49 protein-coding genes, 1 tRNA gene and 2 pseudogenes (1 of these 52 running past the window's edge) are annotated in these 57,671 nt (G+C 37.3%); 31 read left to right on the top strand and 21 right to left on the bottom strand.

Going from position 1 to position 57,671, the window contains the following annotated elements:
- From IW16_RS20460 to IW16_RS20440, 5 genes are all read right to left on the bottom strand, one after another.
- On the bottom strand, nucleotides 1-2,025 hold the 5' portion of the coding sequence (locus IW16_RS20460; protein WP_034749004.1) for an efflux RND transporter permease subunit. Its footprint begins 1,071 nt before the window's first position; only the first 2,025 of its 3,096 coding nucleotides appear in the window; its start codon is at nucleotides 2,023-2,025; its stop codon lies off the left edge, out of view.
- 51 nt (nucleotides 2,026-2,076) lie between these two features.
- Nucleotides 2,077-3,171 (bottom strand): efflux RND transporter periplasmic adaptor subunit, encoded by a 1,095-nt coding sequence (locus IW16_RS20455; protein ID WP_034749715.1) that lies wholly within the window; start codon nucleotides 3,169-3,171, stop codon nucleotides 2,077-2,079.
- 61 nt (nucleotides 3,172-3,232) lie between these two features.
- Nucleotides 3,233-3,928: an MgtC/SapB family protein gene (locus IW16_RS20450; RefSeq protein ID WP_034749001.1), complete on the bottom strand. Its 696-nt coding sequence runs from the start codon at nucleotides 3,926-3,928 to the stop codon at nucleotides 3,233-3,235.
- Nucleotides 3,929-4,214: 286 nt separating this feature from the next.
- Nucleotides 4,215-5,582: a HAMP domain-containing sensor histidine kinase gene (locus tag IW16_RS20445; RefSeq protein WP_034748998.1), complete on the bottom strand. Its 1,368-nt coding sequence runs from the start codon at nucleotides 5,580-5,582 to the stop codon at nucleotides 4,215-4,217.
- 10 nt (nucleotides 5,583-5,592) lie between these two features.
- Nucleotides 5,593-6,297, bottom strand: a complete 705-nt coding sequence (locus tag IW16_RS20440; RefSeq protein ID WP_034748995.1) for a response regulator transcription factor — start codon at nucleotides 6,295-6,297, stop codon at nucleotides 5,593-5,595.
- 102 nt (nucleotides 6,298-6,399) lie between these two features.
- Here IW16_RS20440 and IW16_RS20435 point away from each other — a divergent pair, with 102 nt between their 5' ends.
- From IW16_RS20435 to IW16_RS20415, 5 genes are all read left to right on the top strand, one after another.
- On the top strand, nucleotides 6,400-7,071 hold the full coding sequence (locus tag IW16_RS20435) for a YiiX/YebB-like N1pC/P60 family cysteine hydrolase (RefSeq protein WP_083536262.1): 672 nt from the start codon (nucleotides 6,400-6,402) through the stop codon (nucleotides 7,069-7,071).
- Nucleotides 7,072-7,327: 256 nt separating this feature from the next.
- The gene (locus IW16_RS20430) at nucleotides 7,328-7,642 is read left to right on the top strand and encodes an NIL domain-containing protein (RefSeq protein WP_034748992.1); all 315 of its coding nucleotides are present in this window, start codon (nucleotides 7,328-7,330) and stop codon (nucleotides 7,640-7,642) included.
- Between the two features lie 233 nt (nucleotides 7,643-7,875).
- The gene (locus tag IW16_RS20425) at nucleotides 7,876-8,424 is read left to right on the top strand and encodes a LemA family protein (protein WP_034748989.1); all 549 of its coding nucleotides are present in this window, start codon (nucleotides 7,876-7,878) and stop codon (nucleotides 8,422-8,424) included.
- A gap of 3 nt (nucleotides 8,425-8,427) precedes the next feature.
- Nucleotides 8,428-10,353: a DUF2207 domain-containing protein gene (locus tag IW16_RS20420; protein WP_051890520.1), complete on the top strand. Its 1,926-nt coding sequence runs from the start codon at nucleotides 8,428-8,430 to the stop codon at nucleotides 10,351-10,353.
- Between the two features lie 277 nt (nucleotides 10,354-10,630).
- Complete coding sequence (locus tag IW16_RS20415) at nucleotides 10,631-12,796, top strand: prolyl oligopeptidase family serine peptidase (RefSeq protein ID WP_034748986.1); 2,166 nt, start codon at nucleotides 10,631-10,633, stop codon at nucleotides 12,794-12,796.
- Nucleotides 12,797-12,867: 71 nt separating this feature from the next.
- Here IW16_RS20415 and murA read toward each other — a convergent pair whose 3' ends face one another.
- The 7 genes from murA to IW16_RS20380 all read right to left on the bottom strand — a co-directional run bounded on the left by murA (nucleotide 12,868) and on the right by IW16_RS20380 (nucleotide 22,984).
- Nucleotides 12,868-14,175 carry a UDP-N-acetylglucosamine 1-carboxyvinyltransferase gene (gene murA / locus IW16_RS20410; protein ID WP_034748983.1) on the bottom strand — a complete coding sequence of 436 codons (1,308 nt, stop codon included), beginning with the start codon at nucleotides 14,173-14,175 and terminating at the stop codon, nucleotides 12,868-12,870.
- Nucleotides 14,175-14,864, bottom strand: coding sequence for a DUF4290 domain-containing protein (locus tag IW16_RS20405; protein WP_034748980.1), 690 nt, complete (start codon nucleotides 14,862-14,864; stop codon nucleotides 14,175-14,177). Before IW16_RS20405 ends, murA begins: the two co-directional genes overlap by 1 nt.
- A 469-nt stretch (nucleotides 14,865-15,333) precedes the next feature.
- Entirely contained in the window at nucleotides 15,334-16,851 is a 1,518-nt protein-coding gene (locus IW16_RS20400) for a RagB/SusD family nutrient uptake outer membrane protein (RefSeq protein WP_051890518.1), read from the bottom strand.
- A gap of 28 nt (nucleotides 16,852-16,879) precedes the next feature.
- The gene (locus IW16_RS20395; protein ID WP_084694592.1) at nucleotides 16,880-19,648 is read right to left on the bottom strand and encodes a SusC/RagA family TonB-linked outer membrane protein; all 2,769 of its coding nucleotides are present in this window, start codon (nucleotides 19,646-19,648) and stop codon (nucleotides 16,880-16,882) included.
- Nucleotides 19,649-19,682: 34 nt separating this feature from the next.
- Complete coding sequence (locus IW16_RS20390; RefSeq protein WP_034748977.1) at nucleotides 19,683-21,695, bottom strand: glycosyl hydrolase family 95 catalytic domain-containing protein; 2,013 nt, start codon at nucleotides 21,693-21,695, stop codon at nucleotides 19,683-19,685.
- Between the two features lie 403 nt (nucleotides 21,696-22,098).
- A complete protein-coding gene (locus IW16_RS20385; RefSeq protein ID WP_034748973.1) occupies nucleotides 22,099-22,512 on the bottom strand; it encodes a thiol-disulfide oxidoreductase DCC family protein in 414 nt (137 codons plus the stop codon).
- Between the two features lie 10 nt (nucleotides 22,513-22,522).
- Nucleotides 22,523-22,984 (bottom strand): heme-binding domain-containing protein, encoded by a 462-nt coding sequence (locus IW16_RS20380; RefSeq protein ID WP_034748971.1) that lies wholly within the window; start codon nucleotides 22,982-22,984, stop codon nucleotides 22,523-22,525.
- Nucleotides 22,985-23,318: 334 nt separating this feature from the next.
- Here IW16_RS20380 and katG point away from each other — a divergent pair, with 334 nt between their 5' ends.
- Nucleotides 23,319-25,598: a catalase/peroxidase HPI gene (gene katG, locus IW16_RS20375; RefSeq protein ID WP_034748967.1), complete on the top strand. Its 2,280-nt coding sequence runs from the start codon at nucleotides 23,319-23,321 to the stop codon at nucleotides 25,596-25,598.
- Nucleotides 25,599-25,862: 264 nt separating this feature from the next.
- Here katG and IW16_RS20370 read toward each other — a convergent pair whose 3' ends face one another.
- Nucleotides 25,863-26,060: a bacteriocin-like protein gene (locus IW16_RS20370; RefSeq protein WP_034748964.1), complete on the bottom strand. Its 198-nt coding sequence runs from the start codon at nucleotides 26,058-26,060 to the stop codon at nucleotides 25,863-25,865.
- A 401-nt stretch (nucleotides 26,061-26,461) separates the two neighbouring features.
- Nucleotides 26,462-26,532, bottom strand: a tRNA-Gln gene (locus tag IW16_RS20365).
- A 255-nt stretch (nucleotides 26,533-26,787) separates the two neighbouring features.
- On the opposite strand from IW16_RS20365, the gene der reads away from it, so the two are divergent.
- Both der and upp read left to right on the top strand, forming a co-directional pair.
- Nucleotides 26,788-28,098 carry a ribosome biogenesis GTPase Der gene (gene der / locus IW16_RS20360; RefSeq protein WP_034748961.1) on the top strand — a complete coding sequence of 437 codons (1,311 nt, stop codon included), beginning with the start codon at nucleotides 26,788-26,790 and terminating at the stop codon, nucleotides 28,096-28,098.
- A gap of 82 nt (nucleotides 28,099-28,180) precedes the next feature.
- Nucleotides 28,181-28,834, top strand: coding sequence for a uracil phosphoribosyltransferase (gene upp / locus IW16_RS20355; protein WP_034748956.1), 654 nt, complete (start codon nucleotides 28,181-28,183; stop codon nucleotides 28,832-28,834).
- A gap of 3 nt (nucleotides 28,835-28,837) precedes the next feature.
- Here the strand turns inward: upp and IW16_RS20350 are convergent, their stop codons facing one another.
- From IW16_RS20350 to IW16_RS20340, 3 genes are all read right to left on the bottom strand, one after another.
- Nucleotides 28,838-29,527 (bottom strand): alpha/beta fold hydrolase, encoded by a 690-nt coding sequence (locus IW16_RS20350; RefSeq protein WP_034748953.1) that lies wholly within the window; start codon nucleotides 29,525-29,527, stop codon nucleotides 28,838-28,840.
- A 115-nt stretch (nucleotides 29,528-29,642) separates the two neighbouring features.
- The gene (locus IW16_RS20345; RefSeq protein ID WP_034748950.1) at nucleotides 29,643-30,296 is read right to left on the bottom strand and encodes a ComF family protein; all 654 of its coding nucleotides are present in this window, start codon (nucleotides 30,294-30,296) and stop codon (nucleotides 29,643-29,645) included.
- An 88-nt stretch (nucleotides 30,297-30,384) separates the two neighbouring features.
- Nucleotides 30,385-31,869: a helix-turn-helix domain-containing protein gene (locus IW16_RS20340; RefSeq protein WP_083536264.1), complete on the bottom strand. Its 1,485-nt coding sequence runs from the start codon at nucleotides 31,867-31,869 to the stop codon at nucleotides 30,385-30,387.
- A gap of 125 nt (nucleotides 31,870-31,994) precedes the next feature.
- Between IW16_RS20340 and aceB the strand changes: the two genes are divergently transcribed.
- From aceB to IW16_RS20290, 10 genes are all read left to right on the top strand, one after another.
- Nucleotides 31,995-33,572: a malate synthase A gene (aceB, locus tag IW16_RS20335; protein ID WP_034748944.1), complete on the top strand. Its 1,578-nt coding sequence runs from the start codon at nucleotides 31,995-31,997 to the stop codon at nucleotides 33,570-33,572.
- Between the two features lie 125 nt (nucleotides 33,573-33,697).
- A complete protein-coding gene (aceA, locus tag IW16_RS20330; protein WP_034748943.1) occupies nucleotides 33,698-34,978 on the top strand; it encodes an isocitrate lyase in 1,281 nt (426 codons plus the stop codon).
- 127 nt (nucleotides 34,979-35,105) lie between these two features.
- A complete protein-coding gene (locus IW16_RS20325; RefSeq protein WP_034749703.1) occupies nucleotides 35,106-35,492 on the top strand; it encodes an acyl-CoA thioesterase in 387 nt (128 codons plus the stop codon).
- Nucleotides 35,493-35,754: 262 nt separating this feature from the next.
- Nucleotides 35,755-35,994 (top strand): hypothetical protein, encoded by a 240-nt coding sequence (locus IW16_RS20320; RefSeq protein ID WP_034748941.1) that lies wholly within the window; start codon nucleotides 35,755-35,757, stop codon nucleotides 35,992-35,994.
- A gap of 28 nt (nucleotides 35,995-36,022) precedes the next feature.
- Nucleotides 36,023-36,613, top strand: coding sequence for a hypothetical protein (locus IW16_RS20315; protein WP_034748939.1), 591 nt, complete (start codon nucleotides 36,023-36,025; stop codon nucleotides 36,611-36,613).
- A 620-nt stretch (nucleotides 36,614-37,233) separates the two neighbouring features.
- Entirely contained in the window at nucleotides 37,234-37,680 is a 447-nt protein-coding gene (gene queD / locus IW16_RS20310; protein ID WP_034731429.1) for a 6-carboxytetrahydropterin synthase QueD, read from the top strand.
- Nucleotides 37,681-37,707: 27 nt separating this feature from the next.
- Complete coding sequence (locus IW16_RS20305; RefSeq protein WP_083536265.1) at nucleotides 37,708-38,499, top strand: UDP-2,3-diacylglucosamine diphosphatase; 792 nt, start codon at nucleotides 37,708-37,710, stop codon at nucleotides 38,497-38,499.
- Between the two features lie 182 nt (nucleotides 38,500-38,681).
- Nucleotides 38,682-39,665: a LuxE/PaaK family acyltransferase gene (locus tag IW16_RS20300; RefSeq protein ID WP_034748936.1), complete on the top strand. Its 984-nt coding sequence runs from the start codon at nucleotides 38,682-38,684 to the stop codon at nucleotides 39,663-39,665.
- 33 nt (nucleotides 39,666-39,698) lie between these two features.
- Nucleotides 39,699-40,196, top strand: a complete 498-nt coding sequence (locus IW16_RS20295) for a hypothetical protein (RefSeq protein WP_034748934.1) — start codon at nucleotides 39,699-39,701, stop codon at nucleotides 40,194-40,196.
- A gap of 22 nt (nucleotides 40,197-40,218) precedes the next feature.
- The gene (locus tag IW16_RS20290; RefSeq protein ID WP_034748931.1) at nucleotides 40,219-40,764 is read left to right on the top strand and encodes a hypothetical protein; all 546 of its coding nucleotides are present in this window, start codon (nucleotides 40,219-40,221) and stop codon (nucleotides 40,762-40,764) included.
- A 41-nt stretch (nucleotides 40,765-40,805) separates the two neighbouring features.
- On the opposite strand, the gene IW16_RS20285 is transcribed toward IW16_RS20290, so the two are convergent.
- The 4 genes and pseudogenes from IW16_RS20285 to aqpZ all read right to left on the bottom strand — a co-directional run bounded on the left by IW16_RS20285 (nucleotide 40,806) and on the right by aqpZ (nucleotide 42,968).
- A complete protein-coding gene (locus IW16_RS20285; RefSeq protein ID WP_034748928.1) occupies nucleotides 40,806-41,240 on the bottom strand; it encodes a helix-turn-helix domain-containing protein in 435 nt (144 codons plus the stop codon).
- 126 nt (nucleotides 41,241-41,366) lie between these two features.
- A pseudogene (locus tag IW16_RS20280) lies at nucleotides 41,367-41,678 on the bottom strand (aquaporin); the annotation flags it as partial.
- Nucleotides 41,679-41,693: 15 nt separating this feature from the next.
- Nucleotides 41,694-42,119: a helix-turn-helix domain-containing protein gene (locus IW16_RS20275; RefSeq protein WP_034748925.1), complete on the bottom strand. Its 426-nt coding sequence runs from the start codon at nucleotides 42,117-42,119 to the stop codon at nucleotides 41,694-41,696.
- Nucleotides 42,120-42,245: 126 nt separating this feature from the next.
- Complete coding sequence (gene aqpZ / locus IW16_RS20270; RefSeq protein WP_394332463.1) at nucleotides 42,246-42,968, bottom strand: aquaporin Z; 723 nt, start codon at nucleotides 42,966-42,968, stop codon at nucleotides 42,246-42,248.
- Nucleotides 42,969-43,183: 215 nt separating this feature from the next.
- Between aqpZ and IW16_RS20265 the strand changes: the two genes are divergently transcribed.
- The 13 genes and pseudogenes from IW16_RS20265 to IW16_RS20205 all read left to right on the top strand — a co-directional run.
- Nucleotides 43,184-43,804: a DUF5715 family protein gene (locus IW16_RS20265; RefSeq protein WP_034748921.1), complete on the top strand. Its 621-nt coding sequence runs from the start codon at nucleotides 43,184-43,186 to the stop codon at nucleotides 43,802-43,804.
- A gap of 200 nt (nucleotides 43,805-44,004) precedes the next feature.
- Nucleotides 44,005-44,745, top strand: coding sequence for a hypothetical protein (locus tag IW16_RS20260; RefSeq protein ID WP_034748918.1), 741 nt, complete (start codon nucleotides 44,005-44,007; stop codon nucleotides 44,743-44,745).
- Between the two features lie 19 nt (nucleotides 44,746-44,764).
- Nucleotides 44,765-45,388, top strand: a complete 624-nt coding sequence (locus IW16_RS20255) for a hypothetical protein (RefSeq protein WP_034748915.1) — start codon at nucleotides 44,765-44,767, stop codon at nucleotides 45,386-45,388.
- Between the two features lie 17 nt (nucleotides 45,389-45,405).
- Nucleotides 45,406-46,167, top strand: a complete 762-nt coding sequence (locus tag IW16_RS20250) for a sensor histidine kinase (RefSeq protein WP_228376972.1) — start codon at nucleotides 45,406-45,408, stop codon at nucleotides 46,165-46,167.
- Complete coding sequence (locus tag IW16_RS20245; RefSeq protein ID WP_034748913.1) at nucleotides 46,136-46,813, top strand: response regulator transcription factor; 678 nt, start codon at nucleotides 46,136-46,138, stop codon at nucleotides 46,811-46,813. The genes IW16_RS20250 and IW16_RS20245 overlap by 32 nt, the downstream gene beginning before the upstream one ends.
- Nucleotides 46,814-46,971: 158 nt before the next feature.
- Complete coding sequence (locus tag IW16_RS20240) at nucleotides 46,972-48,315, top strand: T6SS phospholipase effector Tle1-like catalytic domain-containing protein (protein WP_034748910.1); 1,344 nt, start codon at nucleotides 46,972-46,974, stop codon at nucleotides 48,313-48,315.
- A 187-nt stretch (nucleotides 48,316-48,502) separates the two neighbouring features.
- Nucleotides 48,503-50,431 carry an ABC-F family ATP-binding cassette domain-containing protein gene (locus tag IW16_RS20235; protein WP_034748906.1) on the top strand — a complete coding sequence of 643 codons (1,929 nt, stop codon included), beginning with the start codon at nucleotides 48,503-48,505 and terminating at the stop codon, nucleotides 50,429-50,431.
- Nucleotides 50,432-50,672: 241 nt separating this feature from the next.
- Nucleotides 50,673-51,029 carry a hypothetical protein gene (locus IW16_RS20230; protein WP_034748903.1) on the top strand — a complete coding sequence of 119 codons (357 nt, stop codon included), beginning with the start codon at nucleotides 50,673-50,675 and terminating at the stop codon, nucleotides 51,027-51,029.
- 518 nt (nucleotides 51,030-51,547) lie between these two features.
- Nucleotides 51,548-53,941, top strand: coding sequence for a TonB-dependent receptor (locus IW16_RS20225; RefSeq protein WP_051890514.1), 2,394 nt, complete (start codon nucleotides 51,548-51,550; stop codon nucleotides 53,939-53,941).
- A gap of 17 nt (nucleotides 53,942-53,958) precedes the next feature.
- Complete coding sequence (locus IW16_RS20220) at nucleotides 53,959-54,546, top strand: hypothetical protein (protein WP_034748896.1); 588 nt, start codon at nucleotides 53,959-53,961, stop codon at nucleotides 54,544-54,546.
- Between the two features lie 149 nt (nucleotides 54,547-54,695).
- Nucleotides 54,696-56,030 (top strand): trigger factor, encoded by a 1,335-nt coding sequence (locus IW16_RS20215; RefSeq protein ID WP_034748893.1) that lies wholly within the window; start codon nucleotides 54,696-54,698, stop codon nucleotides 56,028-56,030.
- A 286-nt stretch (nucleotides 56,031-56,316) separates the two neighbouring features.
- Nucleotides 56,317-57,003, top strand: coding sequence for a hypothetical protein (locus IW16_RS20210; protein ID WP_034748890.1), 687 nt, complete (start codon nucleotides 56,317-56,319; stop codon nucleotides 57,001-57,003).
- Nucleotides 57,004-57,156: 153 nt separating this feature from the next.
- Nucleotides 57,157-57,510 (top strand): annotated as a pseudogene (locus IW16_RS20205) (M16 family metallopeptidase); the annotation flags it as partial.
- Nucleotides 57,511-57,671 lie beyond the last annotated feature (161 nt).

Below are 57,671 nucleotides of genomic sequence, written 5' to 3'. Positions count from 1 at the left end.
ATACACTTTTACTACCAGTTCGCTGTGGGCACCGGAGATTTTATCCATAACCCCGTCGATCATGGGTTGGGAGAATCCTACTGAGAATCCCGGCATATTTTTATAATCATCAGCAAGTTCTTTGATGAGGTCAGCTTTGGTTTTTCCGGAAGCCCATTCCTTATAAGGTTTTATTCCTACAGAAACTTCAAAGTGAGAAGCGGTCCATGGATCGGTCCCGTCATCGTTTCTTCCTGCCTGAACCATCACATAAGTGACTTCAGAATGTTTCATGGTCTCAGTACGCAATGCATCACTCATTTCCTTAGCTTTGTCCAGTGAAATTCCCGGAGGGAGCTGTACCTGCAGCCATATGGAGCCTTCATCCAGTTCCGGAAGAAAGTCTTTACCGACCATAGCACAAAGGAAACCAGCAGCAAGCAGGATGACACCTGCGGGAATCAGCATTTTTTTTGGAGTGTTTATGATCCTGTCAATTCTTTTACCATAAAGACTGCTTATTTTTTCAAGCCATCGGTTATGGAATATTTTCTGAGGCTTTTTGTAAATAACATACGCCAGCCCCGGAATTAATATCAGTGCTGCAGCTAAAGCTCCAAGTAAGGCATATCCAATGGTAAAAGCCATCGGTGTGAAAAGTTTCTTTTCTACCCGCTCAAAAGCAAACAGAGGAAGATAGGCCGTAATGATTATAATGGTGGAAAAGAAGATAGGTTTCGCAATTTCTGTAGCTCTCTGGATAATTGTTTTTTCTTCCAGTTCTTTTTCCGGTTCTTCTTCTCTCTTTTTTAAAATAACTTCCAGCATGACGATTGATCCGTCTACAATGATTCCAAAGTCTATAGCGCCTAATGACAAAAGATTAGCAGGGATATTGGTAAAGTACATCAGGATGAATGCAATAAGCAGTGAGAGAGGAATGGTAATGGCGACAAGTAATGCTCCTCTCCAGCTTCCCAGAAATACAATCAGAATAATAATGACTAAAACAATACCCTCCGTTAAAGTATGGGTTACAGTTGTCAAAGTTGTATTCACCAGATCGGTTCTGTCCAGATACGAATGAATTTTAACTCCTGCGGGAAGAATACTCCCATTGAGCTCATCAATAGCTGTATGAACATCTTTTAAAACAGAGGACGGATTCTGTCCTTTCAGCAGTAATACAATTCCTCCTGCACTTTCGTTGTAGTTTCTTTTTCTGTCTGTATATCCCAGGATGCCTTTTCTTTCTATATTACCGTATTTCAGGGTTCCTACATCATTTAAAAAAATAGGCACGCCTTTTTCTGTTTTGATGACGATTTTTCCCAGATCATCCAGATCTTTGATCAGTCCTATTCCGCGGACGACATACGCAAGATCTCCCCTGGGGAGCATGCTTCCCCCTGCATTGCTGTTATTTTTGGTAATCGTTTCTGTGACCTCGGATAAAGAAAGTCCATATTGATCAAGCTTTTGAGGATCCAACTCAATCTGGAACTGTGTAGTGATTCCGCCAAAGTTCGTCACGTCTGCAATACCGGTGACCTGTTTGATTTTTGGAATGATGACGAAATTCTGCAAATCAGTAAGTTCTCTCAGACTTTGGCCGTTACCCTCGATAATATAGCGGTAAATTTCTCCTACAGGAGAGGTTAAAGGATCAAGTCCCGGCTGAGCATTGTACGGAAGTTCTGCCTCGGAAAGTCGTTCCTGGATGCGTTGTCTTGCCCAGTAATCATCGACACCATCATCAAAAACCATTGTGATAATAGATAGTCCAAAGGTGCTTTTACTCCTCATAATATGCATTCCCGGCAGACCGTTAAGTGATCTTTCCAGAGGAATCGTGATCTGCTGTTCTATTTCTTCAGCAGCAAGCCCGGGAACCTGAGTGACTACCTGTGAAGTAGTGTCGGCAATATCAGGATAAGCTTCCACAGAGAGTTTGGTCCAGGAATAATATCCGAAAATTCCTAGCAGCAGGAAGAGGGCAAGCATCAGCCATCTCTTCTGTATAGAGAGTGTGAGTAATCTTTTCATAAGATTGATTTAATAGTACGGACAATGAAGATTCCGACTTTTCAAAGGTTATTATTTTGTATCCGGCATATAAATTCCTCCCTGAACCATGATGATATCTCCGGGTTGAAGTCCAGAACGGATTCTTACTTTTTTTTCAGAAGTATTGCCTGGAATAACGATACGTTTTGTAAAGCTGCTGACTCCTGTTTTTATCCATGTGTACTGCTGGTCCCCCTGCTGCATTAATGCACCGGAAGGAATGACCACTGCTTTTTCTGTTCCTGCCGAATAAGTAATGGCTGCGAACATTCCAGGTTTTAATTTTCTTTGTGGATTATCACATTGGATCAGAACCTTAATACTTCGTGTATCTTCATCTACCAGTTCACTGATGTGATACACTTTTCCGGTGATCTCCATATCAGGATAGGTATTGACTTTCACAGATACGGGATCTCCCTGACTGATGAAGCGAATGTCCTTCTCTTTTACAGAGCCCGTGATCCATACTTTTGAAAGTTCAGCGACTGTTACGACTGGTTCAGAATCTTCTTTCAGATACTGTCCGGTGACAATTTTGCTGGAAATAATTTCTCCGCTGATCGGTGCTTTTACCATATAAGTTCCTCCTGAACCCTTACTGTTATAAGCATTTAATGTTGAGGAAGCGTTGGATAGGGAAGTCTTTTTATTTTGATATTCCGTTTCAGCTTCTTCCAGTTCCTTTTGTATGCCGACACCATGTTTGACCAAATCCTGTTGGCGTTTGTAGTTTTTTTCTGCAAGACGTACATCATTCAACGCATCGGAATAGTCCTTTTGAACGGAAGAGTATCCTGGAGCAAGAATCTCAAAAATAGGACTTCCTGCACGAACGCTTTGTCCAATATTCACAAAGGATCTGATAACCCTTCCCGAAAAAGGACTTGCGATTTCTGCATAATTATTCGGAATGGTTTCGATGGTTCCTGCGGATGTAATCGCGTTGCTGTATTCCTGTTCTGTAACGGTTTCAGTCAAAATTTTCTTTAATACCGGATTGTTGTCCGTTATGGTAACATGGTTTCCTTCAATCCTGAACGTCTCTTTCTGCTGAGGTTCGGTTTTTTTATCATGACAGGAAATAATCAGGATGAGAATGGGGAATAAGAATAATGTTTTCATAGCGAATATGTTCATAAGTCTTGGATTATTTTGAAGAATCATTTTACATTGAGTTTTAAGTTTATAAATCGTTTTCGGTTCCGATAATCTCCCAACTTACTCTGGTGATTTTGTCCTCCAGAGTAAGTCTGCTGATCGCTTTTTCGATGATGCTGTCTTGAGGGGAAGAAGAATATACCTCGGCCGAAATAATAATGTTTTCGGGTGTTTCAGTATCGTTGCTGGTTAGTGATTTTAATAAGACCTGATCGGTTGAATTGAAAGACTGCATGAGCAATACTCTTGCATGGTTTTCAATTTCAGTTCTGCATTTAATCGTAATAAGATATTCGGAGGTGCTTGTACGGATAGTTTTTGAGCCTAAGGTCTTCCCCAAAGGTCGCAATATGGTATGGATGAGGATAATAAAACCAGCAGTGATTCCTGCTTCGGCCACAAACCCCAAAGCAGCCAGTGAACCTACAGAGGCAGAGCACCAGATCGTTGCAGCGGTATTCAGTCCACGTACGGTGAGCCCGTCTTTCATGATCACACCTCCGCCAAGAAAACCAATGCCACTGACGATGTATGAGGCTATTCTTCCGGTCGCATCACCTCCGATTCTAAGGGATAATAAAACAAATGCTGCTGATCCTAAACATACCAGTGTATTGGTTCTGAGGCCAGCATTCTTCTGATGCCACTGTCTTTCAAAGCCGATTGATGCACCCAAAATAAGAGCGGTCAGTAAGCGGATAGCAAATTCTAATGTATTCATAACTTTTTCTTTTTGCAGGCCTTTATTCAGGCATACAGAAAAAGCATGCTCAGAAAAGCCTTAAGGTTGACAATAACTGGAAGGATCGGTGTCCATAGTTTGAATTATTTTCCTGCAAAAGTAGAAGTAACGGCTGTGGTAAGCCGTTAGAGATGCTTTAGAAAGTTATTAGAATTCTATTAGAGAAGTTAGAAGTTAGAAGTTAGAAGTTTTGGATGCTGAAGTTGATATTGTGGCTAAATATCTAACTTCTAATATCTGACATCTAATGTCTGATATCTTGTATCTACACCCCATACATATCAAAAATAATATGGAAGGTAGTGGTGTTTTCATGGGAAAAAGCCACGATTCGGGCGTTGTGTAGATCGATGATCTTTTGGGTAAGGTACAGTCCTATTCCGTATCCTTTTTTATTAAATGAGTTTTCTGCTCTGTAAAAAGGTTTGAATATGCTTTGTTGATCCTGTGCTGAAACAGGCATTCCATTATTCATAAATTTGACCGAAAGATGGTTGGAAACGATCGCAACATCTATCAGGCAGGTCCCATCCGAAGCATATTTACAGGCGTTATCGATAAGATTGTTGAATGCCACCAAAAGAAGATATGGATTTCCTGTCTGGATCAGTTTCTGCTCATCCATCTCAGGATCAATATTCAGACTGATGGTATACTGGGGATTTTCTTTTCTGGTTTTAGCATAAGAATCCATCAGGATTTCATCAATTCTGATTTCCGAAAAACTGATTTCTGCAGGGTCATAGCTGGCTTTGGCAAGATCCATTAAACTTCCGGACAGCTTACTCATATTTTTCACATCTGTTAGGGCATTGCTGATGATCTTTTGATATTCGTCCGGGGTGTAATTTTTCTGAAGAGCCAGTTCCAGCTCGGCAGTCATGGCAGCAAGCGGGGTATTCAGTTCGTGGGAAATATTGGAAACAAAATGTTTTTGTGTACTGAAAGAATGGTCCAGTCTTTCCAGCATTTGATTGAAGTTTTTTTCAAGTTCGTGAAATTCTCCTTTTTCTTCAGATTCATCCAGTCTCAACTGTAGTTTTCCTGCATTAATCCGTTGGATCTGTTCTACCATTTTCACTGCGGGACTGAGTGCTTTTTTCGAAAGAAAAAGACCCGCCAGATAAATAAGCAAGAGGATAATGATAAATGAAATAATGCTGATGGTCAGCAAATGATTAATGGAGTTGTAGCCATATTGATCATAGGCAGCAGCTGTAATGGCATATTGCTTTCCGTTATGAGAATACACTATTCCCGCCACCTGAAGATCATCTAAAAAGAAAAACAGCTGCTTACTTTTAAAGATCTTTGAGAGCATTGCCGGATTCTCTTTTACATAGTCCACTTTTGAGTCATCATGATACACCAAATGGAAACCGGAATCATAAATAGCGACCTGAACCTCGCTTAAAGTCTGTGTATTGTTTTTGTAAAGCTCATGCATTTCCTTTTCGCTTAAAGCACCCTGGAAAAACAGGTTGGCTTTGGCAACTGCTTCACTTTTAAGTTCCGTATAAAATGAAGTTTCCCTGGCTTCTTTTGAGGAATAGTAGACAGCCGCGCCATAAAAGCTGATAAGCATGGCGGTCACTAATGTAAACAGTAAAGTAAGTCTGGTCCTAACTTTCATACCGGATCTTTTAAATATTGGAACTGCCTTCGTAGTCTTTTTTCAAAATGAAACCCATACCTGCTTTGGTATGAATCAGCTTGGTCTCAAAGTTTCGGTCTATTTTTTTTCTGATATAATTAATGTAAACATCAATAAAATTTGTACCTGTGTCAAAATGCGTGTCCCAGACATTTTCTGCGATCTCATGACGGGAAAGAACCCTTTCAGGATTTTCAAGCAGAAACTTCATCAGATTGAATTCTTTTGGGGTAAGTTTTACCGGACTTCCGGAGCGGGTGACGGTTTTCAATTTCAGATCCATTTCAATATCTTCATACTGGAGCATTGATGAGGTTTCCGGACGGTAAGTAGAATATCTCTTAAGCAGAACCTTAGCTCTGGCTGTAAGTTCACGCATCTCAAACGGTTTTGTAAGATAATCATCGGCTCCTGAATCAAAACCATCCAGTTTGTCATCTGTGGTTCCTAGTGCTGTAAGCATGATAACCGGGATTTCAGGTTTTAGGACCTTAATCTCTTTACAGAATTCCAATCCGTTTTTGCGGGGAAGAATAATGTCTGTAATAATGAGATCGAAGTTCAGTAATTCAGCCAGCTTCAGGGCTGTTTCACCATCAGTAGCTGTGTTTACCTCCATATCATTTTCCATCAGTCCTCTCGCAATCAGCTGCGAAAGTCTTTTATCATCTTCAACTAACAGGATATGAGGCATAGAAGTCAGGTTTTATTACTGTCCTGCAAAGGTAATCAAGTATTTTTACATACATATAAAGAATGCAATTTGTAAATTTGACCGCTCAATGATAAGCCCGCTATGATTACATTCAAAAAAGACCCATCTCAGAAAATAAGAAATACATGTACTGCCATTCTTTTCTTTGCCGTATTGCTTCTATTGCAATATTGTGCTTCTCATTCTACAAGCGGAAAGCTGAAGAATGGAGATCTGCTTTTCGTCATGGCAAAAGAAACCGGACTTTCTGGAGCAATCAATAATGTCACTCAAAAACAGAAAGAAGCATCATTTGATCATATAGGAATTGCAGAAAAAGAGAATAACCGATGGTATGTACTGCATGCCGCACCGAAAGGAGGTTCTCAAAAACAGGATCTGGCATCTTTCCTTAAAGACCAGTTGAATGACGGGCAGAAAGTTGTCATCTACCGTTTGAAACCTGAGTATCAGAAATCTGTTACGCCTGCTCTTAAAAAAGCAGAATCTATGCTTGGAAAACCCTATAATTTCAATTATATTTTGGATGAAAACTCGTATTACTGCTCAGATTATATTGAAAGGGCTTTCAGAGAAAACGGCATTTTTAAACTGGAACCAATGACATTCATTGATCCAAAGACGGGAAAGACCAACGAATTCTGGACAGAATTTTACAAAAAGAAAAATCTTGAAGTTCCGGAAGGAAAACCAGGATGTAATCCCAATGGATTGGCTGCTTCCGAAAAACTGGAAAGAATAGGGGAGTTTTAAATACTGCCTGATGATATTGCCCCTTGAGATTTCAGTGATCTTTAGGGGCATTTTTTTATTTTTCATCCAATAATAAGACGCCCTTTATCTGAATAATCAATCTGATTTGATTTTGATCCTGAAAAAAAAGTGTTAAAATTTAAAATTATTAGTCTACTAATTTGGTGGACTAATAATTTTTTATATTTTTGTCAAAGATTTAACGCAAGAAAGCAACCATGATCTAGAAAATGTTTAACCAAAAAATTGTTTAGTGATGATTACACCTAATCCTACGCTGCAGATAATACCGAATAATACCATCGGTCTGCCTAAAAAAGAACTGATCCTTGAAATAGAATTGAATGGTAAAATGAAATTTGAACATTTAATGAATGCCATCTATAATCAGTTTGGGATCTGCCATAAGGTGTTGTCTGCCAATGTAGAATACGTGAATGGAAACAGTTTTGGTTCAGTACAGTTATATATTAATGTCAATTCAGAGGACTACCAGCAGTTGGAGTTGTATCTGAATAAAAATAAACTTTTAAATACCATGGTGGAGTACAACTGCCGTAAGTATTTTTAAGGGAGATTCATATAGTTTTAATTACAATAAGTATCCGGTTTTTCCGGGTGCTTTTTTTATGTCCGGATTTTTTCTAAATGGAATTCTTTGCTTTTGGTTTGTTTTTCTTTCATTCGACTAACATTCTTATTTCTTAAAAGAGAATTCTATTAAAATAATTCTATTGCATTGGTAAATTTTCATTTCTGATTCAAAAAAAGAGTACTTTTAAAGGATATAAAAACATAAAATTTATGAGTATAGTTATTATTATTTTAATTGCAGCGTGCATTTTGTATGCAGTGTCAATCTACAACCGTCTTGTGAAGCTGAGAAATCTCGTTCAGGAGGCGTGGAGCAGCATTGATGTGATGCTTAAAAAACGTCATGACCTTATTCCTAATCTTGTGGAAACTGTAAAAGGCTATGCAACTCACGAACGCGAAACTCTCGATAGTGTCATAAGAGCGAGGACTCAGGCTGTAGGGGCAGACTCTGTTCAGTCTAAGGAAGCAGCAGAAAAAAATCTGAATCAGGCAATGATGAATTTATTTGCCGTAGCAGAACAATATCCCGATCTTAAAGCCAATACCAATTTTCAGCAGCTGCAAAGTGAGCTGACTTCTATAGAAAATGATGTTGAGAAATCCAGAAGATATTATAACGGAACTGTCCGTGAAAACAACACTCTGGTGGAATCTTTCCCAAGTAATATTATTGCCAATATGTACAAATTTGAAAAATCACCTTTCTTCGAACTGGATAATATTGCAGAAAGAGAAGTTCCCACCGTAAAATTCTAAGAAATGAAGAAGTTGTTACAGCTTTTCCTTCTTCAGTTTTTTTTCGTAGCCTTTGCTCAAAATGAATTGGGCAGGACAGATCAGTTATCCATCATAGGGCCCGAAAAGATTATTTCTTTTCACTCAGATATTGATGTGAATAAGAAATCAGGAATTACTGTTACAGAGCATATTAAAGTGTATAGTCTTGGAAATAATATCAAAAGAGGTATTTTCCGAGCCTTACCTTTATCAAGAAATTTAAATAATAAAACACATAAAGTAAGATACGATATCATTTCAGTTAAAAAAAACGGCATCGATGAGAACTATCATGAAAAGACTGAGGATGGATATTTAAAAATATATGCCGGAAATAAAGATATTATTCTGGATCCCGGAACCTATGATTATGAAATAAAGTACAGTACTGAAAACCAGATCGGATTTTTCCCGAAATATGATGAGTTTTACTGGAATGTCAACGGGACTTATTGGGATTTTGATGTAGATTCTATTTCTGCCAGAGTCAATCTTCCGGATGGTGCCGGTATTATTCAAAACTCCTGTTATACCGGAGAGTATGGCAGCAACAGTCAGAATTGTACTGTCAAAGTACTTTCTGATCATTCCATAGAGTGGAGTGCGTCAGGACTTCGGGCTAATGAAGGTCTTACTATTGCAGTAGGTTTCAAAAAGGGAATTATGGTACCGCCGCCACCTCCGACTTTTTCTGAAAAATATGGGATCCTGATTGGAGGATGTACTGTGTTTTTAGCATTGATGATGTATCTTTATTCGACATGGAGAAAATATGGAGTAGATCCTGAAACACCTACAGTTTATCCTCAGTTCAATGTTCCTGAAAACCTTTCGCCAGCTTCAATGGGGTACATCAATTCCGAAAGTTTCAAAAATAAATATCTTACGGCTGCTGTCGTGAATCTTGCAGTAAAAGGCTATGTTAAGATTATTGAAGGGGAAGATTCCGGTGTTTTAGGATTCTTCAATACCAAAACTTTTACGCTGGAAAAGCTGAAACCGGCAGATGAATCCCTTTCTAAAGAAGAAATCAATCTGATGAACAGTCTGTTTTCGGAATCTGAAAATTCTGTAAAGTTTGACGGAAAATATAATTCGAAAATTGAAACAGCAGTTCTCAATTTCAAAGAGACTCTGAAATTTCAGCATGAAGACTTTTTAAATGAAGGAAATAATTCGAAAAAGTTATTACTTCCGTGGTTTTTGATTACGCTTTTATATGGTCTGGGTTTATTTGTAAGTTATACCCTGTTACCTGAATTTGAAAGAGTATTTGCCGGAGTACTTTTATATATTATTCTTTTTGTTGTATTCGCTTTAATAGCATTCTTTGCGAAGAAGTTATCATGGAAACTTTTATTCCTTATTCCTATTCCCATGAGTATTATCCTGGGAGTAATCGGAGTTGTTTCTCAGGAAAGTACTGGTGCAGAAAGTATAAATTTCAGTGTATGTTATATTTTTCTTGTTCTGGCGTTTTCGATAATGCTGCTTTATCAATATTTAATAAAACAGCCATCAAAAGAAAAGTTAAGAAAACAATCATTAATAGACGGTTTCAAAATGTATATGGGAGCAGCAGAAAATGAACAGATAAAATTCCATAATCCACCTCAAATGACTCCGCAGGTTTTCGAGACCCTGCTTCCCTTTGCCATGGTGATGGGAGTGGACCAGATTTGGGGACAGAAATTTGATGACCTGTTGAAAAGAACATCAGCTGAATATAATAACACCTGGTATTATGGAGGCGTAATGAATCATTATTTATTTGCGAATACTTTAAACTCAAGTTTCACGCAATCTATCCAGTCTGCATCTACAAAACCTTCCAGTTCAGGGAGCGGATCAGGTGGAGGAGGGTTCTCCGGCGGTGGCGGAGGCGGAGGGGGAGGTGGCGGCTGGTAACTTACCAATAATTTTGTCGTCATGTAATGAAAATATGTAACCGTTGTACTTGGTACAGCGGTTTTTTTATGAATTAAAGGAGAAGTTTATGAAAATTTTCTGCTGAATTTATTTTTAAATGATTTGATATTCAGTATGCTGTGGAATTATGATGATTTGTGTTTTTAAAATTTATATTTCATTTCAAAGAGATGTATTAATTTTGCTGACATTCTTGATTTTGGATTAGGATATGAACTAACAAATGAAAGGGGGAAGATTATAATAATAACAAAATATGAAGAAACTGAAGTTTTTTACTTTGATCTTTTTTGGATTAATCAATGCTCAAAAAACGAATTTAGCTCCGTCGAAACCGGCAACAGATATCCATTTTGGAGTTAAATTAACAGATGAATATAGAAATCTTGAAGATTTACAGGATGTATCAACAACGAATTGGATGAAGTCCCAAACAGAGTACTCAACTTCTGTCCTCAATAGCATTCCAAATAAAAATTATTATCTGAATAAAAGATTAGAACTTGATAAAAGACAAGACTATTCAATTTCCGACTTAAAAATTACAGCTAATGATGAATATTTTTATCTGAAAAAGAAAGCTGACGAAAAAACAGCCAAAGTATATTATAGAAACGGTTTTAATGGGCAGGAATTATTATTGTACGATCCTTATAAGCCTGATCACGACTATTTGATTACTTTAATCAGTCCAAGCTGGGATGGGAAAAAACTAGCCATTTCTTTATCGGAAAAAGGAAAAGAAATTTCACAGATTATGATCATGGAAGTGGAAAGCAGACATATATATCCACAGATTATTACCCAAACCAATCCGGCTTCAGTAGGAGGAATAAAGTGGCTGGAAGATAATTCAGGTTTTTTATATGTATACTATCCCGTTATTGATGTAACCTCTAATCAATTTGGAAAAGATACCCAATCGGTTTTATACAGAATAGGGGAAGATCCGAATATAAGAAATGATGTATTTTCAAGTAAAAATAATCCTGATTTAAAGATCAATGATGATGATTTTCCAGCTATTATTTCCATCAATGCTGATGATCAGTATTATGTGGGGATATTGGTTGATACGGGGGATTTTCGAAAGACCTTTATTTCTGATAAAAATGACCTTTTACAGGGCAAAAAGAATTGGAAGCCACTCTATAATAAGGAAGATAAAGTAACGTATATACGACCGGCAGGAAACGAAATATTTTTTCTTTCGGGATATAATTCATCAAATCTTAAGCTGTGTAAAACCAATGTGAAAAGTCCCGATTTCAGAAATCCCGATGTGCTGGTGCCTGAAAAAAAAGATGAAGTATTTAAGAACTATACAATCACTAAAGACGGAATCTACTATACAACCACGAAAAATGGGGTAGAAGCAAAACTGTATTTGTATAAAGATGGAAAAGAGATTCCCATCGAATTGCCTTATACATCCGGAAACGTTGATTTGCAATCCAAGGGTAAAGATTTTTCAGATATCTGGATATCTTGTTCCGGTTGGGCAAACGAAGACCAGCGCTTTCGATATACCCTCAAAGAGAATGTTTTTTCTTTAGAAAATTTGGTGCCTACGGTGGAATATCCGGAATTTAAAGATGTGGTTGTGGAAGAAATGACGTTCAAAGCAAGAGATGGGGAAGAAGTTCCTTTGTCTTTAATCTACAATAAAAATATAAAGAAAAATGGAAATATACCTGTCTTAATAGATGCCTATGGAGCCTATGGAATATCTAGAAATCCATATTTTGTTAAAAGCTATATGTTGTGGGCTGAACAGGGAGGTATGATTGCCGTTGCTCACGTTAGAGGAGGAGGAGAGAAGGGAGAGCAGTGGCATCTGGGTGGCTTTAAAGCGACAAAACCTAATACATGGAGAGATGTGATTGATTGTGCAGAATATCTGATTAAAGAAAAATATACTTCAAAAGAAAAATTAGCTGTCTGGGGAGCAAGTGCCGGAGGAATTGCTGCCGGAAGGGCAATCACTGAAAGACCAGATTTATTCAAAGCAGCCATTATTGAAGTGGGAATCACCAATATCACCAGATTTGAGAATACACCTAATGGAGGAGGAAATACCAAGGAGTTTGGAACTGTAAAGGACCCAATTGAATTCAAAAGTTTATTAGAAATGGATGCTTATCAACATATAAAAAAAGGAGAAAAGTATCCTGCAACACTTATAACAGGAGGAATCAATGATAACAGAGTAATTGTTTGGCAGCCTGTAAAATTTGCAGCAAAGCTAATGGCTAAAAATAAATCGGAAACCCCTGTTTTGCTAAAGATAGATTATGAAGGCGGGCATGGGAATAATATTCCTCTTGTTCAGCGGTATTCTAATTTGGGAGATATTTTTGGTTTTGCATTCTGGCAGCTTGGCCATCCTGATTATCAACCTAAAACGAAACAAAAAAAATAAAATAAATTCTGAAAAAATAAAAGCGTTCAAAAATTACTTTGAACGCTTTTTTATTGGAATACAATGTATTTTTAAATTCTTTCAATATCGGCACCAATGGCTTTCAGTCTTCCGTCAATATTTTCATACCCTCTGTCGATCTGTTCAATATTGTGGATGATAGATTTTCCTTCTGCAGAAAGGGCCGCAATAAGAAGTGCATTTCCTGCTCTGATGTCTGGGGAAACCATAGTTGTTCCTCTTAATGGAGTTTCCTGGTTCAATCCGATTACGGTAGCTCTGTGCGGATCACAAAGAATGATTTGTGCACCCATGTCGATCAGTTTATCCACGAAGAATAATCTGGATTCAAACATTTTCTGGTGTACCAAAAGACTTCCTTTTGCCTGAGTTGCCACTACCAGAATGATGGATAATAAATCCGGTGTAAATCCTGGCCAGGGAGCATCAGAAATCGTAAGGATAGACCCGTCGATAAATTTCTGGATTTTATAGTTTTCCTGAGCAGGAATAAAGATATCATCATTACTCTGTTCAAGTTCGATTCCTAATTTTCTGAATGTATTGGGAATAACGCCCAGCTGGCTCCAGTTTACATTTTTGATGGTGATCTCAGATTTTGTCATGGCAGCAAGACCGATCCATGATCCGATTTCTACCATATCCGGAAGCATTGTGTGTTCCGTACCGTGAAGATATTCTACGCCTTCAATAGTAACAAGGTTGGAACCGATTCCAGAAATATTCGCACCCATTCTGTTCAGCATTTTACATAATTGCTGAAGATAAGGTTCGCAGGCAGCGTTATAGATTCTTGTTTTTCCTTTTGCCAGGGCAGCAGCCATTACAATATTGGCTGTTCCTGTTACGGAAGCTTCTTCCAGAAGGATAAATTTCCCTCTCAGTTCTTTAGCTTTTAATGAATAGAAATACTCTTCTTCATCGTAATTAAATTCAGCACCCAATTCTACCAATCCCTGGAAATGCGTATCCAGTCTTCTTCTTCCGATCTTGTCACCTCCCGGAGTCGGCATATAAGCTTCACCGTAACGGGCAAGCATTGGCCCCATCAGCATAATAGAACCTCTCAGTTTAGCACCGTCTTTTTTAAATTCGTCTGACTTTATATAATCGAAATTGACCTTATCGGCTTTGAATGTGAAATCGCCCTGGCCATTCTTGGTTACTTTTACTCCAAAATCACCTAAGATTTCGATCAGTCTGTTTACATCATGAATGTCTGGAATATTTTTAATTCTTACCTCCTCATCTGTTAACAAAACGGCACATAAAATTTGTAAAGCTTCATTTTTAGCCCCTTGTGGAGTGATTTCCCCATGCAGCCTTTTTCCTCCCCTTATCTGAAATGTTCCACTCATTACTTTCTGTTTTTATGGTTGTTGTTGTTATTATGCCTTCTCTTATTAGTCTGGTCTTTATTAGTATTGCTGTTGTTTCGTCCGTTGTTGCTGTTATTTCGCCCGTTGTTGCTGTTGTTGCGGCTGTTGTTGTTACTGGTGTAATAGATTTTACTCTTTTCAAGTGATTCTATTCCGGTAAGATCCAGCCTGTTTTCAGACAGCTCTTTCAGGTGACGGAAAATCACGTCATCCGTTACGTGTTCCTTATTATAAACATTGTATGACTTCTTCATATTGTTGGCGATCACCTCAATAAGGGCTTCCTTTTCGTCGCCTGGTTCCAGTTCGATCGCTTTTTCGATCAGCTGAAGGATACTTTTTCCATAAAATTTAAAATCACCCTGAAGTTTAGGGTATTCCATTCTTTTAGGTTTTTCTGCCAGCTGTTCTCTGGTAGGAAAGGGATATGGGGAGTCTACATCAAGATCATATTCTGCTAAAATGAAAAGATGATCCCAAAGTTTATGTTTATAATTTTCTTCGTCACGGAGTTGAGGGTTTCTCTGACCCATAAAATCGATAATGGCCATAGCCATTTCACTCCTTTCCTCTTTGGTAGGGAGCTCTTTGCAGCGTTCAACCAACTGCTGTATGATTCTGCCATATTCCGGCATATGAAGCTGAGTTCTTTGGGTGTTATATTCCATAATATGCAAATATATGGATTAAAAGAAAAATTGTTTTGAAAATATTAAAAGTTTATGATTTTTTAATGAAAATGGGATAGGATCTTTTTCTGAGATCTTTTCTCGAAAATTAAAATATTTCATATTTTGTAAATTTATTTTAATAAAACTGTAATTACGTTAATAGACTAATTATTAAAATAATGCAGTGAAAAAAAATGTATTTTATTGTTTCAATGTTTGCTTTTAAACGGATCTAGCTGTTGACAGAGACAATTTGATTGCCTTGCATGATGATGTGTACGACAACAAAAATATCTGTATATGTTTACATCCCTTCTTACAAAAGTTATCTGCCTTTTTTATCTCAATAATGAAGAGCGAACGAATAAAGAGTGGTTAAATAGCCAGATCTGAATCAATAAAAAAGAGAGCCTTTATGCGCTCTCTTTATTTCAGTATATTCTCTAAAAAATGAAAATTACTAATTTTAGTATCCGGGATTTTGCGTGAGTTTAGGATTTAATGATATAGCATCAGCGGGAATTGGGAAAAGTTCTCTGGTGATATTTCCTGAATTGGGATAAGGCGTCGTAGGAAAGTCATATTTGAATTTTGCCTCTACTTTGTCAAGTAATTTTCCAAATCTCAGAAGATCTTCTCTTCGATACCCCTCGTGATAAGTTTCCCATCCTCTCTCATTGAGAATGTCATCCAATGTTAAAGTAGTAAGAGGAGATAATCCTGCTCTGGTTCTGATAGGATTGATATACTCCAAAGCTCCTGCTGTATTCCCAAGCTGAAACTGAGCCTCTGCATAGGTGAGGTAAATCTCACCAAGACGCATCAATGGAAAATCGGCATCACTGTCTTCCCCTTTGGCAATGTTTTCCTGTAATGGAAATTTAAAAGTGATTACCCGGTTGAGAGCTTTCTGAACGGTTTCAGGGGAGGAGACAGATCCATATACCGGCGTTCCATCTGCTTTGTACTGTATGCCGGCAATTGCAATACCCTGCTTGGTGTTTTTATCGAAAGGGATGACCCGCTGATCATCAGGTGCAAAAGTGCTGTAAAAATAATTAGACATTCCATACCCATTGGATGCCGAAACCCCTTGAATATTCAGGGCATTCCGTAATTCACCCTCCAACGAAAGAGCGACATACTTATTCCCTTTATCGGATTGGTTGATTTGATTGACAGCTAAAATAATTTCTGGGTTACCATCAATTTTAAATACATCCTGATACTTAGCCTGAAGACTTGCTCCGGAATTATCAATGATATCTTTTGCATAGAGGCTGGCCTTTGTCCAATCTTTGTTATTCAAATAAAATCTTGATAAAAAAGCCTTTACTGCCCATTTGGTAGGCTTTCCGTATGCAGTAGGAGTAGAAGGAAGTATATTTTCAATGTCTTCCATTTCAGATGATACAAAAGATCTTATATCTGATGCAGGAGTTCTTTCAATTCCACTGGAAAGATCCTCTGTGCCTTTTATCAGAGGAACAGAACCAAAAACATTTTGTAGCTTATAGTAAGTGTAAGCTCTCCAGAATTTTGCTTCTGCGATCATCGCGGAGTAGGAGGGATCGTTCTTTTTGTCATCAAACGAAATAAGTACTTGATTGGCCTGAGCAATTAGTTTATACGCTTCACGGTACATTTCCATGGGTTGGTAGTGCCCTGAATTCAGATTAAGAAAGTTTTGCATTCCGCCCCATTCTGTAATGGCAAATCCCCAGTTTAAAGTAAATTCATCAGTCCCTGCTTCAGGAGCAAGCTGCCAGTTATTTCCACGTGAATAACTGAAATACTGAACGTATTTGTAAATGCCATCTACCAGAATTTTACAGCCTGCTTCGCCCTGAGCTACAAGGTTGTCCTGAGAAGTTCCGGTATAAACATTTTCTTCCAGCATGCTGTCGGAACAGGAATTTAATAAACTTCCACCCGAGAAAAGAATAAGTCCCAGCCAATATGTTTTGATCAATTTATTTTTCATTGTATACTTAATTTTAAAGATTAGGGAATTAAAAACTTATATTGACACCTAGAGAATAAGTCCTTGCAGAAGGATAGCCTCCAAGATCTATTTTTCCGGGCAACATCGGTGTAGGAATACCTTCGGATCTTTCCAGATAGCTTATATTGGAAGATTCCGGGTTAAGTCCTGAATATTTTGTCCAGGTCCATACATTTTGTGCCTGGAAATAAAGCTTGAAAGAAGAAATAAAGTCTCCAAAGAACTTTTGGGCAGGCAGATCGTAGGATAATGTAATATTCTGTAATCTGACGAAAGAGGCGTCTTCTATAAAATGAGAATTATATGCCCAGTAATTACTTCCTGACCTGGATGCTGGTGCTCCGTTTACTGCTCTGAAATATTGAGCGTCTTTCAGAAGATTATATGGTTGTTCCGGTTTTGCAATTCCATATTGAGCAGCAGCATAATTAAACAGTTTTTGTCCCAAAGAAGCCGTGAAAAATACATCCAGCCCAAAATTTCTATATTTAAAATTATTCCCAAAACCGGCAGTAAATTTGGGATCAGGAGTTCCCTGGTATTGAAGTTCACTGGAAAGATTCATGCTTCCGTCGGGATTAAGCCCTAAAAATGTTGGCGCCAGATAAGCATTCGCTCTTTCCCCTTCACGGAAACCCAGGAGGTCCATTGCTGACTTTGCAGAAGTTCCGCCATAGATTTTATCTACAGTGGTTTTTATTGAAGAAAAATTGGCATTGGCATTCCAGGAGAGGTGTTTTTTGCGGATAATTCTTGCTTCCAATGAAACTTCAATTCCATTTGTTTTGGTGTCAGCCGCATTGATCCACTGCTGAGTGACGCCGCTCTCAAAAGGCAGCGAAATAGGGATCACCAGATCTTTTGTCTTTTTGTTAAACACATCTATACTTCCGGACAGTACCCTGTTGAAAACCTGGAAATCGATCCCGAGGTTAAACTGGGTAGTTGTTTCCCATTTAAAATTTTTATTTCCTGTATAATTGGCTAAAGTAGCCCCGCTAATGAGTTGCTGGCCAAGTATTCCGTTCCTTTCTACCAAATAGGTGTTCAGAGACAGGTAATTGTTAAACCCTTGATTTCCTGTTTTTCCATATCCTGCTCTTAATTTTAACTCATTAATGGTCTTATTGTCTTTTAAAAATTCCTCTTCAGAAATTTTCCATGCTGCGGAAGCTCCCGGGAACCACCCCCATTTGTTCCCCGTTGAAAATTTGGAAGAGCCATCTCTACGGATGGAAGCTGTAAGTGAATATTTGCCATCATAGGTATAATCAATCCTTCCGAATCCTGAGATCAGGGTATTGGGAACCTTGTTTGAAAATGATCTTAATATAGATGCGGATTGCAGATTATAATTTCCGTCTAAAATATCAGTCGGAAATTTTTCTCCGTAAGCGATTGTTAATTCATTATCAAATTTTTGAATAGAATATCCTGCCAATCCAATGATTTGGTGTTTTCCAAATGTTTTGTTGTAATTCAGGAGTGCTTCTACCAGATAGTTGTTATTTCGGGCGTTGGAATTTGATGCAATTCCGCCATGCACCCCAATACTTGACATTCCGCTTGCGGGTACAGAATTTGGCAGAAAGAAGTTATTGACAGAATTTTGAGTTTCATATCCGAATTTAAGCTGAGGCTTCAGTCCATCGAGTATTTCGTAGGAGATATCAGTGCTCGCATTCAGTTTATCTGACTTGGTACGGTCTTTAATGTTTAAAAACAGGAGTGGATTTACATTGAAGTCAGAAAATGGATCTGAGAGATTCGGATGATCTGCAGAAAGATAGGGAGCAAAGGTAATAGCAGAAGAAACTAAAGAGTTTCTGGTATCACCTTGAATCGCCGGATTTTTATCCTTTATATAACTTGTGAATATATTGGTGTTGATGGTCAGCTTATTTTTTGTGTAGTTGAGATTCAGTCTTCCTGTATATCTTTCAATTCCGGAGTTTTTAAGAATTCCTTCCTGATCAAAATAACCGAGAGAGGCAAAATATTTTATATTGTCTCCGCCACCTGACATACTCAAAGCATGGCTGTTTATTATTCCGGTTCTTTGTATTTGTTTCTGCCAGTCGGTATGAATTGATGTATCCACCGAATTGAGTGTTTTCCCCATTTCAGTCCAGAAATTTACATACTCCTGAGAATCCATGATATCGTAATTTTTAATGGCATTTTGCCAGCTGTAATACGTATCATATGTGATTTTAGCTTTTCCTGTTTTTCCTCTTTTTGTGGTAATGATGATCACGCCATTGGCTCCTCTAGAACCATAAATCGCCGTAGCCGAAGCATCTTTTAATACAGCAATGCTTTCAATGTCGTTTGGATTGATCGAATTAAGAGGGTTTTTGGAGGGTGCTGAAAAATTAGCCGCTCCATTGAGCGAAGATCCGTTGGCAGCAGTATTTTCTTCTGATAAAGGAATTCCGTCGATAATGTAAAGTGGATCAGTTACCCCAAAAATAGAGTTCCTTCCACGGATGATGGTTTGACTGCCACCTCCCGGCTGATCCGAAGTCTGTTTGAACTGTATTCCGGCAACTCTTCCGCCTATCATCTGGTCTATGTTGGTTGTTGCTCCGCCTATATTGGCATCAGACGCTTTGAGATTGGTAACCGCTCCTGTGACATCTTTTATTTTTTTTGAACCATAGCCAATGACGACCACTTCATCGATCTTGTTTTCCTGTTCTCCTGTTTTTTGGGCAAAGGCAATGTCGCTTACCCAAAGGGCAGCCAATGCCAAAGGTAATTTTATCCTTCTCATAATTTGTGTATTTTATGTATCCTGGTTTTGGATTTTATTTTTTTATTTCAATTGTTTTTTCATCGGTTCCAATTCCCTTAATTTTTAAGGATTTCCATTTTTTTGGAAGGACGCCTTTGTTATATTTTATTCCGTGATCCGTTATTTCCACTCCACCAAACCCATAAATAACGGCCTGAAGCATTGCTCCCGCTCCCGTGGTAAAATAGGGATTATTGCTCTTTGCAGATTCTGAGAAAACACCAAAAGGAGGTCTGGAATTAGGGATATAGGACTTTAAGAAATATTCATAAGCCTTTTCCGGGTCACCCATTCTTGCGTAAAGGACAGAAAGAATACCAGGTCCCATTGCAGGTCCGTCATTCTTGTCCATTTTCTTTGAATAGTACTCGAGATCTTTTCTTATTTGTTTTTGATCCGTAATAATATGTAAGGGATAGGAAAGCAGATTTACATCAGCTTGTTTGATGGGTTGCCCTTTATACCCTTTATAATTTTGAGTAACCCCATTTTCATGGTGGATCAAAAGTTTTTCGGACACTTCTTTCCAGGATGGGTTTATCTGTTCACCCAACAGTTCAGCAGCCTTTACTGTATTTCTGAGTGTTTCTATTGCGGAACCATTAGTAAAGGCATTATCATCAATGTGTTGTGCATATTCATCGGCACCTACCACATTATTTATGGAAAAAGAACCATCACTGTTTTTCGTGACTCTGCTTATCCAGAAATCTGCAGTTTCCTTCATGACAGGATAATTTTCTTTCAGCCAATTTCTGTTTTGTGTTACGGTATAATAGTTCCAGAATGCAATTGGGATATCAGAACTGATATGTTGTTCAAAAATTCCTGTCAGCGCCCAGGTTGGGGTTGCTTCTTCTCCAGTGTCATCAGATTCCCAGGGATACATAGCTCCTTTGTAGCCATAAATGTAGGCCTTCTGTTTAGCTTTGTCAAGCCGGTCGGTTCGGTAGTCCAGACATGATTTTGCCATTTCAGGCTGCATAGCGAGGAGGACTGGGTACATCCACAATTCGGTGTCCCAGAAAATATGCCCGTTATATCCTTGTGCCGACAGCCCCATAGGGGGGATACTTAATCTGGAGCCGGGTCTCACGGAGGAATATAAATTGTATAGTGCAAATCTTACTCGTTGTTGGGCATCAAGGTCACCTTCTATTTCTATATCTCCGGAATTCCAGATGGAAGCCCAAGCTTTCTTATGACGGTCGAGCATAGAGTCTATTCCTTCCTGTAAAGCGAATATGGGTTGTCTTTCGGATTCGTTTACAGGATCACTGACTTCTTTAGATGTACAGATTCCACCGGCAATAGCAAACCTGTATTTAATGCCTTTTTTGAGTTTTGTTGAAAAACCTAATTCTTCATTAATGTATTGAAGTTGTTCTTTGGGGCCATCAAAGAGAAATGTTGTGGAAGCAGCGACTTTATATTTGCCATTCAGTGTGTGGGTAACCGCTCCAAAAACAGGCATCAGATACTCGTTGTCTTTTAAGACTCTGTAATTTTTTTTTACATTTTTAAGTTCATTGGGGATGCTCATATAATTGAATGCTGAGATATCGATGTCTTTTTTGGGAATGATCTCAACAACAGCCATCGCGGAGTATGGGTTTGCTCTGTTGGCCAAAATACTATAATTAACATCTGCAAGATCCTTAAAGGAAAATGAAGTTGTTGAAATACCTTCCTTCATAGCAATTGTTTGGCTCCAGTCAGAAATGTTATTTCCGGTAATTTCCTGATGATTGATTTTAATCCTTAGGTTTAGAAATTCAATCCCTTTTACGATTCTGCTGATACCGTTTTCGGGGGAAGCTTCATAGACTCCATTCAGGATAATTTCTTTTGTCCTCAATGGAGTGTCATCTGTTACGATACCCAATTGACCATTGGCCATCGCCACACCATTGTAATGGTCTCTTGATGTGGCGAAAAGATTCCATTCGTCGGATTTCTTCAGCTGGCTTGAATACATAACAGTACTCAGGAGAATCGGGAGTGACACTTTTTTAGTAAAATTCATTTGTGTTAAAATTTTACTGCCAAATATATCTCCTCTGCTGTTAAATATTCAAATTATTAATTAAATAATCTGCTAGTGTTTGTTTATTTTTTATTTATGTATTAAATTTTACATTTATATTTTGTTTTTAATGTAATATGTTTAATGTAGTTCTGGTTTTGTAGAAATTTAAATGCAGGAGCTTATATCAATAAAAATGATTTTACTGATCTGGCAGATGTGAATTAATTTCTCGTATATCTATATAAAGATGAAAAAGAAATAAGATAGATTTTAAAATGAAAAATTATATTTGTCAATAGAACCAAATTGACTAATAGTAAGAGGTGATTTAGATTTTTTTAATTAACAGCTCTTTTTTACCAAAAAAGATGGCTGGCCGTATCTGAAAGTAAAAATAAACTTAAACTTCAATGAATTTTTTCTTTTGTTGCTGGTCAGGAAGAAAGCATTTTTGATTGGCCAGTTTCATTCTGTTTCTCGAAACGAGATCATAAACCTGATCACTTAAAAACACAGGCAGTATTTTTCCTGCAGCCAACAGTTTATAAACTCCCCCAAGAACATTGGCGATTTTAAGTACAGCACGTGATTTTACAAAGTAATACTGTCCGGGTTTCCAGAGATAAAGAGTATTGAATATTTTAGTCTCCAAACCTCTTTCAGATAAAAATTTCTGCCCAAAATCAGACTGGAGAGACGCAAACATAAATCGGTCATGTTGATCCCGTTCGAGAATCCACTGAATCCAAAAATTACAGACGCCACAGTCGCCGTCAAAAAAAACGATGTGTTGATCTTCCCAGTTCTCCTGCATGATATTGATTTTAGAATAACATTTTCCTTTCGGTATCTTCTTTTACTTTTTTGAAATACTTGACCAATTCCTTACGCTGTTCAGCTGTAAGTTTGGCATCCTGGTGTCCTACATAGTAAGACTCCAGAGGCATTTCCTCTTTCTCGATCATTTCTATACATTCTTCCATTTTATGAGCCTGCTGCTTGGGTTCATATACAGCAAAGGTAGAGAAATTAAGATGCTTTCGGCCTTCATCTATATGATTTTTAACAAACCATGAAGCCGGTGAAATACTCGCATACCACGGATATTGAGTTTCGTTGGAATGACAGTCGTAGCAGGAAGTGCTGATGATCTTGGCAATCGGCTCCGGTGTATTTTTGATCTTTAGAAAATCCATACCGGGAGTAGGTGGAGGATTGGTTTTGTCAATGGGAAAAAACTGTATGATGATAAAGGCTACAAGCAGGATAATTACTATTTTTTTCATATCAATTGTATACTTGGGAAATATAAAAATAATCAAATTTTATTAAATCAAATGAATTGATTATCAAATTATAAACTGTTCATTTGAATCATTCTAAATATAAGCATTTGTCTTTGCTGTTTACACATCTGTGCTGAAATTTTTATTAACTTAATTGCATTATTGTGCCAATTATTCCTATGCAGTCAAAGATAATGTAAAATATAATTTATTATAGTTTTTGGCTATTATTTGTATTAGTATTAATAGATTGTATTTATAAAATAAGCTTTGTAGATTTGTCAGGTCTTTAAGAATAAACTGTATTAATCAACATAAAAAATATTAAACGACAATGGAAAATGATTTAAACGACATCAGTAAATGCCCGTTCCACAATGGAACAATGAAAAAAGAAGCCGTAGCCGGAGGTGGAACGAAAAATCTGGACTGGTGGCCCGAGCAGCTGAGAGTAGATATTCTGCGTCAGCATTCGTCGCTTTCAGATCCTATGGATAAGGACTTTGATTATGCGGAAGCATTTAAAAGTCTTGATCTGGAAGCTGTAAAAAGAGATCTTCATGCTTTAATGACAGATTCTCAGGACTGGTGGCCGGCAGACTTTGGTCATTACGGTCCTCTGTTTATCCGTATGGCATGGCATAGTGCCGGAACATACCGTGTAGGTGATGGAAGAGGTGGAGCAGGAGCTGGACAACAGCGTTTTGCGCCGTTGAACAGCTGGCCGGATAATGTGAGTTTAGACAAAGCGAGAAGATTATTGTGGCCTGTCAAACAAAAATATGGAAAGAATATCTCCTGGGCAGATCTGCTGATCCTTACCGGGAATATTGCTTTGGAATCAATGGGCTTTAAAACATTTGGTTTTGCAGGAGGGCGTGAAGATGTGTGGGAGCCGGATATGGACATTTATTGGGGTTCCGAAAAAACATGGCTTGGAGGCGATTTGCGTTATGCTCACGGTTCAGAAGGAGTAGCTGAGAAACATGGCGTACTTCCTACTGATGACGATGCAGACGGTGATATTCATTCCAGAAACCTTGAGAAACCTCTTGCTGCCGTTCAGATGGGACTTATTTACGTAAACCCTGAAGGCCCGGATGGAAATCCTGATCCCATTGCTGCGGCAAAAGATATCCGTGATACTTTTGGGCGTATGGCGATGAATGATGAAGAAACGGTAGCCTTGATTGCCGGTGGACATACTTTCGGAAAAACACATGGTGCCGGACCTGCCGATAATGTAGGAAAAGAACCGGAAGCTGCAGGAATTGAACTTCAGGGGTTAGGATGGAAAAGCAGTTATAAGTCTGGAAAAGGAACAGATGCTATTTCCAGCGGTCTGGAAGTAACCTGGACTGAAACTCCAACGGAGTGGAGCAATTATTTCTTTAAGAATTTATTTGAAAACGAATGGGAACTTACTAAAAGCCCTGCCGGAGCTCACCAATGGGTGGCAAAAGATGGTGCAGAAATTATTCCTGACGCATTTGACCTCAATAAAAAACACAAGCCTACCATGCTTACCACGGACCTTTCATTAAGACTGGATCCTGCGTATGAAAAGATATCAAGACATTTCTACGAAAACCCGGGTGCATTTGCCGATGCTTTCTCAAGAGCCTGGTTTAAATTAACTCATAGAGATATGGGACCTAAAGCAAGATATCTTGGACCGGATGTGCCGCAGGAAGAACTGATCTGGCAGGATCCGATTCCTGAAGTAAATCATGAATTGATTAACGATGCAGATACTGATGTTTTAAAAGAAAGAATATTGAATTCCGGACTTACTGTTTCAGAACTGGTATCTACAGCCTGGGCTTCTGCTTCAACATTTAGAGGAAGTGATAAACGCGGAGGTGCGAATGGAGCAAGAGTAAGACTGGCCCCACAGAAAGATTGGGCAGTTAATAATCCGGCGCAGTTACAGAAAGTTCTGGAGATATTGGAAAAGATTCAGAATGAATTTAACGCATCCCAAGGAGGAGGTAAGAAAATATCATTGGCAGACCTTATTGTTTTAGGAGGAAGTGCAGCAGTAGAAAAGGCTGCAAAAGATGCAGGACATGATGTTAAAGTTCCGTTTGCTCCCGGAAGAATGGATGCTTCACAGCAACAGACAGATGTAGAATCCATGGGATATCTTGAGTCTGCAGCAGATGGATTCCGTAATTACACGAAAAAGAAATTCTCTGTATCTACAGAATCTTTATTGATAGATAAAGCACAGCTTTTAAGTCTTACTGCTCCGGAACTTACCGTACTGGTAGGAGGAATGCGTGCATTGGATACCAATGCAGACGGATCAAAGCATGGGGTATTTACCAATCGTCCCGGAGTACTGACCAACGATTTTTTTGTCAACCTTCTTGATATGGGAACACAATGGAAATCAATAGCTGAAGATAACGAATTGTATATGGGTACTGACCGGTCAACAGGTCAGCCAAAATGGACGGCTACCCGTGCAGATCTTGTCTTCGGTTCCAATTCAGAGTTGAGAGCAATTGCTGAAGTTTATGGAAGCGCTGACGGGCACGAGAAATTGGTGAAAGACTTTGTTAAAGCCTGGACAAAAGTGATGAATTCTGACAGGTTCGACCTGAAATAATCATTGGTTTTACACCCTTTATGATAAAGACAGCTTTTCGGCTGTCTTTTTTATTAATCAATATATGTAAGTTTTAGTCTAGATTGAGGTTATGTTTCAAATAGTACATTAGATTTGGCCGAAAGCCTGATCTAAGGATTAAGTTTACCACATAAAGGAACTTACTTTACACAATTAGATGTGGAAGATGGAATGTGATTATTTTCAATAAAAAAAATGACCGTTTTGCGAGAAAACAGCCATTTTAATTATTTTTTTTTAAACCTATAAAACATACCAACGTCCGCATTGATTATGGCACGTATAGAAATCATCAGGGTTATTTGTTGAAGCTGCCTGAAGGCAAGCTGCCTGAGTTTTATAATAAGGCTGACCTGAACCCCAATACGCTGCACATTCTTGTGTAATTCCTCCTTTGACAGACTTTAGATTTTCTCTTGAAATTTTTTTTAAATTTTTCATAGTAATTTTGGATTAATTTTTTTCATGATTTATCCGTTTTTCGGATATTTCTTTCATTTAACTAATATAAAAAATTTATACTAACGCAGATAAAAAAATATTTCAGAACTTAATTTTTTTTAGGATAAGATTTATATATGCTTTATGCTGCATTTTTAGATATTCTTTTTGGAGTATAAATCTCTTTTCCAGATTCCCTCAATCTGATCAACCTCACTTTTAAGTGTAAATTGTTCAGAAAGAATAGATTTGGAATTCCTATAAAAAGTGGGCATATCCTATACAGATATTATACGCTTATATCCTGTTGAAGCTAATATAAAGAAATGAATTATAAAATGACAGGGCGTGATTAGAAAATAAAAAAACCATTTGAAAATCAAATGGTTTAAAATAAATTGTAGACCCACAGGGATTCGAACCCCAACTGATGGTACCAAAAACCAGAGTGCTACCGTTACACCATGGGTCTGTTTTATTTTAGTGGCGCGAAATTATAAAAAATATTTGATGGAAAAAAATATTTTTTTGAGATCATTGACAAAAAAAGTAGTGTTTATCTATAATTGTATGATTTTTAATCGAATAGGTAATGTATTTATTTACTGAAAAATAATTTCAAAGGCGTTGTTTTTTAACAGCTAAATAATAAAATCTTATCTTTGCAAAAAATTGGGCTCCAAAAGTTGGAGATACCCATTAATAATTTCATTTATTAAACATTTTTATGTCAAATATTGTCGCAATCGTTGGGCGTCCCAACGTAGGAAAATCAACACTTTTTAACCGTTTACTAGAAAGAAGGGAAGCCATCGTAGATTCTACAGCTGGTGTGACCAGAGACCGTCATCACGGTAAATCGGACTGGAATGGTGTAGATTTTACAGTTATAGATACCGGCGGATATGATGTAGGAACGGATGATATTTTTGAAGAAGAGATCCGTAAGCAGGTTCAGTTGGCAGTAGATGAAGCTACGTCTATCATTTTTATGATGAATGTGGCAGAAGGCCTTACTGATACCGATTATGAGATCTACCGTCTTTTAAGAAGATCAAACAAACCCATCTACATTGTTATCAATAAAGTGGATTCTTCAAAAGAAGAACTTGCCGCTACAGAATTCTATCAGTTAGGAATTGATAAATATTACACCCTTTCTTCGGCTACAGGTTCCGGAACAGGAGAGATCTTAGATGATATTGTTAGAGATTTTCCAACAACAGAATATAAGGATCCATTTGAAGGTCTGCCTAAAATCACTATTGCAGGACGTCCAAACGTAGGGAAGTCTACTTTGACCAATGCTCTGCTTGATGTAGAAAGAAATATCGTAACCGATATCGCAGGTACGACAAGAGACAGTATTCAGACTCTGTACAATAAATTCGGATATGAATTTGTATTGGTTGACACTGCCGGAATGAGAAGGAAATCTAAAGTGAATGAAGACCTGGAATTCTATTCGGTAATGAGATCGATCCGTTCCATTGAATTTTCTGATGTAGTCATCATTATGGTAGATGCTACATTGGGATGGGAATCTCAGGATATGAATATTTTCGGATTAGCACAGAAAAATAGAAAAGGAATTGTGATCGTAGTGAACAAGTGGGATCTTGTAGAAGATAAGAAGACCAACACTATGCGTGATTTCGAGAAAGTGATTAAAGATAAAATCGGACAGTTCAGTGATATTCCTATTTTATTTATTTCAGCTTTAACGAAGCAGAGAATTTTAAAAGCTGTGGAAGTAGCTATGGAAGTTTTCGAAGCTCGTAAAATGAAGATCAAAACTTCAAAATTAAACGAAGTGATGCTTCCTATTTTTGAGCAGACTCCTCCACCAGCGAACAAAGGAAAATATATTAAAATTAAGTACTGTGTACAGCTTCCAACGCCGTCACCACAGTTTGTATTTTTCTGTAACCTGCCTCAGTATGTAAAAGAACCTTATAAAAGATTTACTGAAAACCAATTGAGAAAGCAATTCGGGTTTACCGGAGTTCCTATTGAAGTGTATTTCAGACAGAAATAAAAATAATCCCTTTTAGATTTTTCTAAGAGGGATTTTATTCATGTTAAATTTAATATTTTAAATAAAAAGTTTTTTCAGAATAATGAATACAATTGTATTGTCAAAACAACATTCTCTAATAAACTCCTGGATTAATGAGCTTAGGAATGTAGACATCCAGCATGACAGAATGAGATTCCGCAGAAATATGGAACGGATAGGTGAAATTGCAGCTTTTGAGATCAGTAAAGGATTGGAATATAAAGAAGTTGAAATTCAAACCCCTTTAGATAAGATCAAAGTTCAGGAAATTGCAGTTCAACCTGTAATTACAACCATTTTAAGAGCTGGAGTGCCTTTGTTTGAGGGAATATTAAGTTATCTTGACAGAGCAGACTGTGGTTTCGTCGCTGCTTACAGAAAGCATGATGCCAATGATTATTTCTCTATCAAACAGGATTATCTTACCTGTCCGAATATTGAAGGAAGACCTCTAATTGTCGCTGATCCAATGCTGGCAACAGGTGCTTCATTAATTGAAGCGATCAAAGACCTTCTGACTAACGGAACCCCGACACAGCTGCATATTGTAGCGGCAATCGCTTCAAGACAGGGTGTGGAAACCATCGAGAAGGCTTATCCTGATGCGAAAATTTGGGTAGGAGCCATCGATGAAGGACTAACTTCAAAAGGGTACATTACACCAGGACTTGGAGATGCCGGAGATCTTAGCTACGGTGAAAAACTACAACGATAAATATTAAGAGAGATTCCAGAAATCTTTCATAAGATCAAATAACAAATTTGGCCGTACTTTTTCCATAGGATGCTTGGTGTCCGGAAGTATGGCCAATTTTGCATTAGGAATACTTCGGTAAGCCCCTATACTTTCCTCTATACTTACCATATTGTCTTTGTCTCCGGTCATGATCTGCACGGGAATGGTGATGGCCCAAAGGCTGTTTTCATTCAAGGGTGGATTTTTTCCCAGCGAAATCATCATCTCTGCAATAGCAGGAAGGAGCTGTTTCCATGTTGCCCCGTGTTGGTTTTCCAGCTGTTCAGCATATTTCGGAACTTTCAAAAGAATCGCTTCAGGCTCAAGCATTTTACTTTCCTTTAAAGCCTGTTCCTCATTCCAGTCAAATTTTGTCCCGAGAGTCATAATCGAATGAATTCTTTCCGGATATCTTAAGGCACAGCAAAGTGCTGCATATCCTCCCATACTATGTCCAAAAATACAGACATCTTCTAATTTTTCTTTTTCCAGATAATCTTTTACTTCCTCGGTGTATTTTTCGATACTAATGCCGTTTTGATGAAGTTCAGTATTTCCATGTCCGGAAAATAAAAGACTGTGAATTTTGAAGTGCTTTGAAAGCTCATTTTCATAAGGTTTAAAAATATCGCTGTGCCCTAATGCACCATGCAATAACAGAAGATTTTTCATGATCGAAAGTTTAGCGGAAAATTAGTAAAAAGAATTGGAAGGAGAAAGAAGGTAGCATTGGAGTTAGGATGATCATGAGGCTGAATCCGTATCTCAAAACAGTCAAATTTCAGCATTACAGATCTGCTGCCATCACTAAGATACTCACTTTGTTATCTCCGGCATTCAAAATTTCCCACGCAATTGATGATGCGGTATTTCCCGTGGTGAAAACATCGTCAATTAAAAGAACGTGTTTTCCGGAGACCGGTTTCGAAAGAGAAAAAGGATTCACAGTTCCCAATCGGTGTTCCTTATCTTTTAATGCCTGTGCTTTTGAATAGTGGTTTCTCTGAACAAGTTCATGATCGAATGGGATATCATAAAATCTGGATAAAGTTTCTGTAAACAGATGCAGCTGGTTGTAACCTCTTTCCCTTTGTTTTTTAGGGTGAAGTGGGACAGGTGCTAAAAGGTCGGGCTTCTGATCACTGAATATTAGTCTTTCTGAGGTCCATTCTGCAATAGTTCTTCCTGCATTTTCTCTGCTTTTATATTTCAGTTCATGGATGACTTTTCTGCTTAAACCATCCTGCTCAAATTTCATGAGGGCGTAGGTATTTTCAACGGGGAAGAGAAGTCTGCATTTTTCTTTGATGATATTTTCACCGAAATAATCGAAGTGAGTAAAATGAATATGTTCAAAACATAAGCTGCAGACTAAAAGCTTGGCATCTATAATTCTACTGCAGTGAATACAGCGGTTGGGAAAAAATAAATCTAATATCATAATGTGTGTTTTTTAAGAGGTTAGAAGATAGAAGATAGAAGTTAGAAAGGGTTGATGTTTATAATTTTAAAACAAGTAAAAAACAACATCAATTGTCAACTAACAATTGCTTCCTGACCTTCTCGATAGCATTTTTCATACTGAGGTTAAAATGTTCTTTTTCCAGTCGTACCGGTGGTGCCTGTCGCACTTCGCAGTCTGCAATACTGCAGGATTCACAGGTGACGCCTACATTAATTGTTTTTAAGGTCGGGGATTTTATAAAACCGATTTTTTTTATGGTTTGGGTGTTCAGTAAAATTCCCAGACAGTAACTTCTGTTGCTCCCATCAGAAAAAGGATTTTTCTGTGACGTTGAAATTACCAGATAACTTACGCCCTGATCCTTGTAATGGGAAATCTGCGCATCAGTGAGGGTTTCATTTTCCTTTAAATGATGCAGATTTTTAACGGCAATCCATCGTCGGCAGTAATGCTCATTCATAGCATTGGCATGAGGCGCCTGTTGGTGGTTGAGGTGAAGTTCCTTTAAGATCTGGATTTTGTCTGAATTCTTTTTCTTGACCAGGCACAGATAGAAAAGGTCCTTTATGCCTAATTCCGAAGAAAGCAGGTTGGTAAGTCGGTAATAAAACGTTTCGGGAGAATCTGTAAAACTTTCGATCAGTGCTTCAAAACTTTTTGGTTCCCATGCATGCTCAAGAAGAAACTCGGAGGTTTTCTCAAGAGTCTGTTCCTTGGGGATCAGTAATGCACCTGCAAAATAGGAAGCATAAAAATTATTAAGAATTTCTTCAAAACTTCCAAAATCCAACCAGGAATAGGTATTCGGGCGAATCTTTAACTCCAAAACATTAAAACCTATTTCTTTGGCCAGAATAAATGTTCGCTGATCTTTTTCAAGTTTTTGGTTTAAAAGCAAAAGCTTTTGCTCAGGAATAAACAGAGAACGCAGATGATCAAGAGTTCCAAATTGCTCAAAATCTTCAGATTTTATAGTATAATGAAATTTTTCAGCAAGAATGGTTTCTAAAACCGAAGCTCTTAAATCTTTGTTGATATCCAATCCATTTTCTTTAATAAATGCTATTGTTTTCTGTTCGATTTCCGGGAAATAATTGTCATAAAGTTCCTGAAAGGAACGGAGTACGGCGAAATAAAACCGCTCTTTCCCCAGATTGTAATTTTGGGAGATTTCAATCAGTGCATTAATAAAAGCAGTTACTTTTTTCGGGGCATCACTGATGATACTGATCAGGTTGTTTTTACTGATACCAAAAAGATCCAGAGGAACTTCCTTAAAAAAATCCGATTGCAGAATTTCATTAAAAGGAGCCAGACTTTTATCCAGTTTGGTAGAAACCAGTTCGTCAAAAGTACAGCTCAGAGATTCCGAAAGCTGGATGATCTTATCATGCTTTGGATATTTTTTTCCGTTTTCAATTTCATTGAGGTAAGATTTAGACAAACCCGTCTTTACCGCAAGATCCTGCAGAGACCAGTTTTTCTTTTGTCTCAGCTGTTTTAGCTTAAGTCCGAAAACCGTTTTGATAAAATCACTTTCTGAATTCATACTCAAATATAAATAAATGACTGCAATTATCTGCATAATAAATTTTAAAAATATTTAGCGAACGTTCGCTGGTTGTGAATATTTTTATTTATGTTTGTAATATCAAATCACAAAATCAACAGGTTATGGAAACCAAAACTCAGTTTAAAATAAAAGCTCAGAAGCAGTTTGAAGAGGTTTTTACACCGGAACTGACCGATTTTCTGGTAGCTCTTCATCAGAACTTTAATCAAACCAGACTTAAGCTTCTGGAAGAAAGAAAAAAAATGCAGACGTTTTTTGATCAGGGAATTCTTCCGGAATTTTTGCCTGAAACTGAAGAGTTGAGAAATGGAAATTGGATCTGTGCATCACTTCCTGCTGATCTTTTGGATAGAAGAGTGGAAATTACAGGACCCGTAGATCGGAAAATGATTATTAATGCTCTTAATTCTGATGCATCCACGTTTATGGCTGATTTTGAAGATAGCAGTTCGCCCACCTGGGAAAATTGTATTCAGGGACAGGTTAATCTTGCAGATGCTGTAAGACGGAATGTAGATTTCACAGCAGAAAATGGAAAATCTTATCAGCTTATTGAAACAACAGCCGTTCTTCAGGTACGGCCCAGAGGGTTGCATCTCCCTGAAAAACATATCGAGATCAATGGTGAAGAAAGTTCAGGCTCGCTTACCGATTTTGGAATTTACTTTTTTAATAATGCAGAACTACTGCTGAAAAATGGGAGCGGTCCTTATTTTTATCTTCCAAAACTGGAACATTATAAAGAAGCACGATGGTGGAATGATGTTTTTGATTTTGCTCAAAGTTATCTGGGAATTCCTTCAGGAACAATAAAAGCTACTGTATTAATCGAAACCATTACTGCATCATTTCAGATTGATGAAATTTTATTTGAATTAAAAGAACACAGTGCCGGATTGAACTGCGGACGCTGGGATTATATTTTCTCCTACATCAAAAAATTCAGAAACCTTCCCGGATTTATGGTGCCGGACAGAGATCAGGTGACCATGGCATCACCCTTTATGAGTGCTTATTCAAAAAGAGTGATTGAGATCTGTCATAAAAGAAACGTTCATGCGATTGGAGGAATGGCCGCACAAATTCCCGTAAAGAATGATGATGAAGCCAATAAAGCAGCTTTTGAAAAAGTAAAAAAAGACAAAGAACGCGAAGTGAAAAACGGTCACGATGGAACTTGGGTAGCCCATCCTGCTTTAGTGCCTGTCGCAAAAGAAATTTTCGACCAATATATGCCAACAGAAAACCAGATCGATAAAAAATTTGAATACCATATCAAAGAATCAGATCTGTTGGAAGTTCCACCAGGTGACATCACAGAAAAAGGAGTGAGGAAAAATATCAACGTTGGTATTTTATATCTGGAAAGCTGGCTGATGGGAACCGGTGCCGCAGCTATTTACAATCTGATGGAAGATGCCGCTACCGCTGAAATTTCAAGAACCCAATTGTGGCAGTGGCTTAAAAATGATGCCCGTCTAAACAACGGTCAGGCATTGACCCGTGAGATAATTCTCCAGTGGGAAGCCGAAGAATTAGATCACATCGAAAAATATGTTGGAGAGCAGCGTTTCAAAAATGGAAAATTTAATCTTGCTAAAGAACTTTTCAACGAACTGATATTCTCTGAGAAATTCGAAGAATTCCTGACCTTGAAAGCGTATCCGTTTATTGAGTAAGAGCAATTGAGAATTAAAAATTAAAAGTGAAGAATTAAGAGTTTTGGTATCATTCTAAAAGCGTTTCAACTCTAATACTCTCTAACTTTCAAACCCCCAACAATCTAACAATAAATCCAAATATTATGAAAACATTACAGGAACAAATCCAGACTCTGGAACAGGACTGGCTGAATAATCCCCGCTGGACCGGAGTAAAAAGAACCTATACCGCTGCAGAAGTATTGAAACTTCGGGGCTCATATACAATCGATTACACCATTGCGACAGAGATGTCGAAAAAATTCTGGGATAAACTAAACAGCCAGGATTATGTAGCGGGGCTGGGTGCTCTGACAGGTAATCAGGCTGTTCAGGAAGTGGATGCAGGACTTGAAGCAATCTATCTTTCGGGATGGCAGGTTGCAGCTGATGCGAATCTTTCAGGAGAAATGTATCCTGACCAGTCATTGTATCCGGCCAACTCAGTACCTTCTGTAGTGAAAAAGATCAACAACGCTTTGTTAAGAGCAGACCAGATCCAGTCGGTAAGTGGAAGCGGAGATAAAGAATATCTTGTGCCGATCATTGCAGATGCTGAAGCAGGATTTGGTGGAAACCTGAATGCTTTCGAACTGATGAAACAGATGATTGAAGCGGGAGCAGCTGCTGTACATTTTGAAGATCAGCTTTCATCGGCAAAAAAATGTGGGCATCTTGGAGGTAAGGTTTTAGTTCCAACACAGGAAGCTATTAATAAGCTGGTAGCAGCCCGTTTGGCTGCAGATGTATTGGGAGTGCCCAGTATTATAATTGCAAGAACAGACGCAGATGCAGCAGATCTTTTGACTTCGGATATTGATGAAAGAGACAGAAGGTTTGTGACAGGAGAAAGAACTTCCGAAGGATTTTACGTTGTACATAATGGAGTAGAGCAGGGCATAGACCGTGGACTTTCTTATGCACCTTATGCAGACCTGATCTGGATGGAGACTTCTAATCCTGATTTGGAACAGGCTAGAAAATTTGCAGAAGGTATTCATGCCCAGTTTCCGGGAAAAATGCTTGCTTATAACTGTTCGCCATCATTCAACTGGGCAGCAAGATTAAGCGTGGAAGAAATGGCTAATTTCCGTGAAGAACTTGCGAAAATGGGCTATAAATTCCAGTTTATAACACTGGCTGGTTTCCATGCATTGAATACCGCGATGTTTGAACTTGCTCTAGCTTATAAAGAAAGAGGAATGGCAGGATATTCCGAACTTCAGGAGCGTGAGTTTGCTCTTCAGCAGAAAGGATTCAGAGCGGTAAAACACCAATCGTTTGTAGGAACAGGTTATTTTGACGAGGTTCAGAATGTCGTGACTAATGGTTCTTCTGCAACAGTTGCTATGAAAGACTCCACAGAAACAGCGCAGTTTCACTGATCATTTTCCATATTTAAATAAAATTTTCAAAGGTGAACCTTCTCAGTTTTGGGAAGGTTTTTTGATCATCATTGAGATTGGAAATTTAAAGTTCATATATTTGATTATTAATGAAGAAGCAACAATAATGAGTTTAATTTTTGAAAAACAAATAAAGGTAACAGAAGAGCATATCGACAAGAATAATCATGTCAATAATGTGCAGTATGTACATTGGGTGGAAGAAATTGCCGGTGAACATTGGGATTCTTTAAAGCATAAAACGGAATTTGCAGAATTGGCATGGATCCTTGTTGATCACCATATTCAATACAAAAAGCAGGTGTATCTCAATGATGTCATAACCGTTAAAACTTATCCTAAAGTTCCGGAAGGAATAAAACAGCCCAGGAAAGTTGAGTTCTATTGCCATGATCAACTTGTTGTGGATTCGGATACCCTTTGGGTGTTGGTAGATTTAAAAACCCAAAAGATGAAAAGGCTGGAAGGTGACTGGCTGGATAAGCTTGAATAACTGCTGTTTTTAATATACAGTTGGGCGTTGATAATGTGAGTTTACAATTTATGTAGATACTGCTCATTATTTTTTCATTCTGTTTATTTGCATTATTTGGTAAGTATCGGTTTAAAGAAAGACATAAAATCTGTTTCAAGATCTTTGGCTAAAGAAATAGAACCGTAAACGTTAATGTGGGTACGGTTATAATACATCAGTGTATCCTTGTAAAAGGGTGCGTTTTCAAATACTTTGCTTATAAGAAGTTTGAGACCAAAATATGTTAAACGTTGGTGGTAGCCTTTTTAATGAAAATATGAAAAAAATAAAATTAGAATATAACCTCTGTGTATTTTTATTTGCTTATTTAAATCAAGCAAGTTTATCATTACACAGAGCTGGATGGACAGGCATTAGAGAATTGAAAAGTTTTTATTCAAATCAGGTAAACCCTAAAGAAGTAGTGAATTTTTTAATATTAAATGCTGAGGTAAACTTCCCTGTTTTTCAGACCAATTAAAATTATTAAATTTAGTTTGTTAAACATTATGAAAAAATACACTTTAATATTTCTACTGATTATCTTGCTTTCTTGTTCAAAAAAAGAGAATCTAGGAGATGATACTGTTGCGTTAGAGTATAAATATGATTTTAATGAAAAAAAATACTTTTTAATATTTTCAAATAATACAAATGAAGATTTAACAATTTTAATACCTACTCAATTGGCATTTGTTTTATACAATAACTCTAACGAAAAAGCATTGTTGAATATTTCGAAAAATGTGGATAGGGTAATTTATTGTGATATCAATAATTATCCTCCAACCAAATCTGCTGCAATTTTGAAAAAAAGTTATTTTAGCTATTTTCATAATAATAACTCAGAATTTGAGTTTACAACAATTGATTTACAAATGAAACAGAAAAAAGAAGTTCAATATTCTATTTCAATGAATGGGAAAAGAAATTTTGAGTATGAAAATGTCTATAAACAAGAAATTCCTAAAATGAGAGATTTATTAAATCAAAAACCTTTTTTGGGGGTTATCAATCAGTATTTAGAATTTGATGAACATGACTATAAATTATATTTGGATAATTTTGATGTTAAAGACAGTTTGATTATTAAATTTTAACGATAGAGTTCCTAGCACTTCGCTATAACCTAAATATATCACAAAGTTGGTATTGCTCCCAGAGCTAATCCAGGAAGCTTAATTGAAGTATCTTTTATTCCTACAAAGAAAATTTAAATCAAATTTCAAAGAGGCTATCTCAAAAGTAAGGCATCCACTTTTTATTATACCAAAAACCACTTCAATAACAAAAAAGCCACCGCAAACACGGTGGCTTTTCAAAAAAATCAAAACTAAATAATTGCAGATTAAGATTATTATCAAATTCCTTCTGCGGAATACTGAATACCAAATTTAAAATAGTAGCATAGGGGTGATAAATTTTTTTTAGGAATTCCTCTTTAAGCCTATATTCAAAAGATGGATGATCAAGGAAAAATTTTCGTGATTTGACAACAGTTGAAAATGTTTTAGAAATAATAAAAATCACATTTTATAAGCATTTATTATTAGCAAATGACAAAACAAAATAAGAGCAGGATTTTTTTTCTGCTCTTTTTTATTTTAAATTTGAACATTATTTTATGGTTTTCTGGTGATTGATACAAATTTTGACGGAATTGAATTTATAATAAATTTAATATTATGAAAACCAGTTATTTAAGAATAATACATTGAGTATGATACGTATTACAAAAATTTTCACATTTGAAACAGCCCACGTGCTGTACAACTACGATGGGAAATGTAAAAATATGCACGGGCATTCCTATAAACTGTTTGTTACGGTAAAAGGAAAAGTGATTAATGATTTGGAGAATTCCAAAAATGGAATGGTAGTAGATTTCGGAGATATAAAAAGTATCGTAAAATCTGAAATTGTGGATCTTTGGGATCATGCAGTCCTCGTGAACGCCTTATCTCCCCATAAAGAACTGGGTGAAGATCTGGAAAATAAAGGACATAAAGTGATCTACTGCAGCTTTCAGCCTACGTGTGAAAATATGCTGTATGCTATTGCTGCGAAAATAAAATCAAAACTTCCGGCTGAGGTTTCTCTTGCCTATCTTAAACTTCACGAAACAGAAAACTCTTATGGAGAGTGGTTTGCAGAAGATAATAAGTAACAGTATTTACCATAAAAATTCAGACTGGTGTTAAAAACAATCATTAATTTAGAACCTGGAAAAAAAGTATATTTCGCTTCAGACCAGCATTTTGGCGCTCCTACACCTAAGGAAAGCAAAGTGCGTGAAGAGAAATTTATCCGCTGGATGGACGAGATTAAAGAAGATGCTCAGGTTTTGTTTTTAATGGGGGATCTTTTTGATTTCTGGCACGAATGGAAGCATGTGATTCCTAAAGGATACGTGCGTGTTCTGGGGAAAATAGCCGAGCTGAAAGATCGGGGAATCCATATCTATTTTTTTGTGGGGAATCATGACCTGTGGATGAAAGACTATCTTGAAGAAGAAATCGGATGTACCGTTTTTTATCAGAAACAGTATTTTGAGATGGGTGGAAAACAGTTTCTGCTCGCTCATGGAGATGGGCTGGGGCCAGGTGATAAAGGATACAAAAGAATGAAAAAGCTGTTCACCAATCCTGTGGCACAATGGTTTTTCAAATGGCTGCATCCGGATATTGCGATGAAAGTTGCCTTGTACCTTTCACAGAAAAATAAGATGATTTCAGGAGACGAAGATAAAGCCTTTTTGGGTGAAGATAAAGAATTCCTCATCATCTATTCGAAAGAAAAACTGAAGAGCCAGAATATCGATTACTTCATCTACGGTCATCGCCATCTTCCTATGGTATTGACGCTTGAGCAGAAGGCAGAATACATTAATCTGGGCGACTGGATTTCTTATTTCACTTATGGAGTTTTTGAGAAGGATTTCGAACTGAAAACTTTTGCAGACGGAACACAAAAAAATTACCCCTGAGAGAGAGGTAATTTTCGAATGAACCGAAGCCCACTCTTGTTTTTAATCCATATTCCGAATTAATAATTGCAAGAAGTTTACCAAAGTATAATTCTTCGGTTAAAAAATATAAAAAAAATAAAATCCATCATGCAATTCATTAATTATGAGTGGATAAGTGACTGGAAAATACTTTTAAAAAAGTGGAAAATATATTCAGCATAAAGACAGAACAGGATTTTCTGAAGGCTTCATTGGCAGCCTTCCATTACCAGTATGAAAATGTAGAGATCTATAGAAAATTTGTAGATTTTCTGAAAATAAATCCTGCCGATATCGATAGCCTGCCGAAGATTCCTTTCCTGCCGATTGAAATGTTCAAGAACCATCAGATTCTGGACAAAAATGCTTCTGCTGATCTGTTTTTTCAGAGTTCCGGAACCACACAGATGAATCTTTCAAAGCATTTCATTGCAGATCCTGCTCTGTATGAAGCAAGTATTTACAAAAGTTTTGAACAGTTTATAGGCAAGCCGGAAGATTTTATTTTCCTTGGACTGCTTCCGAGCTATCTGGAGAAACAGAATTCTTCCCTGATCTATATGGTAGATTATCTGATGAAGAAATCTGGAAAGCCTGAGAACGGATATTTTCTTTACAATCATTCCGAACTGTTTGAGCTTTTAAACAGCCTGAAAGATAAAAAAGTGATTCTTTTCGGAGTATCTTTTGCTTTGCTGGATTTCCTTGATTCCATGGAATCTCTTGATTTCTCTGTTTCTGAATCTCAAAATCTCACGGTGATTGAAACCGGAGGAATGAAAGGAAGAAAAGAAGAAATGACCAAAGATGAACTTCTGAAAATTCTGCAGGATGGTTTCAAAACAGATAAAATCTACTCAGAATATTCCATGACAGAATTGCTGTCACAAGCTTATTCACTGGGGAATAACGAATATCAATGTCCAAACTGGATGAGAATATTAATACGGAACGCAGAAGATCCTTTTTCCTATGAACCGGAAGGAAGAACAGGCGCGGTTAATATTATCGATCTTGCGAATATCCACTCATGCTGTTTTATAGCAACACAGGATCTGGGCAAAAATCTGTCAGGAGACAAATTTCAGGTGCTGGGAAGAATAGATCATTCCGATATCCGCGGATGCAGTCTATTGGTTTCCTGACGCTCAGAATTAAACAAATAACAACCTCTTATTATGGGCCATATAAAAAGTTTTTTCCTGTTTTTAATGCTGATAGGATTCACTTGTTTATCCGCACAAAAAAATACAGAAAAAGATATCTGGTCCGGAACCTATGCGCTGAACACAGTGTATAAGGGGATTTCCACAACGGTAGATACTTTGGTTATTTCCAGAATCGAGGATGCCAAATCCAGAGAAAATCAGGCTAAGGAAAAATCAAATGCAGTCCGCTGGTCTATGATTTCAAAAAGAGATGGAGGGAAAGATAAGGTCAATGTTGAACAGTTTTTATTTGATGCCGAAAATGATAAAGATGCTTATAAAGAATTTGGTTGGACAGATCTTCATAAGGCAGGAAAAATGAACTGTATTGACGGCGGAAATTTCTTTATCTGCCAGACCCTGCCTAATACAACTGTGGCATTCGGTATAGAAGAAAACTACCTGACGAAAACAGGAATTTTTGGAATATGGCTGCACTACGGTATCGTTGAACTTCAAAAAAAATGATCTCATATAAATTGTAACAGCAATGCTGAAGATAGAAGAACTTGTTCATGCTTATATCCATTCTCACTGCGATTTCGAAAAAGAAATTGTACTGACAAATTATTTCCAGGCCGACTGGGAGGCAGATATCCTGTTCATAGATGCTGAAGGTTTCAGTCATGAAATTGAGATCAAACTGTCGAAAAGTGACTTTAAAAACGATTTCAAAAAATCATACCTTAATAAACAGACCGGAGAAAAATTTCTGAAACACGATAAGATTTCCTGTGGTGATTATATCTGCAATACTTTCAGTTTTCTGCTTCCAATGGGGATGATAGAGCATAGTGTAATTCCTGAGCATTGCGGGATTATTGAATTTTATCATAATGCAGATACTTGGGAAACAGAGTTCTACCTCATACGGAGCCCTAAAAAAGTACACGAAGATTCTTACTGGAAACTGAATGACAAGGATCTTTTTATCCGAAAAATGGCACTGAATTTACTCCAGCGCAAAATGGAAATCAAAGGAAAACATGAAGAACTGATCTTCAAAAATCCTTTTGATATCAGGAAAATAAAATAGTCTAAGCAATAAATTAGACTTAGAAGGTGTCTGTGATTGAATTATTTCTTTTCCAGAAGCTTCTCCAGTCTCTCCATCATTTCGTCCTTTTCTTTCAGCATTCTTTCGTACAGCACAATTTTTTCATCGTACAATTCAACTACTTTATCAATAGGATTAAACGTTGGATAATAATTATATAATGAATTACCTGAAGCGTTGTCATTATTATTGATTGTATTAGCAATAATATTCACCGTCTGCTCTTCATCAAGATTTTCAATGGCTTCTAAAGGAATTTTCAAAATTTTAGCTACTTGCTTTACGATATCGGATTCTACCGATTCTTTCTGCTCCAGGAGAGATACTTTTTTCTGGTTCCATTCTTCCCCCAGCTCAAAAGCCATGGCTTCCTGTTTGATGCCCATCATTTCACGGAAACGTTTGATATTTCTACCCTGATGTATCTTTTTATTCTGCATATCTGTGTCGCTCATAGTAACAAATATAAAATTTTAAAATTGAAAATAAAACCTTCCTCTGGAATAAATTATTCCGAATCAGAATAGAATAAAAAAGAGGCTGCCAATGGGCAGCCTCAGTATGTTAATCTTTGATTGATGTTAATCGGCAACGACTTCCGTTGAATCTCTCTGAAGCAAAAACTTGTAGATCAATCCTCCTGTGACTCCTCCTAAAATAGGCGCTGCCCAGAACAGCCAAAGCTGCGACATGGCAAGTCCACCGGCAAATACAGCCTGTGAAAGGGATCTTGCAGGGTTTACCGAAGTATTCGTGATAGGAATAGAAATAAGGTGAATCAATGTTAAAGCCAAACCGATAGCGATGCCGGCAAATTTTCCGTTAGCCCATTTGTCCGTTGCTCCCAAAATGACAATCAGGAAGAAGGCTGTCAGTAAAAATTCTGTAAAAAAATGTCTGGGATTGAATTATTTCTTTTCGAAAAGGTTTTCCAGTCTCGCCATCATCTCTTCTTTTTCTTTCAACATCCTTTCATACAGCATAATTTTCTCTTCGTGAAGTTGGATTAGCTTTTCCACTGGGAAAAATGTTGGATTGTATTGTATAACGGCACTCTGATCATGATTGTTAATTGTGCTGGCAATAACATTCACAGCCTGCTCTTCATCAAAATTTTCGATCGCTTCTGCAGGAACTTTTAAAATTCTGGCAACCAGTTTTACGATATCTGATTCTACAGTTTCTTTCTGTTCAAGAAGCGAAACTTTCTTTTGGTTCCACTCTTCCCCCAGCTCAAAAGCCATGGCTTCCTGTTTGATGCCCATCATTTCACGGAAACGTTTGATATTTCTACCCTGATGTATCTTTTTATTTTGCATATCTGTGTCGCTCATAGTAACAAATATAAAATTTTAAAATTGAAAATAAAACCTTCCTCTGGAATAAATTATTCCGAATCAGAATAGAATAAAAAAGAGGCTGCCAATGGGCAGCCTCAGTATGTTAATCTTTGATTGATGTTAATCGGCAACGACTTCCGTTGAATCTCTCTGAAGCAAAAACTTGTAGATCAATCCTCCTTTTTTTCCTCCTAAAATAGGCGCTGCCCAGAACAGCCAAAGCTGCGACATGGCAAGTCCACCGGCAAATACAGCCTGTGAAAGGGATCTTGCAGGGTTTACCGAAGTATTCGTGATAGGAATAGAAATAAGGTGAATCAATGTTAAAGCCAAACCGATAGCGATGCCGGCAAACTTTCCGTTAGCCCATTTGTCCGTTGCTCCCATAATGACAATCAGGAAGAAGGCTGTCAGTAAAAATTCTGCAAGAAAGGCGGCTCCCATGCTGAATGCTTTACCGTTGTAGACGGCTTCCCCATAGAAATTGGTCGCAAAAGCACCGGGTTTTGAAAAATCGACCACACCAGCACCGTTTAGGATAACGTAAAGACATCCTGCTGCTGCCATAGCTCCAAGGCATTGCGCAACAACGTAAGGGATAAGATCCTTCGCAGAGAATCTGCCTCCTGCTAAAAGTCCAAAAGTAACTGCCGGATTGAAATGTCCGCCAGAAATATGCCCGACAGCATAAGCCATCGTAAGAACAGTAAGACCAAAGGCCAAAGCCACGCCTAAAAGGCCTATTCCGATATCGGGAACTCCGGCGGCAAAAACTGCACTTCCGCAGCCACCGAAAACAAGCCAAAATGTGCCGAAAAATTCAGCAAAAAGTTTTTTTATCATATGTTTATTATTTAAATGCATCTCAAATGTAAAATTTAAATTTTAAATTAAAAAGATAAAATGTAAAAATATTTTAACTTTTGTATGCAAAAAATTACATATTTAATAATTTGGTTTGATGTTTGTTGAGAATTTTTTTATGAGGACATAATGCACGAGTTGAATGCTATGGCATAAATGTTTATCTTTCGTTTAGTAATTTAAAAGCATGGTTAATGAGAAAGTTTTTTTGTGTGGCGTTTGTGCCTTTTATGTATAGCTTTTATTATTCGCAGGGAGCAAAAAAAGCACTTCCCTGTTATGATCTTTCTTCGGTACTGAAAGTAGAGCCTACCGCTCTGTACAAACCACACCTGGATGCCTCAAAAAGTTTTGGGGTAAAACTTCTTAAAGATTCAAAAACTGTACAGAAATATATCACCAGCGGGAAATTCCATAAAATAAAAAAGACAGGAAAAGGATACCGTGTCCAGAAACTCGACTACAGCCGGGCTTATATGGTGGCTAAAGCCAAAGCTACTCTGGAAAAAATGGGATCCAGATTCAGTAAAGAAACCAAAGGGCATACTTTTACGGTTTCATCCATCACAAGAACACTGGATGACCAATGCAGATTGCGAAGAGTAAACTCCAATGCATCACTGGGGATCAGCTCGCACAATTATGGAAATTCCTTTGATATTTCTTATATACGCTTCAATGATATAGTGAAATACAACCCCAAAATGGAAGCCGCGCTGGAAAAGGTTTTAAAGTACTATGTAAATGCCGGAAGGATTTATTACATCAAAGAAAGACAGCAGAGCTGCTATCATATTACGGTGAGGAATTATTGATTTCTTTCAATTTTACTTCAGCGGATCACATTTATCTCTACCATGTAATGATCAATAAATCAAAAAACTCCTTTACACGTAAAAGAGTTTTTTGCAGCTCAAAATTAAATTTATTTTACGGATAATAAATTTATGATATGATTATTTGTGCAGGAGGTTTAGTTTATATAATTTTATGCCACTAAACAAACCATGAAATTATGAACGAGAACGATTACAAACTGGCAGTTGCCGAATGGCGCAAATATCGGTCAGACTATTACTTGATCACAGAACTGATCAAACAAACCAATCAAATCTTTGAACTGTCTAAAGAGCAGATTGATAAAATCAAAGAAAAAAATGATTACCCGGATATCTGTGCAGAAGTAGGCGTATTTGGAGGCAGTATGGTTCTGATTTTCCTTCCTTTGGATAAGACAGGACATATTGATAAAAGTGTTGTTGAATATCAGTACACCACACTCCAGGTATTTAAACAGGATATAAGACTGCAGGAAACAAAAGAATTTACCGTTGTAAAAAACGCTGTTCTTTCAAGTAATCTTACCAAAGTAGACGATAATACCAACACCACTTTTCCTGTATCCGATCAGCCGATCCTTGACCAGGATATAGCAGTGGAAGCTATTGAGCGTTGGAGAAACGAAGGAATGGAGTGGTTCTTCCGTGAATGTACAGAATTCGGAGGGGAAAGAATTTTTAAAAGATTCTATATTCCGATGGAAGATCTGTTTCATGACAATCCGGAGATTGCAGGTGTTAAATGCTCTTTCGGGCTTAGATACAATGATATTTACCAAAGAATGCTGGTAACCGTAATCTTTATTTCTTTTCATAGGATTCTTTTGGAAGGAACAGCTACACAGCTTACTTCAAATACCTACGACTGGGCAAAACCGTGCCCGCCAATCTGTCGTATCCCTGAACTTGGATTTTAAATACACAGCATAGATAGGAATGACAGATCTTTATAAAGCCATATTATTCCTAAACTATGGGCTGCTTCTTTCCATAATACTATTGGGAGCAGCAAAATACCGTATACTAAATAATAAAGAAAAGCAATATTTTCACTGTATTGCTTTTCTTTTTTTTATCGAACTGCTGAACCTTGTTCTGCCGTACATCTTCAATCTAAATGATACCTCTTTTCTGTATCCTCTGTATATAGCCGGTGAATTTTTTCTGGTTACAGCGCTGTTTATCAGGAAACTGGATCTTCCTAAAAATTTCCTGGGAATTACAGCATTATTGGCTGCAGGATTTATGGCGTCAAAATATATATTGGATTATCCTTTCAACAGTGATATTGTTAAGGTGATCTCCAATATTATGATCATCTGCCTTTCGGGGTTTGCCCTGATTCGTGAGATCAAAGATGCTTCTACCCAGAACCGTTTTCTTTTGGTAGATGCCTGTATCTTTTTTTACTATTCGGTTTCGGTCTTTATTTTTATCATCCAGCACCAGATCGCTAACCTGTCAGAAAATGACTATTATATTATTCTCAGTGCAAATAATATTCTGTCAAGCATTTTATACTGTTCATTTTTATATACCTTCATCAAATTAAAGAAGTAACCTTAAATATTAGCCTGTTGATCCTTATAATTGTTACCATAGCAATTATAGTATCCTTTATTCTCCTTGCCTACAGAGCTTTCATCAGTCGGATCATCAAAGAGAAGAATGTTCAGCATGAAGCCGAGGTGCTTCATCAGAAAAAACTGGTGCTTGAAAATATTAAAGCCCAGGAAGAAGAAAGGAAAAGAATTGCAGTCATGATTCACGATGATATAGGGAACCGCCTCAATATCCTTTCACTGTGGATGAATAACCTTGATACCAAAGGCGATGAAGTGATCAAAAAGAATATTTACAGCCAGATGTCGTCCCTCATCGACGCATCCCGCAGTATTTCTCATTCACTATATCCTGTAAACCTTGAATCTGTAGGGTTTGTTTTATACGTAGAAGAACTGATTGCCAATCTTTCACACAAGATCAATATCTCTATGCAGGTAATGCCTGGGTATGAGAAAAAAGATATCTTTGTGGAAGTACAGCTGTACAGAATTATTCAGGAATTTACCACCAATGTCATAAAGCATTCTACCGCTACAGATCTTTGGATCTATATCAAAGATTATCCTCAAAATATGGCGGTTATCATTTCCGATAACGGACAGGGATTTGATTATAATCTGGTGAAAAAGGGAATGGGAATCAAAAATATTGAATCCAGGATAAAATCCATGAATGCCGTCCACAAATGGAAAAGTACTTTAAATAAAGGAAGCCGTTTAATCATTTTAATTCCAAAAAACAATGAACTCCCAAATCAAAATAGCCTTAATTGATGACGAACAGCTGATCCTGGAAGGGGTGAAAATGCTGCTTTCGAATGAAAAGAATATTTCCGTATGTCTTACCTCCAATAATGGCCCTGATTTTATTGAGAAACTGGGAACTCTTTCTGAACACGATTTTCCACATATCGCTCTTGTAGATGTACAGATGCAGCCTATGAACGGTTTTGAACTGGTAGAAGTTCTTAAAGAAAAACATCCCGATCTCAGGATTATTATCCTCTCTTCCCATTACAAAACTTCCATTCTGGGATATATGGTGAAACTTGGAGTTTCTGCTTTTCTACCTAAAAACTCTGATAGGAAAACATTTATCGATGCCATTACAATGGTTTATAAAAACGGCGTTTTTTTTACTGCCGAAGACCATCAGATGCTCTTTACATACATGAACAGTTCCGCAAAGAAGAAGTCACTTTTTGAAATGGAGGACGAATTGTCTGAGCGCGAAAAAGATGTAGTAAAATTGATCTGTCAGGAATATACCAATAATGAGATCGGAGAAAAGCTCTTCATAAGCCCTAGAACAGTAGAAAGTCACCGGCAGCGTATCCTCGAAAAAATCGGAGCCAAGAACACAGTAGGCATTGTAATCTATGCCGTTGTAAACAATATATATTCTCTTGACAAAATGTGATTCCGTATTTATACGGAATTTTTTATTTGGTATTTTCCACGCTAGTATTGCTTTCCCTTCTTCCGTTAATTTGAAAAATAAGTTTTAAGGATATTACCTTAGGATTAACGATGAAGATCCTTAAGGGAAACTTTTAATAATTAAAGCAAAACACAGCGATGGAAAACGATGCTATAATATCTGTCGGAATCTTTTTTGACGGAACAGGGAATAACGGGATCAATGCGGCATCATCAGATGATATGCCTTTAGTAAACAATGAGAGCTATAAAGGAGCACCCACCAATGTTTACAAGTTATTCAACTTATTTAAGGGAAACAATAAAATATATGTCGAAGGAATAGGAACCATTACCGGAGGTGAAGATAGCAATTTTGCTATGGCTACATGTGCCAATCCTCCGGATGCACAGGGATATTCTTCTGATGACAAACTGCAGAAAGCAGGTCTTTTTGTACAGAATACGGTTGTTGATAAAAATACAGAGTATCACTTTTATGTCTATGGATTCAGCAGGGGAAGCATGTTGGCGAGAGAATTCTGTAATCAGCTTGTTGATCAATATCCTTCAGGAAATATAAAAATAAAGTTTCTGGGCGTCTTTGATACGGTGGAATCCAAACCCTTTAACACTTATGACATTGGGCTGCCACAGGAAGTTGAAAATGCACTCCATATGTGTGCAGTGAATGAATGCCGTTTCTTTTTTCCACTCACCGGTTTTTTTGAGAACTCAAAAAATATGCAGGATACCAAAACTGAAACTGCAGGTTCTGTATGGAAAGAGGTTTTCGTTCCGGGAGCTCATGCAGACGTAGGGGGTGGATATTTAGAATCTCCTCATTCTGTTTATATTTCCACTGATTTTATTAATGTCAAAGATCTCCAGGATTATGTTTCAGATGTGAGAAATGCAAAAACTGATGCTGAAGGAAACAAGATATGGGATGCATTGCTTTCAGATTTTAAGATTGATAAAGGAGTTGTTCTCTCTCAAGCCTATATTTCCAGAGAAGTAGTTCTTAATACGCTTCCTTTTGTGTATGGAAGAATTATGCTGGAGGAAACCAATAGTGCTGTGTCCGGAATATTCAGTACAGATCTTAGCAATTCAGGGCTTGAAATCACAGATGATGCATTTCTCTCTGATTTCTATAAAGAACTCTCTGCTTATGTTGAAAGCTTTTCACCAACAGCAAAACCACAGTATAATTATACAGGTTTAGCAGATTATACCCATATTTCAGCCAACTTCGGGCTATATAGTGATGACACATTACAGAGATCAGCGGATGAGATTGAAGCAGAACTCATCAATAACGGCCTGAATGTACCCAGCAGTACATCCGTAGACCGTGGAATCCATACCAGATTTCTTACCGACCTGCATCTTCCCGAAGACAGTTTTGTAGCAGATTTTCTGTATGGAACCAATGTTCCGAATAATGATATCTGGAGCCGTACCATTGAAATGAAATCATTGGCGGCAGAACAGAATTAGATAAACGTTAGTACTTTTCAGTTTTAAATTTAGGTTACGAAGGGATGTCTGGCAGGACATCCCTTTTTATGGTGCCAAATACCTGTATTGTGAGGCAGTCTGTTTTTATTTCTGGGCTATTCATTTCTTTTTCCGTACTTTTGCACCCGAAAATTCATTATTCATTACTAATTTTTTATACAAAGAAATGCTTTCGGTTCAAGGTTTAGGATTACATCATTCAGGAAACTATCTGTTTCAAAATACAAATTTCACCATTAAAAAGGATGATAAAGTTGGTCTCGTAGGAAAAAATGGAGCGGGAAAGTCCACTTTATTAAAAATGCTTTCTGGGGAAATTAATTTCTATGAAGGGAATGTAGTCCGTGAAGGAGGCGCTACTATTGGTTTCCTGAAGCAGGATCTGGACTTCGTAAAAGGAAGAACAGTCTGGGCTGAAACTATGCAGGCCTTTGAGCAGATCAATGCATGGAAAAACGAACTGGAAGAAGTGAATCATCAAATGGCTGTGAGAACAGACTATGAAAGTGATGCTTACACAGATCTGATCAATAAAATGACAGAACTGAACGATCTTTTGATGAACCATGACGCTTACAATCTTGAAGGCGATATGGAGAAAGTATTGTTTGGTTTAGGTTTTAAAGCGGATGATTTCCAGAAAATCACCGATGAATTTTCCGGAGGCTGGAGAATGAGAATTGAATTGGCAAAACTGCTTCTTCAGAAAAATGATATCATGCTTCTCGATGAGCCTACCAACCACCTGGATATGGAATCCATTATCTGGCTGGAAAACTTCCTGAAAGATTACCCCGGTGCAATTGTTCTGGTAAGTCACGATAAACAGTTCATGACTGCAGTATGCAACAGGACTTTTGATATCAATAATAAAAAAGTTGACGATTACAAAGCCAACTACTCCAAATATCTCGTGATGCGTGAAGAACGCCGTGAAAAACTGATTGGTGCCAAAAAGAACCAGGATGCAGAGATCAAACAGATGGAGGATAACATTAATAAGTTCCGTGCAAGTGCTACAAAAGCATCTTTCGCACAGTCCCTTATTAAAAAGTTAGATAAAATTGAACGTATTGAAGTTGATAACGAAGATGTTTCAAAATTCAATATCCGTTTCGTTCAGTCTATGGTTCCCGGAAAAGTTATTTTTGAAGCCGAAAATTTAGGAAAAGCATACGGGAAGAAACAAATCTTCGATAAAGTAGACTTTATTGTTCAGAGAGGAGACCGAATTGCTCTGCTAGGGCAAAACGGACAGGGGAAAACAACCTTAGCGAAAATCCTTGCCGGAGAAATCAAAGATTATTCAGGAACCTGGAATTTAGGACACAATGTAAATATCGGATACTTTGCCCAAAATCAGGAAGAAGTACTTACTCCCAATAAAACAGTATTAGAAGAAGCAGAAGATGCGGCAACAGAAGAAACAAGACCTAGAGTAAGGGATCTTTTGGGATCTTTCTTATTTCAGGGTGAGGCTGTATCTAAAAAGACAAAAGTGCTTTCCGGAGGAGAAAGAAACCGTCTGGCTCTTTGTAAGCTGTTACTTCGTCCTTTCAATACACTCATCATGGATGAGCCTACCAACCACCTTGATATTCAGTCTAAGGAAATTATCAAACTGGCTTTACAGAACTTTGAAGGAACCCTGATTGTGATTTCGCACGACAGAGAATTCTTAGATGGACTTTGTGATAAGATTTATGAATTCCGTGACGGAAGAATGAAAGAATTCCTTGGAAGTGTCGGTGAATACCTTGAATACAGACAAAAAGAAACTCTTAGAGAAATCTCTGCTGAAAAAGCAAAACTTCACAGCGATGATGTGAAAGTAGAAGTGAAGCAGGCTCCTAAAGAAGTGAAAGTTGAAGAGAAATCATCGACTATTGTAAGCAAAGAACAAAAGAATATTCAGAATAAATTAAAGAAAGTAGAAGAGCAGATTTCAGAACTTGAAACAGAAATTGAAAAAATGGAAGCTACTTTTACAAAGGAAAATCCTTCTGAAGAAACTTTAGAAAAATATAACAGGATCAAAGAAGAACTGGAAGTTGCTTTGCAGGAATGGGAGCATCTTGGATCGCAGCTAAGCTAAGGTTAGGTTTTTCGGATACACATTTATGCTCAGAAAGTGGATGTTAGCCATTGGTTAACATCTGCTGACTGCAGCATTTACGGTAAAATTTCATAGCTTTTCATGTGATGTTTTTGATCAAATATCTAAATCCTGTATCTTCCTGTAACAAAATTTTATTTTTTCCGACGTATTGAACAGTTTTAAGCTAGATTTAATAAAACTTAATTTAAAACTTAAATTATTTTTATAATTTTACAAAATGATTTTTAAGGAAAGCAGAAATCTGAAGAATTTTATTTCCAAACTTTTGTTTGGGATCTACTTCATTGCCCTGTTTTCCCAAAGTTTTCACCACCATGATGCTGCCGACTACTTTAAGAGTTTCAATCTTAAGAAGACAGAAAATACCATGGCTAAAACTTCAGCTAAAGAAAAGCCTGGCGACTGTCTGGCGTGTCATTTCTTAGCGACAGGACATACATTGGTTCCGGACGAGTACCATTTTACTTTCGATCAGTTTACACACGAGGTAAAGCAGGTTATTGCTGTTCAGGAAAAAATATGGTCGCAGACCAAGTTCACTTTTCAGCTTCGGGGGCCTCCCGCAGTTGCATAAATCATAGATTTTTAAGGGCTTTAATTGATTTTAAAGTTCAATACTTTGGGTTTGGCTATTGGCCGATCGGTATGGTACTCGTAGTGCTTGTTTCAAGATTCGGGTTCGATGTTTAAAACTGAGAGACAGAAGAGGGAAGACGGAAGTCTCTGCAGATCTTAAATAAGAATACCTTTCTCAAGTACTTGTTCAGATGTCGGGTTCCGGGTACGGATTTCGAGATTAGGTTTCGATGTTTAAGAAAAAGGAGACGGAAAAGGGAAGATGGAAGTCTCTGCAGTTCTTAAGTAAAAATACCTTTCTCCTGTACCTGCACTGATTTTGAGTTCTTCGAAATAGGATAGACGTTTCCGAATTACCTATCAGTATGTAAATAGGGAATCTGATATCTCATCTTTGACCGCATCAGTTACCAGTACATTTTTACTTTGTAGATTTTACAAGGTAAAACCAAACCCATTCAACCAATTTTTACGAAAAAAATGTACCTGAAAAGGTACGCAATCAATCTATAGACAATGAAATTGATATATAGTCTGATGTTGGTCTTTTTGGGACTGACATTGATAAGTGCACAAAAAACTTACACAGTAGAAGGAACCGTTCAGGATTTTCACGATAAAACCATGTTGGAAAATGCGGTAGTGAACATCGGCGGATTCACCACCAAAACGGATGGTAAAGGTAAGTTCATGTTTAATAAAATTCCTGCGGGAAAATATGTACTCATTGCCAAACATCCTGATTGTGATGATTATACTGAAAATATAGGAGTTAATCAGGATCTACATTTGGTTATAACACTGGAACATCATATTAAAGATATTGAAACGGTGACCATCCATGGAAGCCATAAAAATAATGGCAGTATCGTCGTGAAAACTCTGGATAAAGCAACAATCTCCAGAAATGCTACTGAAAATCTGGGTAATCTGCTTACCAATATTTCGGGTGTTAATGCCCTGAAAACAGGTAATAATATTGCAAAACCTGTTATCCATGGGTTGTATGGAAGTAGAGTTTCTATTCTGAATGACGGGGTGAAACTGGCAGAACAGGAGTGGGGTGTAGAACATGCTCCCAATGTAGATGTGAACAATTTTGAACATATTGATGTGATAAAAGGAGCCTCTGCCCTGAAATACGGAAGTGGCGCTATTGGTGGTGTTGTGGTTTTGCAACCTCAGGTTTTACCTAAAAAAGATACGATCATGGGTGCTGTTGCACTGTCCGGGATTTCTAACGGCCGTGGCGCAAATCTTAATGTTAAACTGGCAAAAACATGGGAGAATGGCTGGGCTATAAAAACGAACGGGAGCTTTAAAAAACTGGGAGATTTAGATGCTCCTGATTATGGTTTAATGAATACAGGAGTTCAGAGTTCAGGATTTAATTTTGGAGTTCAGAAATTAACCTTTAATAAAGGGTTTTCATTTGATTATTATTTAACCAATAGTTCCATTGGGATTTTAAGAAGTTCACATACGGGTTCCGCGGAAGATATGGTTGAGGCTCTTACGGCTCCTCAGCCTATTTACCAAAGAAAATTCAGTTATGACATAGATAATCCGAGACAGGAAATTGAACATCATATTGCTAAAGTTTCTGCTTATCAAAGATTTGAAAACTTTGGGAAAATCACAGCAACATATAGTTTTCAATACAACCGTCGAAAAGAATATGATATCCGACGTACAGAAGAACTCAGTAAAAAGCCTGGATTAGATCTTGAATTAATAACTAATGATTTCAATGTGAATCATCTTATTGAAAGAGGAAACTGGAATCTTGAGACAGGGATTAACGGAGGTTACCAGAATAATTATTCTAATACAGATACCGAGGCTAGACGTTTGGTGCCTAATTATGACAGGTTTTATGGGGGGGCTTATTCTGTATTCAAATATAAAATGACACCAAAGTTGGAATTCGAAGCTGGTGCCAGATACGATTTTGACCGTTATGAAGTGACAAAATGGTACGACCTGAGCGACTGGAATAAGTCATATGCTGCTAATCATTCGGACTTTGTAGTACGGGTTAACCAGAATAGAATCCTAACAAAACCAGAACTAAATTATAATAATGTTTCCGGTAATGTAGGACTTACCTATCATCCGTCTGACTATTTTAGCTTGAGATTTAACTATGCTAGGGTTTCAAGATCTCCTAACGTTGCTGAACTTTTTGCTGATGGACTGCATCATTCTGCGGCTATTATCGAAAAAGGAGATATGGATATTAAAAGTGAAACAGGCAACCAGTTTAATGTAGTTGCTGATGCAAAAGTGAATCTTCTTGGCGGACTGAATATTTCTGTAAATCCTTACTTCTTTTACACCAAAAACTTTATTAATCAAGTTCCTATAGGATACAGTAATACACAATGGGGTGGAGATTTCGTCGTTTACGGATATCAACAGATTAATGCGCGAATGTATGGGGTTGATCTGGATGTTGCCCTTAAAATAAATGATAATTTATCCTACAAAGGAAGCGGCTCTTATGTTTATGGTCAGGACCTTACCCATGATGTTCCGTTGATTATGATGATGCCTGCTAGTTTTAATAATTCATTAGAGTTCAGTAAAAAGGATTGGAGCAACTTTTATGTTAATGTAAGTAATCAGACAGTTCTTAAACAAACAAGATTCCCTGTTTATAACATTTTTGTCAGAAAATATGATACTGATGGAAACCCTTACAGACAGGAAGTTGATATTTCTACACCTCCAAAAGGATATTCACTTTGGAACCTTCAGGCAGGGGTGAATCTGACTAAAAATTTCGGAGTCGATATCTCCGTTCGTAATGTAATGAATAGCGCTTATAGAGACTATCTAAACAGATTGCGCTTTTTCTCCGATGAAATGGGGAGGAATTTTATAGTAACGCTTAAATACCAGTTTTAACAATTTAAAATAAAAAAATGAAAAATATTTTTAAAAATACAACACTTATCTTAGGACTTTTAATGATCGCTTTTTCTTTAGGTTTGACCTCTTGTAACAGAGGTGATGATGAAGCTGATGATCTGCCTCAGGAAGAACTTTCTGACATTCTGCTGAAAGTAACAGATGAGGCTACAGGAGTTGGTATTACGTATGACTATCAGGTAAACAGTACTACGAATCCTAATGTGAAATTAGTAAACGGGCATACTTATAATGTTGAAGTTAACTTCAAAAATGGAGATGAGGATGCAACAGAGGAAATAAGAACAGCGAAAGATGAACATTTTTTAGTGTATAATTTTCCAAATTCTGATATTGTTATGACACGTACAGATGATGAATCTTCCACGAGAAAAGATGGAAAGCGCGTTGGACTTAAAACAAAGTGGGTAGTAAATGCAGCGGTGAAAAATGCAACAGCACCAAGCCAGCTTGTTCTTACTTTATATCATGAGCCGGTATCTGTTTCTGAAGCATCTGCAGTAAGCGGAAATGGTGTAGTCTACGGTGTACAGTCAGGAGGAGAAACCGATGCTCAGGCAACTTATAATATTATTAATTAATAGTGATTTAAAAAGGTTATTATAGCATTAAAACCACTGATATTTTCAGTGGTTTTTTATTTATAGACATTTGAAGATTAAGAATTGATTGGAAGTAGGGTATTCTCATAAAATTTTCATATTTTTGCAACCTAAAATTTTAATCAATAATGAAGGTTACCGCACAAAACCATGATGACGTAAGTGCATTGCTTACAGTGACATTGGAAAAATCTGACTACAAAGAAAAAGTAGAAAAGCAGTTGATTAATTATGCTAAAAATGCGCAAGTTCCTGGTTTCAGAAAAGGGAAAGTGCCTTTAAGTATGGTTAAAAAACAGTATGAAGCAGGTATTGCATTCGAAGAAATCAACAAACAGGTTTCTGACGCATTGAACAACTACGTTAACGAAAACAAGTTAAGACTAGTTGGACAGCCTGTTCCTCAGCCAGTAAACGGACTAGATCACAACGCTGAAAAAATTGAAGTTGCTTTTGAAGTAGGGTATGAGCCTGAATTCACTATAGATTTAGCTAAATATGAAGCTCCTCATTATAAAGTAGAGGCTTCTGACAAAGAAATTACAAAGAGCATTGAGAACATGCAGAGACGTTTTGCGGAGCAGGTTCCTCAGGATAAAATCAGCAAAGATTCTTATGTAGCTTTAGAAATTTCTCAGGTTGTAGAAGAAGATGCTGAAGGAGAGCACCACCACCACCCAAAGAACGTTACCGTTACTGCTGAAAACAAAGAAGCTTTCAAATTGGTAAAAGCTTTGAAAATGGACGGTTCTGTAAAAGTATCTAAAGAAACTCTTGCATCTGACGAAGAACTGGCTAAAGAATTAGGATTCACTAAAGAAGAAGTGGAGCATTTACACCATGCTGAAGTAGAAGTTAAAGTAAAAGATTTCTATGCACTGAACTTGGCTGAACTGAACCAGGAGCTATTCGACAAAGTTTACGGAGAAGGAACCATTACTTCTGAAGAAGAACTTAAAGAAAAAGTAAAATCTGAATTGGATGAGTACTTCCAGCAAAATGCTGACGTTCACTATGTGAATAAAGTATTAGAGCAGGTTACTGAAAAAGAAGAAGTAAAACTTCCGGAAGATTTCTTAGTAAAATGGTTAATATTCTCTAATCAGAATATCCAGTCTGAAGAGCAGGCTAAAGAAATCCTTAATGCTGAGAAAAGCCAGTTAAGATACCAGATCATTGAAGGTAAATTAATGACTGACAACGACATCAAATTAGACTATGCTGATGTATTGGCACAGGCTGAGCAATTGGTAAGAAATCAGTTGGCGATCTACGGAATCCACCACCTAGGTGATGAAGAGATCCAGAAATATGCTGTTGAAATGTTGAAAGACCAGGAGCAGGTAAGACAAATTTCTTCTGAAGTAGCTATGGCTAAATTAAAAGACGTTATCCTTGAAAAAGGAGGGAAAAACGAAACTAAAATTTCTCACGACGAATTTTTAGAAGAACTTAAAAAATAATTTATTTCGATATAAATATTTGAAACCTCCGATTATCGGAGGTTTTTTTTATCAGCAATTCTGCAGTGTTCATTTTAAAACAGACGTTTTTAAATAGTCTTTCAACAGAAAGATCAACATACAAAAGATAGTAGCGATCGCATTATTAGCCAGAGCGTATTCTGTATTTTCTTAAAAAATCTTAATCTGGAAGTATGAAAAATATTCGTTATAACCAGTATATAGGCTTTGCTTATTTTGTTTTTGGTCATTATTCATATATTTACACCTTAAACTTATTATAGATATGAAAAAGATCATCATTCCGTTTTTCTGTGCCGTTCTGTTCTCAGTTCCGGCAACAGCTCAGCAGACAAGCGCAGCTCCCGTAAAGGCGGAACTCGTGAAATCTAAACTGACTCCCAAAGAAGTTATTGATAATTATTTCAAAGCTCTGGGGGGGAAGACCAAATTAGAAGCAGTAAAATCCACAGTTATAGACAACACTCTAAATGTTCAGGGGATGGATATTACAATGAACAGTATGAAGATGGGCAACAAATTCAAATCTGAGCAAACCGCAATGGGACAAAAAGTGACTCAGGTTTTTGACGGTGAAAAAGGATATATAGAAAGAGCAGGGCAAAAAAGTGATTTCCCGGCTGATAATATAGCAGAACTGAAAAAAGGCACAACCCTGGAAGCGTTAGCGTTTAACCCTTCCAATTTTCAGTCAGTAACCGTTGAAAAAATTGATGCTAAAGATTATAATGTATTGTCTTCAGAAAAAGGAAAGTTTTATTTTGATGCTGCTACAGGGCTGTTGTACAAATCTACAGCAGCAGAAGGAAGTGTTACTGTGAAAAATTATATGACAGTAGAAGGTTTAAAATTCCCTTCCGAAATAGATATTGAAGGCAAAGGGCAGAAAGTGACAATAAAAACGACAAAGGTTGTTTTAAACAGCGGTGTTTCTGATGCTGATTTCAAGTAAAAACGATCATTTTATAAATACAAAAGCCGGAGACTTTCCGGCTTTTTTGCTGCTTTTTTAATTTTAACTCAAATTTAACTATAATGTGAATTTTAACATTTCTTCAGATGGTGAATAATTGATACTTTTAGCACGAAAATAAATTCAAATTATATGAAGAAAGTTTTATCATCATTTGCCGTCATCTTCCTGATGTCTTCAAATGTTTTCGGCCAGAATATTCCTGTGGATCCATCCGTGAAAATCGGTACTCTTCCCAACGGAATGAAGTATTACATCAAAAAAAATACATTACCTGAAAAGAAAGTAGATTTCCGTCTGGCCATCAATGCCGGATCTATTCTTGAAGATGAAAATCAAAGAGGTTTAGCGCACTTTATGGAGCATATGAACTTCAATGGAACCAAGAATTTCCCGGACAATAAACTGGTGGATTTTCTACAGTCTATCGGTGTGAAATTTGGACAGCACCTTAATGCTTATACCAGTTTTGATGAAACTGGATATCCTAATTTAGCTTCCAGTTAAAGTTAAGCATAAAACCTTAATTTTAACTTATGAAACGAGAGCGAAAAATCTACGATCCAGCTTTTAAAACCAAAGCCGTTCAATTAAGTAATGAGCGAACTAATATCTCGGAACTCGCACGAGAACTCGGAATTGCAGTC

Origin of the sequence: Chryseobacterium vrystaatense (assembly GCF_000737765.1) — a bacterium.
GTDB lineage: Bacteria > Bacteroidota > Bacteroidia > Flavobacteriales > Weeksellaceae > Chryseobacterium > Chryseobacterium vrystaatense.
Note: the sequence above shows the minus strand (reverse complement) of the source record. Positions and strands in the feature narration are given on the sequence as shown.

Excerpts from the sequence above, each read along its gene's own strand:
- IW16_RS20220 (WP_034748896.1), top strand. The coding sequence starts at position 53,959 with ATGAAAAATATTTTTAAAAATACAACACTTATCTTAGGACTTTTAATG.
- IW16_RS20315 (WP_034748939.1), top strand. The coding sequence starts at position 36,023 with ATGAAAAAATACACTTTAATATTTCTACTGATTATCTTGCTTTCTTGT.
- IW16_RS20290 (WP_034748931.1), top strand. The coding sequence starts at position 40,219 with ATGCTGAAGATAGAAGAACTTGTTCATGCTTATATCCATTCTCACTGC.
- IW16_RS20235 (WP_034748906.1), top strand. The coding sequence starts at position 48,503 with ATGCTTTCGGTTCAAGGTTTAGGATTACATCATTCAGGAAACTATCTG.
- IW16_RS20455 (WP_034749715.1), bottom strand. The coding sequence starts at position 3,171 with ATGAAAACATTATTCTTATTCCCCATTCTCATCCTGATTATTTCCTGT.
- IW16_RS20420 (WP_051890520.1), top strand. The coding sequence starts at position 8,428 with ATGAAGAAGTTGTTACAGCTTTTCCTTCTTCAGTTTTTTTTCGTAGCC.
- IW16_RS20385 (WP_034748973.1), bottom strand. The coding sequence starts at position 22,512 with ATGCAGGAGAACTGGGAAGATCAACACATCGTTTTTTTTGACGGCGAC.
- IW16_RS20285 (WP_034748928.1), bottom strand. The coding sequence starts at position 41,240 with ATGAGCGACACAGATATGCAGAATAAAAAGATACATCAGGGTAGAAAT.
- katG (WP_034748967.1), top strand. The coding sequence starts at position 23,319 with ATGGAAAATGATTTAAACGACATCAGTAAATGCCCGTTCCACAATGGA.
- IW16_RS20245 (WP_034748913.1), top strand. The coding sequence starts at position 46,136 with ATGAACTCCCAAATCAAAATAGCCTTAATTGATGACGAACAGCTGATC.
- IW16_RS20400 (WP_051890518.1), bottom strand. The coding sequence starts at position 16,851 with ATGAAAAATAAATTGATCAAAACATATTGGCTGGGACTTATTCTTTTC.
- IW16_RS20295 (WP_034748934.1), top strand. The coding sequence starts at position 39,699 with ATGGGCCATATAAAAAGTTTTTTCCTGTTTTTAATGCTGATAGGATTC.
- IW16_RS20445 (WP_034748998.1), bottom strand. The coding sequence starts at position 5,582 with ATGAAAGTTAGGACCAGACTTACTTTACTGTTTACATTAGTGACCGCC.
- queD (WP_034731429.1), top strand. The coding sequence starts at position 37,234 with ATGATACGTATTACAAAAATTTTCACATTTGAAACAGCCCACGTGCTG.
- murA (WP_034748983.1), bottom strand. The coding sequence starts at position 14,175 with ATGAGTGGAACATTTCAGATAAGGGGAGGAAAAAGGCTGCATGGGGAA.
- IW16_RS20390 (WP_034748977.1), bottom strand. The coding sequence starts at position 21,695 with ATGAATTTTACTAAAAAAGTGTCACTCCCGATTCTCCTGAGTACTGTT.
- IW16_RS20425 (WP_034748989.1), top strand. The coding sequence starts at position 7,876 with ATGAGTATAGTTATTATTATTTTAATTGCAGCGTGCATTTTGTATGCA.
- IW16_RS20260 (WP_034748918.1), top strand. The coding sequence starts at position 44,005 with ATGAACGAGAACGATTACAAACTGGCAGTTGCCGAATGGCGCAAATAT.
- IW16_RS20345 (WP_034748950.1), bottom strand. The coding sequence starts at position 30,296 with ATGATATTAGATTTATTTTTTCCCAACCGCTGTATTCACTGCAGTAGA.
- IW16_RS20435 (WP_083536262.1), top strand. The coding sequence starts at position 6,400 with ATGATTACATTCAAAAAAGACCCATCTCAGAAAATAAGAAATACATGT.
- IW16_RS20215 (WP_034748893.1), top strand. The coding sequence starts at position 54,696 with ATGAAGGTTACCGCACAAAACCATGATGACGTAAGTGCATTGCTTACA.
- aceA (WP_034748943.1), top strand. The coding sequence starts at position 33,698 with ATGAAAACATTACAGGAACAAATCCAGACTCTGGAACAGGACTGGCTG.
- IW16_RS20450 (WP_034749001.1), bottom strand. The coding sequence starts at position 3,928 with ATGAATACATTAGAATTTGCTATCCGCTTACTGACCGCTCTTATTTTG.
- IW16_RS20340 (WP_083536264.1), bottom strand. The coding sequence starts at position 31,869 with ATGAATTCAGAAAGTGATTTTATCAAAACGGTTTTCGGACTTAAGCTA.
- IW16_RS20230 (WP_034748903.1), top strand. The coding sequence starts at position 50,673 with ATGATTTTTAAGGAAAGCAGAAATCTGAAGAATTTTATTTCCAAACTT.
- IW16_RS20265 (WP_034748921.1), top strand. The coding sequence starts at position 43,184 with ATGAGAAAGTTTTTTTGTGTGGCGTTTGTGCCTTTTATGTATAGCTTT.
- IW16_RS20275 (WP_034748925.1), bottom strand. The coding sequence starts at position 42,119 with ATGAGCGACACAGATATGCAAAATAAAAAGATACATCAGGGTAGAAAT.
- IW16_RS20380 (WP_034748971.1), bottom strand. The coding sequence starts at position 22,984 with ATGAAAAAAATAGTAATTATCCTGCTTGTAGCCTTTATCATCATACAG.
- IW16_RS20255 (WP_034748915.1), top strand. The coding sequence starts at position 44,765 with ATGACAGATCTTTATAAAGCCATATTATTCCTAAACTATGGGCTGCTT.
- IW16_RS20430 (WP_034748992.1), top strand. The coding sequence starts at position 7,328 with ATGATTACACCTAATCCTACGCTGCAGATAATACCGAATAATACCATC.
- IW16_RS20325 (WP_034749703.1), top strand. The coding sequence starts at position 35,106 with ATGAGTTTAATTTTTGAAAAACAAATAAAGGTAACAGAAGAGCATATC.
- IW16_RS20210 (WP_034748890.1), top strand. The coding sequence starts at position 56,317 with ATGAAAAAGATCATCATTCCGTTTTTCTGTGCCGTTCTGTTCTCAGTT.
- IW16_RS20370 (WP_034748964.1), bottom strand. The coding sequence starts at position 26,060 with ATGAAAAATTTAAAAAAAATTTCAAGAGAAAATCTAAAGTCTGTCAAA.
- IW16_RS20405 (WP_034748980.1), bottom strand. The coding sequence starts at position 14,864 with ATGGAATATAACACCCAAAGAACTCAGCTTCATATGCCGGAATATGGC.
- IW16_RS20350 (WP_034748953.1), bottom strand. The coding sequence starts at position 29,527 with ATGAAAAATCTTCTGTTATTGCATGGTGCATTAGGGCACAGCGATATT.
- der (WP_034748961.1), top strand. The coding sequence starts at position 26,788 with ATGTCAAATATTGTCGCAATCGTTGGGCGTCCCAACGTAGGAAAATCA.
- upp (WP_034748956.1), top strand. The coding sequence starts at position 28,181 with ATGAATACAATTGTATTGTCAAAACAACATTCTCTAATAAACTCCTGG.
- aqpZ (WP_394332463.1), bottom strand. The coding sequence starts at position 42,968 with ATGATAAAAAAACTTTTTGCTGAATTTTTCGGCACATTTTGGCTTGTT.
- IW16_RS20440 (WP_034748995.1), bottom strand. The coding sequence starts at position 6,297 with ATGCCTCATATCCTGTTAGTTGAAGATGATAAAAGACTTTCGCAGCTG.
- aceB (WP_034748944.1), top strand. The coding sequence starts at position 31,995 with ATGGAAACCAAAACTCAGTTTAAAATAAAAGCTCAGAAGCAGTTTGAA.
- IW16_RS20320 (WP_034748941.1), top strand. The coding sequence starts at position 35,755 with ATGTTAAACGTTGGTGGTAGCCTTTTTAATGAAAATATGAAAAAAATA.
- IW16_RS20395 (WP_084694592.1), bottom strand. The coding sequence starts at position 19,648 with ATGAGAAGGATAAAATTACCTTTGGCATTGGCTGCCCTTTGGGTAAGC.
- IW16_RS20415 (WP_034748986.1), top strand. The coding sequence starts at position 10,631 with ATGAAGAAACTGAAGTTTTTTACTTTGATCTTTTTTGGATTAATCAAT.
- IW16_RS20240 (WP_034748910.1), top strand. The coding sequence starts at position 46,972 with ATGGAAAACGATGCTATAATATCTGTCGGAATCTTTTTTGACGGAACA.
- IW16_RS20225 (WP_051890514.1), top strand. The coding sequence starts at position 51,548 with ATGAAATTGATATATAGTCTGATGTTGGTCTTTTTGGGACTGACATTG.